Here is a 47400-nt window from a genome sequence, read left to right as displayed (position 1 = left end):
GACTCCGCCACCGGATGGGATACCGAGCCCCGTGGTCGATCCCGCCAGCTGTTCAACGGTCCGCGCCAGCCGCGCCCCACCCGGCCGGTCCGCCCGGACCCCCGATACCCGGGCTACGGCCTCCAATTCCCGCGGGACCGCCAGCCGTGCCCGTCCCGCATATCCCGGTGCCCGGCATACCCGGTGTTCCTGGTCTTTAGCGTGCGAGTCAGCGAGCACAACAGGCGACACCTCGTATCCTCCTTTACTGCAATGAAATTCGGAGCTCTTTCGCCACGGGTTCTACGCCATGCGCCGCTGCCGCCAATCTGGGCGCACAGCCGCACCGGGGCGGACGACATCGCCATTGCGTAGTGACGGTTGGCCGTTGTAATAGTGACTTTCGGCCCGAGTAACGAAACTCGTCGGTGTCCAGAGTTAACACCACGCCAATTGCAGGTACTTGCCGCATAAAGGAGCCAGTCATGTTCTTCGCAGATCTGATCCCGCGTCGCCTACTGGTCGGCGCAATAGGCGCTGGCGCGGTTACCGGCACGCTTCTATGTGCTAGCGCGGCGACCGCCGCGGCTGATCCGTCGGCGCGCCCCCCCGGCTGCACAGCAGCGGACGTGGCCGGCGTCGCGTCTGGTGTCGCGGCGGCGCTCTCCGGCTACCTGTTCACTCATCCGGACCTGAACGAGTTCTACACCGGCCTCCAGGATCGTCCCAAAGACCAGATCCGCGACGACGTGGAGCAGTACTTCAACGCCAACCCGCAGGAGCAAGCCGATCTTGAGAACATCCGCCAGCCCATGGCTGACATCAGGCAGCGTTGCCAGTGGACACCGCTGCTGGGGCAGGGCGCGACCCCTTGAGCGATCAAAAACCAACACGCCAAAACTTGCCACCGGTCAAAGTGAGGAGAGCCCGATGAACGGGTGGGTGCGGTCTCGGACTGCAGGGGCCATAGCGGTGCTGGCCCTTACCGCGATTCCTGAGATGTATGCCGTCGTACAGCCTTCCGGTGTGGCCAACGCCGACGTCTGCGCCAGCGTCGGCAGGCGTGTCTCCGTGAGCGGGTGCACCAACGTAGCCGATACGATCAACGCCAATGTCCCACCACCGGACGCGTATGCACCGCTACCACAAGACTTTCCGCCCCCACCGCCTCCACCGCCCCCGGTGAATGTCTGCGTCGGAGCCGGCCGGCGAGTTCATGTCAGCGGATGCTTCTGAAACGGCGGCTGCTACACCGTTTACCGCTTAGACGCCGTGCCTCGACCTCGTCGCGTGCGGTGTTCCGCTAGCACGTCAGCATTCGCCAACGTCTGTGCCTGAGCGGCCAAGGTCGATGCCCTGTTGGCGTGGGCGATTGCTTCGGCGCCGTTTGTTGCTTGCTTCCCGCGCGCCGCCGCCAAATGCCGCTTCGCTTCCTCGACCCTGGACTGGGCCTCGGCGCCGACGCTCTCGCGATGCCTGGCGACGTAGTCGGAGATCTGGCGCAATCTTCCCTCCGCGGTGGACAACGCCTGTCCCAACGAATGGTCACCCCCTTCAATCTGCCCGTCGCCAGGGCCTACCCGCCGGCGGCGGCGCGCGCGGTAGAGCATGAAAACCACCACGACGATCACCGCGAGGATGACGACGCCGATCGCGATCGGCAACCAGATCGGCTTTCCGGGCTTTGACGGGGCTGCTGTCGATTTGTTCAATCCGTCAGCCGCGGCGACCGCAGCGCCGCTCCAGTCTTTAGCGGCCAGCGCTGGTTCAATTTGCTTGCTTCGCAAGCTGATCAACTCGGCCGCTGCGAGGCCCCGTATCTGCGGCGGTACCGCGAACGCGTACAGCTTGGTGTTGGTGGCGACGGCCAGCAGCGCATCATGCTCGCCCATTTCGGTCGCGCTGCGCGTCCGGTCGGCCCAGTTGTCGGGTTTGAACCTGGAGAAGTTGTCGACGTAGACCACCCACAGTTGGATGTGCCGGTCGCGGTAAAGCCGGTCGATTGCGGAGCTGACCGCCGCCCGACCCGAATCCGTCAACACCCCGGTGCTGTCAGTGATGTGATCCGTGAGCTTGGACGGCGGTTGCGCGCCGGCGGGGGCTGCCGACAGCAGCCCCACCGTGAGGATTGTCAGAATCACACCGACCAGGCGAACAACCCGCATACGGGTAATTTAGCCGTCATTCGCGGAAAGGCGGGCAAGTGCCGCTGGCCGAAATGATCGGGCCGAGGAAAACGCTAGGCCATAGGGGCTTGCGCTGGCATGGTGGCGTTCGTGCGGGTGTGGCTGAGTGGCTAGGCAGCGGCCTGCAAAGCCGTATACACGGGTTCGAGTCCCGTCACTCGCTCTGAGAATGCCAAATCAACAGACGAGGTTGGCCACCGCCTGCGATCAGGGCAGGGCATGCGGAGCAACGAGCAACTACGTATCGTCCGCGACGGCGTCGAGGTAGAACCATCGCCCGGCGCGGCGCTCGAAGCGGCTGCGCTCGTGCAGGCTGCCGAAGCGGCCCCCGGACTCGAAGCGGGCCGTGAATTCCACCTCGCCATAGTCGTCATCCGGACCCCCTGCGACGGTGTCAATCACGTTCAGGCCAATCCAGGTGGTGCCGTCGCCGACGGTCACGACGGCCGGGCGTGTGCGCGGGTGCCACGTGCGGTACAGGTAATCAGCGTCACCGCAGGCGAACGCCGAATACCGCGATCGCATCAATTCCTCGGCCGACCGGGCCTGCGACTCGCCATGGTGGAAAGGCCCGCAGCAGGCGCGATAGCTTTTGTCACTGCCGCACGGGCACGGTCCGTCCATGTCAAGAGCCTGACAGACCGTTACGGTGACTCCGCCAGCGGCGCAGCACCCGCCGCGTCCTGCAGTAGCTGCTGCAACTTGTCGAGCGGGTCGCCACCCGCGGGATCAAGCCGGCGTGGTGGGATCTCCCGGCCGTCGGGTGCGACGGCGGCTACGGGCGGTGGTGGTGGTGCCGCTGGTGGTGGGGGCGGTGGCGGTGGCGGCGTCGCGGGCGGCGGAGCGTTGAGCGCAGTTCGTTTGGCGGCCAACCGGTTCGCGGCGTCGTTGCGGATGGCCCGCCGCTGGGGGTCCGGGTCACCGTTGCCGAGAAAACAGGATTGCGGTGCGTCGTCTACGACGGCCAGCGCGCTCGCATAACGTTCCTCAGCGCGCACCCGCTCCCCTGCCGCCGCGGCCCGGTCGCCCTGGGTCTCGCGGATCAGTTCGAGGTTGACCCGCACCGGACAGGAGCGGTCGGCGTCGGTGCTGGCAAGCGCGGCGGAGAACTGGTTGTCGGCATCGCCGAGTCGGCCGTCAAGCACGGCGGCGGCGCCCGCAGCGAACGGTGCCTTTGCGGGTTGCACCAGATTGGCCACGCCGAGGATCGCCGCCTCGGCCCGCACACCGTTCCCGTCGCGGTTCGCGAAGTCATCGGCCGCCGAATCGCCCACCACCACAACGGAAAACAGCTTGACGGCAACCAGTAGTGCGGCGACAGTGACCGGCGCCGAGTAGACCAGCAATCGTTTTCGCAGCCGCAGCCGTGCCGGCTTGGAAGTCACGATGTCAGATCCCGCCGGGCGACGCGGCCGCGCCGAAATTCGCGGACCGAAAGGTAGATCTCGGCGAGCAGCAGCCCCGCGGCGAGCAGCGCGGGCAGCCAGTACAGCTCGATTCGGTCGCTGGCCTCCGCCCGAATATCCGACGTGTCGGGCAGGTCTGGCCGGAACGGCTGCCCGGGATCCCGATGCACGTATGGCACATCGAGTTGTGCTGCGATCCTATGTAATCCGATCTCGTTGATCGCGTCGCTGCGACCGTAACCCAGCACCGCTCCACCTGCCACCGCGCTCTGCGTGAGGTTGAAGTCGCCCTGCGGCGCGCGCGAACCGGGCGCACCGGAGCCGAAATACAGCACCACGTTTCGCGAACCTGGATACTGCTGCGTCGCCTGGATTAGCTGGTATCGCAGTACGTTATCCGCCGCGCCTACGTTCACGTTGGCGGCGCCTGCGTTTGGGGAGCCGAGCGCGGCGACGGTCGGCTGCAAGCTCCAGACATCCTCGGAGAGCGGCCAGTCCAGCGAGGCCCGGGAGGCGAATCCGATGAGCGCGTACCGTGCCGCCGGGTACTGCTTGGTCACCGCGCCGATGTCGTCGCGCATCCCCGCGATCCGCGGTTCGCGGGCGCCGTAGTCCTCGACGCCTGAGTCGGCCGACCGATCGACGACGAGGAACACGTTGAGGTTCTCGCCAGCCGTTCGCGTTGCGCCACGGCTGTCTTCGTCATCGCGAAGTCCCGGGCGGGTGGTCGCGGCGACGAGCAGCAGCACCGCGAAAGTCACGCCGGTCCACCGCAGCGCCGCTCGGCCGCGCCGGCGCCCCGCCGATAGGAGCACCTGGCGCAGCGCCACCAGTCGCGCCAGGAGTAGCGCGCCTGCGACGACCGCGAAGATCGCCCAGGGCAGCAGGGGATGGAACGTCATCGGCGTAACACCAAGAGCGCCACCGACAGCACGGTCGCCGACAGCAACGCGATTACCAGCGGTACTACCGGATCATCCCGGACGTCCGCGGTTACGACGGTGCCGTCGGCCAGGCGCGGGGGTGGGGCGTGTGCGCGAATTTCGTTGATTGCCTCTATCACCGATCCCCGTCCGGGTGCGAGGTACCGGCCGCCGGTCCGCTGGGCGAGGGTGACCAGCGAGGCGCTGGCCGGCGAGGGGGCCGTGTCGATGACATTGAGTTGCGTTCCGGCGTGCTCGGCCACGTCCCGCACACCGGCATCGCTGAACAATGCGGCACGCGAGTCCCCCGCGGCACGCAGATCCGAGGGTCCGAGATAGATCACCGACCGCCGATGCGTGCCGCCCTTCTCGATCGGCGGGAATCCCGACATACAGAGCGCCAGGACGTCGTTCACGCTCGCCGCGTAGTCCGTATAGGGCACCGCCGGGGCGAACGCGGCCTGCTGCGCCGCATGAGCGCCCGCGTACTCGCCGAATCGCGCCACAGCGTACTGATGGTCACGTGTCAGGGGCACCAACCGGCGGTTGACCGAGGTCAAGCCGATGCGTTGACGCGGAGGAGATGCGCCGGCCTGCCGCGCGAAGTAGTCGAGCAGTTCAGCCGTCGCCGCATCGGTCACCGGCTGCCCGACACACAGCATGATGTCCTCGGGGTGAGCGGCGTCGAAATCGTTGCTGGGCACGGCTGGGCGGGCCGCCGCCCACGAGGCGGCGCCGAACATGACCGTCAGCACCACCAGGGTGACAATCGTTGACAGTGATCGCAGCCGGGCGACCTTCGCGTACTCGGGCAATCGGGTCAGCCGTGCGACGTTGGCCAGCGGGCGCAGCCGCCGGCGGGCGGCCGTCATGGGCAGCCATGCCGCCAGCGCCACAACCGCGAGGAGGCAGGCCGCTCCGATGGCCGCTACCGGCCACCACTTCAGGTCCACGAGCGGATCAACTCCTGTGCCCCGGCGCTCACGTCGGCGACGTCGACGTGCGCCTCGGCGTTGAACTGCGCGTCACCGAGCCGAGTCAGCAGCGGCTCGGCCGCTGCCAGGTTGGCGTCGGCCATGGCCCCGACGTGTAGGTACTGCGCCCGCACCCCGGTCGCTTGATGCAGAAAGCTGCGTACGGTCCGGCTGATCGCCGCGCACGCCGCCGGAGCCGACACCCTCCCGGCTTCGTGTTCGTTGGCGATGCCCTGCACGGAGCGGGCGAACCGGTCGCGGATCAGCCAGGTGTGCGTTCGCCGCAGAATGGGGATGCGCCGTAGCTGGTGCGACGGGAGAGTCCAGACGAAAACCGTTGCATGCCAGATTATTACCGCGCCAACCAACAACACGGCCAACCCCAGCCACCACGACGAGTACGGTTGCGGACCGGAGACGTAGCGCAGCAGGTCATCCGGCACGGGCGGCCACCTCGGTCAGTCGAACGAGTTCGCGCCGAATGTGGTCGCTGCCGGCGATGGTCGCGTGGGGAATCGCGTGACCAGTCAGGAACGCGTCGAGGCGGTCGCGACGGCACTGCTCGGCGCGGCGGTAAGCGGTGACGACGCGCGAGCCGAGGTCGGCCCCGTTCAAGACGAAGCGACCGGTGGCGACGTCGTACCCGTCGGTGTCGTCGGGGCCCACCGCGGGCATGTCCGACACCATCGCCCAGACGATGTCGTGGCGGCCGCTCAGTCTGGCGAGCACTGCCCCGAGTCTGTCATCGACCTCCGGTTCGTCGGACACCACGATGATCAACATGGTGTGTCGGTAATGCGTTGCCACATAGTCCAGTTGGGTGGTGATGTCGCTACGGCCGGGGTTGGTCGTGGTGTGCTGGTACCAGCGGTGCATTAGTCCCTCGATGTGCGACTCGCCGCGCCGCTGCGGGATGTTCACACTGCCGCGGCGGTCGCCGTAGACCATGCCGATCTGATCCGATCGCCGTAGGCCGATCAACCCCACCGCGCCCATGATGTGCGCGGCGACGTCGCGTTTGCCCTCCCCGCTCGGGGCGAGCGCCGACATGTTGCGGCCAGCGTCGGCGACGAGCAAGATCTTGTGGTGCTTTTCGGAGACGAAACGCTTGATGAGCACGCTGCCGGAACGCGCAGAGGCCTTCCACTCGATGTCTCGGACGTCGTCGCCCGGCACGTAGGGGCGTAGGTCGTCGAATTCCATGCTGCGCGTATGCAATAGCGCATAGCGGCCGCCTTCGAGCAGGCCGCGGGTGTCGGTGCCGAAGTGCGCCTTGGCGCGGTTCAGGTGCTTACCCAAGGTGGCCTTCTGCCAATCTCAGGGGACCCTGACGACCCGCAGCGCGGCGTCGATCACAACCTCGGGGGTGATATCGGCGCTGGCCGCTTCGAATCCGAGGATGAGCCGGTGCCGCAGCACCCGATGCGCGAGCTTCGCGATGTCCTCGGGCAGCACGTGCGTCCGCCCGGACAGCACCGCCTTCGCGCGGGCCGCCTTGCAGAACGCGATCGTGGCGCGTGGGCTGGCGCCGTATTCGACCAAGCGCGCGATCTGCTTGGGCAATGCCCGCGCGGGGTGACGGGTCACATCGACCAGCTGCCCGGCATAGAGCATCAGCGCGCGATCCATGCGGACATGGCGCACCACCTCCTGCACCCGCAGCACGTCATCGCGGCTGACCACCGCCGGGGCGGCCCGCCCCTTGTCGTAGACGCCGGCATCGATGCGCGACATCACTTCCACCTCCTCCTGCGGCGAGGGGTAGCGCACGATCTCCTTGAGCAGGAAGCGATCGGTCTGCGCCTCGGATAGCGGATACGTGCCTTCCTGGTCGACGGGGTTCTGGGTGGCGATCACCAGAAAAGGGTCCGCGAGGGGGTGCACCTGCCCGGCGATCGTGGTCTGCCGCTCCTCCATCGCCTCGAGCATCGCGCTCTGTGTCTTCGCGCTGGACCGGTTGATCTCGTCGAGCAGCACGATGTTGGCGTGCACCGGCCCTAGTTGAGTGACGAAGGAGTTGGTCGCCGAGTCATAGATCTGCGTGCCGATGATGTCGCTGGGCAGCAGGTCGGGCGTGCACTGGATGCGTTGAAAGCGGCCATGAATCGACTCGGCGAGCACCTTGGCTGCGGTGGTCTTGGCCAGGCCCGGCACACTTTCGAGCAGGATGTGTCCGCCCGCGAGCAGGCCGATGAGCAGCGACTCACGTAGGTCGCGTTGCCCGACGATCTTGGCCGCGAACGCATCGGAGATGGCGTCGACGATCCCCCGGACGCCGTCGATGTCGCGCTGACCCGGTTGTGTCGGTGCTGTAGTCATACGCCCGGGGGATACCCCGACGCCGGTTTTCCACACTTCGATGCGCCTGGTTACAAGCTGGTCGTCCGTTAACCCACGGTGTGACCGTGGTGTCGACGCTTTAGTTCTGCTGCTCGAGCGTCTTCAGCTCGCACCGATTTCGAACGTGAATTCATGGCCGCAGATTCGAATGCGGTCACCATCGGCCAGCGTCGCACTGGTGCGAACCCGCTGGTCCGCCACATCGACCCCATTGGCCGACTGGAGATCGGTGATGACAAAGCTGTTCCCGGTGTCGACGATCACCGCGTGGAAGCGGCTAACCGTGTCGTCGCCCAGGACGATGTCATTCTCGGCGAGGCGCCCGATCCTGGTGGCTGCTCCTCGGAGCGGGAAAAGACTTCCGGCGGCGTCGCGCAGATAGGCAACGGCGGACTCACGGGGCTGTCCGCGACGCCACTGGAGTGTGCTGGCGGCGCGCTTGGCGGTTGCGCGGGCCGCGTGCTTGACGTCCAGCGGCTCTTGGCTCAGGACCTTATGGTGAAGACTCCGCAACGCAGGCCCAGGGTCGATGCCCAGATCTTCGGCGAGCACAGTCTTGAGTCGACCGTATGCGTCGAGTGCGTCGTATTGGCGGTCCGCTAGGTAGTAGCCGGTTATCAACTGCGCCCACAACGGTTCTCGGTAGGGGTGCTCGGCCACCAGCGCTTCCAGTTCTCCGATTATGGAATGAGTTCGCCCACAGGCTAATTCGGATTCGGCGCGAACGGTCAGGGTCACCAACTTGTCCTCCGCCAGTGCAGCGGCGAAGGCATCGACGAACTCAAAGTCGCGGAGGTCTTCGAGCACCGGGCCGCGCCACTCGGCCAGCGCTGCCGATAGGTGCCCGCTGGCCTGTTCGAACCTGCCTGCGGCAGCGGCCTCAATTCCCGCTTTCCGTGCGATGGCGAATCGGCCGACGTCGCAGGCCTCGTCGGGGACGTTGAGCCGATACCCCGGCTGTGCGCTGGCCAGAACGGTGGCGGCATCCACGCCGGCACTACTCACCAGCCGGCGGAGTCTGGACACGTGCGCGTGCAAGCTCCCCCGGGCCTCGGGCGGTGGACGCTCTCGCCACGCCGCGTCGATCAGCGAGTCAATCGAGACTATGCGATTTCGGTTGATCAACAGAGTGGCCAGCACCGCCCGCTGCTTTGCCGGCCCCAACCGCAGGTCGGTGCCGTCAGCACTCAGCTGCAACGGTCCCAACACCCCAAACCGGAGAGCGTTCTGGGCCATCCCCGTAGCAATCCCTTCGCCTCGGCGGTGCTTCACACCCGTTGCCGGCTGCCGCCCGCGCCCGTTACCACAGGTACACGCGCGCGCTGCTGCCCCCGACACAGGTGATCCAGCTTTCCGCGGGGTGCTGCTGACAATGCATGAGGAAATTCGAACCGGTGCACAGCGCACCGGGGACGGTCTTGCAGTCAACGGCGCCAGGCGCCGATACGGCGCGCGGTAGCGGGCTGGCGTTGCCGTATTCAGCCCAATACGACGTCAGCACGCTGTTGGCGAAAAGGCATGAGGTCTCGGGAGTCCCACGTCCGCCGTGGGTGCCGAAGCCGTTGTCCGTCGACAACGAGAAGCCTTGATCGCAGGACTGATGCAGGCTACTCAAGTCGGGTCCAGTGATCAGTGGGGGTTGGACAGCGCGCACGGGCGGAGCATGCTGTTGCTCAGTCGGCCGATGGGCGACAAGGCCGACCACCACTCCGATGGCCGCGACAACCAGAGCCGTCGAGACCCCGATCAAGCTCGGCAGCACCCATCTCCGCCGGCGTTCGCCTGAACGGCGATCACCAGGTTCTCCGGCGGTGAGGTGGTCCGTCGGGCCGGCGGGGGGCACAGCGACGGCTGTGTACGGTCGCGTGCCCTCCCCATCGGTCGACGAGCGTCCCAATGCGCGCTGCGCCGCACGGGCAAGGCCGCCCGCCGTCGCGTACCGATCGTCGGGCTGTTTGGCCATGCCGCGGGCGACGACTTCGTCGAGCGCCGCGGGAACGCGCCGATTCGCCGCGCTCGGCCGTGGTGGCGGCAAGGCGATGTGGGCCGCCACCAGATGCTCAAGACTGTCACCGGCGAACGGGGCATCTCCGGTTAGCGACTCGTACAACACGCAAGCCAGCGAGTAGACGTCGACAGCGGGTGTGCTCGCCTTGTCGTTAAACCGTTCGGGCGCCATGTAATTCAACGTCCCGATCTGAGTGCCGACCGTCGTCAGCCGGGGGTCAGTTATAGCCTGTGCAATTCCGAAGTCGACCAGATACACGAAATCCGCAGGCGTGACGAGGATGTTCTGCGGCTTGACGTCGCGATGGATCAACCCCTCGGCGTGTGCCGCATCCAGCGCGTCGGCGACCTGACTGATGATGGCTACCGCCCGTGCGGGCGCCAGCGGTCCTTCCGCAATGAGGTCAAGAAGCGTCTGTCCCTGCACCAGGCGCATGTCGATGTAGAGACTTCCGTCGATCTCACCCCAGTCGTGGATCGGGATGACGTGCGGTTCTTGCAGCATCGCCGCCGCCTGGGACTCTCGCTGGAACCTGGTCCGGAAGGTGGTGTTAGCTGAAAACTCTTCGGCAAGCACCTTGAGCGCAACGGTTCGCTTCTTGCCGGTGTCGTAGGCCTCGTACACCACTCCGCCGCCGCCCTTGCCGATCCGGCGCGTGATGTCGTACTTGCCGAACCTCGTACCGACGCGCGCGTCCACCGCCATCCGCCTCGATTCCTCGGGTACCGACGCAGTATCTCCCCCGTCGGCCCAGCGATGCACATGTTTGCCGAAAGCCATCCCGACGGAGTCGGCAACCGGCACAAGATGCGCAAGAAACGCGCAAGGCACCGGCCGCAAGCTTTGCGCGACCGGCCACCGCAGCCCGGCGTAACCACGGACTGTTTGCCAAAGGAAACGAAGATGACCACAACGTCACGTCACCAGCTTCGGCGCACCGGGCTGGTACGGAGAATGAAGCCGACGACGCTCGCGCTGATCGCGATTGCGACGGCCGCGGCAACCAGCACCGTCGCGCCAACGGCACACGCCGAGCCCGAGGCCATGGCTGGCCACGGGGTCGAGGCCCCGCTCGGAGCCGTCCCCTGGTCGCAGGTCGGACCGGGCTGGCTGCTCGCGATATGGAGCCCCGCTCCCGGCTTGCGCCCCGGGGAGAAACCGCCCGCTGGCTCCCCAACGTGGCAGACGGCCGCCACGACGCTGTACCTCGTCGACCCCGCGGGCGGCCGCTACCCGGTTACCACCTTCCCGCCGCCCGGCAACGGTGACAGCCCGAGGTTGGAGGACTGGTCTGGCGACGGGACCCGCGCCCTGTTCTCCGCAACGGAGCAGGGCCGAACGGTCGTCACCGAGGTCGACCTGCGCACCGGCACGAAGACCACCTTCACCGCCGAGAACGGCGGCTTTCCTCGCTACACACGCCCCGACGGCAAGGCGGTACTGCTGCAAAGGAGGACGGCCGCGGCACAAGGGGCGTCGCTCGAACGAGTCGACCTGGCGGGTAACCACCAGCTGACCTACCCGGTGGCGGAGGACTTCACGTGGTATCTGTCCACTGCGGATGGCACGCGGCTGGTGCTGGGCACGCACTCCGGCCTGGCGCTCATGGGCAACGACGGGGTCCCCGGCCAAACGCTGACGATCGCCGGGCAAGGGGACTGCACACCCCTGCGGTGGTGGGACACGGGCTCGACGATCGCGCTCGCCCGCTGTGGTAACTCCGCCACGTCTCAGCTGTGGCTGGTGCCGATCGACGGTGGAACACCGACCCCTCTCACCGCGCCGAACGACGGGCACGAGGGCCCCGATTACGGCGACCTGAACGCATGGCAGCTGCCGGCGGGGACGTTCGTGCAGGCCACGGGCGCATGCGGCGTCGTCTACCTCGCCAAGCTCAACGGCGACGGGACGACATCCCCCGTGTCGGTGCCGGATGTGAAGAGCGGCAGCGTCGTCGTGATCGGCGTCAACGGGGGTCATCTCGACCTGAAAGCCAGGGCCGGATGCGGGGGCGGCAAGGCACTCATCGACTACAACCCCGCGACCGGCACCTCAACCGTGCTGCTGGGACCGCCGGTCAACGGCGGCGGCGTTGTCAATGCGGTGCCGTACCCCGGTCAGCGCTAGTCAGGAACGATTAATATGGCCACAACTACACGCCGCCAACAACTTACGAGGCTCATTCTTATTACGACGGCGACCATCACGGCAGCGATCTCGCTCGGCGCATGCTTGACCAGCGGGCCCAACGACGGGCCGATCACGACGACCGTCGGCCAGCCGAGCCGTTGCACCCGCTTAGTTTGACGGACTGCTCTGTGATGCCGTCAATTCCCAATGGGTGACCGGGGTTTGCCAGCCACCGGGGGGAACGGACCCTCGCCGGCCTCTGGCACTAACGCCGCGTCTGGCACAGCATCCCTAGCCTCGGAAGCATCGGCGGTGTAGTTGGGCGCATCATCTTCATGCCGTCGCGTCATCGACGTCTCCTTACTCGATGCGGAACTCATACCCACGCCCGACGATCGCTACCACCTCCGGGTGCGGACCTCACTATCGCGAGGCTATGAATTGTGGCCGCGCGTGATTCCTGCGCTCCATCCCATGCCAACCTGTTAGGCGTTTCAGGCTGGACCCCACGGTACGGCCGAGGAGATGCTTCTTGGTTGTCCGAAGACATTCCCCGGCGCAGGTCAGTCGGGTCTGATAGAGAGCGCCGGGCAGACGGTGATGTAGTCGATGCTTGGTGACACCCAGTTGTTCCACTGGCGGTGGCTCATGTTCGCGGCGAGCTTGTCGCACAGCAGATCGGACCAGGCCGCGGGCCCCGGCCATAACCGCAATATCCCGTCGGCGCTGTCGGAGACGATGCGCCGCCCGTCGGGACTGAACGCCACAGGGCCGGTGCCACCGGCCAGCGCCGGTCCGATCTGTTGGCCGGTGCCGGCGTCCCACAATCGCAGTGTCCTATCGTTACTGCCGGAGACGACGGTGTGCCCGTCGGGGCTAAACGCCACGCTGGCGACCGCTTCGCGGTGCCCGGTGAGCGGCGCCCCGATCTCGCGGCCGATGCCGGCGTCCCACAGCCGCACCGTAGTGTCGTCGCTGCCGGACACGATGGTGCGCCCGTCGGGGCTAAACGCCACACTGAGCACCGGGCCGGTGTGGCCGGTGAGCGGGGGCCCGATCTCGCGGCCGGTCCCGGCGTCCCACAGCCGCACCGTGTTGTCGAAGCCGCTGGCGACAATGCGGTGCCCGTCGGGACTGAACGCCACACTCCACGCCCCGCGAGTGCGGATCGGGGCGCCGATGGGAGCACCGGTATCGACATTCCACAGCCGCAGCGTGTCATCGAAGCCGCTCGAGACAATGCGGTGCCCGTCGGGACTGAAGGCCACACTTTCCACCCGGCCTTTGTGGCCGGTCAGCGGGGCCCCGATCTCGCGGCCGGTGCCGGCGTCCCACAGCCGGACCGTGGCGTCGGCGCTGCCGGAGACAATGCGGTGCCCGTCGGGGCTAAATGCCACACTGCTCACCGGGAAGGTGTGTCCAGTCAGCGGCAAACCGATCTGTTGGCCAGTGTCGGCGTTCCACAGCCGAAGCGTGGTGTCATCGCCGCCCGAGACGATGGTGTGTCCGTCGGGACTGAACGCCACTGTGGACGCCGGGGCGGTGCGAGAGGTGAGTGGGGCACCGATGGGCGTGCTGTTGCCGGCGTTCCACAGCCGCAGCGTGGTGTCATCGCTGCCGGAGACGATGCGCTGCCCATCGGGGGCGAATGCCACACTGGTCACCCGGTCGGTGTGGCCGGTCAGCGGGGCGCCGATCTCCTGGCCGGTGTCGGCGTTGGATAGCCGCACCGCGCCGTCGGCGCTGCCGGAGACGATGCGCTGCCCGTCGCGGCTATACGCCACACTGAACACCGGCCCGGCGCCAACGGTCAGCGGTTGCCCGACGGGTTGGCCGGTGACCGCGTTCCACAACCGAACCGTGCCGTCGGCACTGCCGGAGACGATGCGCTGCCCGTCGCGGCTATACGCCACACTGAACACCGGCCCGGTACCAGCAATCAGCGGTTGCCCGACCGGTTGGCCGGTGTCGGCGTCCCAAAATTGCACCCTGCCAGGGCCGATATTGCCGACGGGGCCGCTGCCGGAAACGATGCGCCGCCCGTCAGGGCTGAACGCCACGCTGTCCCACGGGCCGCTGTTATCGGTCAGCAGGGCGCCGATCTGTTGGCCGGTGCCGGCATCCCACAACCGCACCGTGCCGTCGGCGATGGTGCTGCCGGCGGATACGATGCGCCGCCCGTCGGGGCTGAACGCCACACTGGTCACCGGGCCGGTGTGGCCGGTGAGCGGGGCGCCGATGGGCGCGCCGGTCTCGGCGTTCCACAGTCGCAGGGTCGTGTCTTCGCTGCCGGAGACGATGCGCTGCCCGTCGGGACTGAACGCGACACTGTCCACCGGGCCGGTGTGGCCGGCGAGCGGGGTGCCGATGGGCGCGCCGGTGCCGGCGTTCCACACTCGCAAGGTTTTGTCTCCGCTGCCGGAGACCATGCGCTGCCCGTCGGGACTGAACGCCACAGTGGTCACCCGGTCGGAAGTTGGGATGATCTTGATCGTGGATTGTCGATCCACCAGGGCGGTCAGCAGCGCACTGATGCCGGTGCTGGGGGCGATCGCGGGCGCGGCGAGGATCTGCTGAATTGCCTGCACGTCGCCTCCGGGCTGAACGCCCGCGAGCATGGCCTGTCCTTGCGAAGTCAACTTCAACGCGACCGCTTCCCGGGTCCGCGTGTCCGCCAAGTGTTTGGCGTGGTTGGCTTGGACGAATCCGACGACGGCCACGATCGCCCCGACGAGGGCGATGACGGCGATGACCGCGGTGATCGCCAGTACGGAGCGCAGGACGTGGGCGCGTCGGCGTAGGTCGGCGGCGTGGGATTCGGCGGTCTGTTGGCGTTCCTGCGCGTTGCGGAGTTCGGCTTGGCGTTGTTCTTCTTCGTGAGCCAGGCGTTGGTTTTCGGCTTGCCGGCTGGCGGCGAGGTAGTCGCGCGTGCTGGTGAGCCTCTCACTGAACCCTGGTGTGCCGGCGAGGGTTTCGGCGTCGGCGAGGCGGGTCCCGGTGAGCAGCCAAGCGGGGTCGTGGTCGTGGGTGGCCCAGCCGGTCGTATTACGTTCAATGTCATCGGCGGTCTTGAGGTGTTGGCGTTCGGTCCGCAGCCAGCCGGCCAGCGTATCCCATTGGCGCAGCAGGCTTTCCAGCGCGACCTCGACGACCACCTGCCCGTCGCGTTGGTCGCGCATCAGTAGCCGTTTTTCCACCAGGGCCTCGATCAGCGGTCGGCTGTCCTCGGGCAGGTCAGCCTGGTGCGCCACCCGGCGCATGGGTTGATCGTTGTCCGGGTTGATGGTGGCCAACCACGGCACAAAAACAGATCGCAACAACTCCAGGGCGGCCTCACGCTGGGCGGGGTCACGCGGCAGGACCTGCTCGATCTCGTTGTTGACCACATCGGCCATCCCGCCCATCTGCTGATAGTCGGCCAAGGTGAGCTCGCCGGTGCTGGCGTAGTCGGCATACAGCCGCGCCAGCGTCAGCGCCAGCAGTGGCAGCGTGTCCGCGCCCTCGGTGGCATCGGCGATGAGCTGGCTGACCAGATCCGGGGCGAGGGCAAGCCGCTGACCGCCTTCGCCGGCACGGTCGGCCGGCCCGGTGATCACCTTTTCGAATTGGGTGGGCGGCATCGGTTTGAGTTCGTTGAACAACACCGTGCCGATGCGCTCCAGCGCGTGATGGCCTTGCATTGCCTCGTAGCGGTCGGTGCGGATGGTGGCGGCCACAATCAGCCCCGCCTCACCGCCTGTGTTGACGCGCTCGATCACCTCGGCGACCAGGCCGAGGAACTGCTCGCCCTGCTCACCGGCGTCGGCGGAGAACAGCTCCTCGGCCTGATCTAGCGGCAACACCAAACTCGGTGCCCCACCTTCCTGCCCGGCCTCAGCCAGCCGCGCGGCCGCCGTCGAACGCAGCTCGGCCAGCCACCCCGCGATCAGGTCCACCTCGCGGTGCTGGCAGGCCTGCTTGATCTTCCCCAGCGCCGCCCCGTCCAGCCCCAGGGCCTGCCGCCCGGCATGGATGGCCGCGGCCAACCCGCGCTCCCCGGTCAGCGCATTGCGCTGCGGGCGCACGATCCCCAAGACCACAAATCGGCGATCCTCGCGCTGCAGCCGCGGGATCAACCCCGCCCGCAAAAACGACGACTTACCGCTACCCGACGGTCCCAACACCACAAACAACGAGTTGAGTCCCGACAGCCGCATGGCACGCAACTCATCGAGCCCGCGCACGATCGCCGCATCCCGCCCGAAAAACACCCCGGCATCGATGTCTTCGAACGGCTCCCACCCCCGATACGGCGCACGGTGAGGGTCCTCCTTGGGCGGCCATACGAAAGTCTGCGGCCCCACCCCGGCACCCTCGATCGCCTTGCGCAGCGCATACAACGCCGCGGTGTTGAACCGCACCGGACCCCCACCGGGCACCGGGATCTCGGTCAGCGCCCCCTCGGCGAACAAGTCACAACGCTGCCACTCCGAGGTGATGTCACCGTCGCCGGTATCTTCTAGCCGCACAACCAAAATCTGCTTGCCCAACCCCTCGGCCGTGCGGTACTCGGTCCTGCACTCATGGGAACCGTCCCACGCAGCCGACACCAAACAAAGCACCGCTTCACAGCGGGAATTGCTCTCGAACAACTGTCCTTTCCACCGAGCCCCCACCCGCAGCCCCGACCCCGCGTCGATGTCCAGAAAAATTTCATTGGCCAACTCCGGGCGCTGATCGACCAACCACTGCTTCAGGGCCACCGCCTGGCGGTTGTCCTTGCTGGAATGGCTCAAAAAAATCCGCGACATCGGATCACCTCCAGGTCAACAGGATCCTCATCAGCAGGCCTTGCGTGATGATCGTTTGGCGGTGCTGGGTTCCGACGCGCGATCTCTCCAGCGTCGCTGGGAGATATGTGGTCGGCCAGGGCCAAAGGTCCTTACCCGCGCGGCATTCGGCGAAGGGATGTGCTTTGGTTTGGCGCTGAGTCGAACCGCTGCCGGCAACCCATGCCGCCTTTTGCGTGACGGCTCCGCGGGAGGGAGCGCAAGCGCCCCGTGAATCCCGGCCTCGCGCAAGGTTGTTGGAGCAGATCCGCCGGCCGGCCGGAGCCTCGCCATAGGGCCACCACGGAAAACCCCCGAATCTAATGTAGGTTGAAGCTCCTCCAACATCTTGCGACACCAGCTGATTGGGCTGGCGGAAGTTGAAGCTGCGGCCACCGGTGACATGACAGCCTGATTCACTAAACGCAATCCGTCCCTAATCACCGGCCCGGTCGCCCCTCGAGCGGCTCCTGAACCGGGGATCAACCGTCGAAAACCTCGCTCGGCGAAGGGCTGTAGGGTTTAAGATAATACGTCTTGGGGACATCGCCACCGTTCCAGTCGAACCAGAAAAACAGAATCTCGGCGAGCCACACTTCAGAAGAACGCGCCTAGAAGATGCCGGGCCAGGTGCGGCGCCGGACACTGGTGCAGACGTCTCCCAAACTCCAATGCCGCTGCGGGCCACCCAGTTTGATGCTGGGTCCGGTGGACGCAACGCGACGAAAGTCCCGCATTACATAGGTCTTAAGACCCTACTCCCGTAGTCGTGCGCGTTGGTCGGATGAAAAAGAGTTGTGCCACAACTCAAACAAATCGCTGGCAGATACACGTCGTTATCGAGTTCGGAGGAGGACTTCCATGTCAAATAATTTGAGCACCAAGATCATCGGGGCGGTCGGCCTTGCGCTCCTCGCCGCCGCCACGACCAACACTGTCGCCGCGGCCAATCCACTTCCGTCTCCGCCCCCCTTGGCGGGGCCTACCAACAGCGTCGACGGATGGGGTGGCGACAGGACCATAGCCTGCGACAACGGCACCTTGTACATCAGCGGCGGCAACCATGTCGTCACCGTCACCGGCAACTGCGACGTACTGAACGTTTCCGGGACCGGGCATAAGGTCACCGTCGACTCGGCCAACTCCGTGATGGTGTCCGGCAGCTCGAACGAGATCACTTACCACTCCGGCACACCGGTGGTCAACAACACCGGCAACGCGAACGTCGTGCACCAGGGCTAAGCCCCCATCTTCGACCGGGGTCCGGCCGCGAATGTGATTCAGCGTCGGCCGGGCCCGGATCGAATGACGCCTTCCATTCGCCGCCATCGAACATCAGATGCTCATTGCTGCCTGAAACAGGCTGCGAGAGGGCGCTTCCACCGCGGTCTCGGCCCCCGACTACAACACCCGACGCATCCTCGAGCGCACCGAGGCCGAGCACCGGACGGATACTCCGCACCGCTCGCCGTTAGGCCGCCACGGCTCACGGGCGCGAGAGCCGTTGTCCGCGGTGATTTCCCGCCGAGATCAAGTTCGGCGTCGGGTTCGACTGATGACATCGCACGGTCGGTACGATCAGCGGCGTTGTGGCCACAGAGAGTTCGTTGTCCTTGTGACGTGGCCGGGGTGAACAACGTATCGGGGCCCTGCATGTATTCATCCACGCGTCGCGGTCAACGCGCCGAAACCAGTTGATGCCTGCGTTTGAAATCTGATAGCCGTCAGCCGTCGCAGTGTAAACAATGCCGTGCCGCAAATCCGCCGCGGCCAGAGATGCAGTGAAGGTGCAAACCGAACACCTCGGACGGGCGCTCCCCGGAGTAGCGTCGGATAAAACGGCTCCAAGGCTCAACTCTCCGACCGCAGGTCGACGGAAGCAGAGCGGGCGGCGGGCGTTCGCAACGGGAGGTTCGGTGTCCGGATTTGGTCGAAAGACCGTGCTGATTACCTTCGGTCGGTCATATCTGTCACTCCACCTGGCCCGCCTGATGGGCGCCGCGGGACATGACGTGCTGATCACGGACTCGGTGCGGTTTCCCGTGACCCGGTTCTCGTCGGCGGTCAGGAAGACGTTCCGTACACCGCGGCCGAGGTACGAACCGGTCGAGTGGACGCGGGCCCTCGCACGCATCGTTCGCAAGGAGGGCGTAGACCTGGTCGTGACGGTCCACGAGGGGACCGAGATCCTGGCCAACACGATCAAGCGATACCCCGACTTGTTCCCGGACCGTCACAAGCTGTTCCTATCCAGTTTCGATCTCGAGACCCGGTTGGAAAACAAATACGAGTTCCAGGCCGCACTCAAGACGCTGGGCATACCTACCCTCAAGTTCGCTCTCGTCCGCAGCCAGGAGGAGCTGGAAGCGTTGGATTTCGACCAGCCCTTCGCCCTCAAGCGCGTTTATTCGCGCGGGTCGCAGGACGTGCACAAGGTGCGTCCGGGTGAGCTGCCGCGCGGCCTGAGTTTCGAAGCAGAGAATCCATGGATTGCTCAGGAGTGGGCCGATGGCACCAACTATTGCTCGTATTCGGTCTGCCACAACGGTCAGGTCAAAGCACACGCGCAGTATCCGGTGCGTTACGCGATCGACGGCACATCGTGCCTGATGTTCGAGTCCGTCGAGCACGAGGGCATCGCTGAATGGACGCGCGAATGCGTCAAGGCCTTCAAGTTCACCGGGCAGATGGGGCTGGACTTCATCGAAGTGCCCGGCCGGGGCCTCTTCACGGTCGAATGCAATCCGCGGGCAACAAGCGGAATCCTGTTGTTCGATCCGGAAACGAGGGTCGACCGGGCGTTTTTCGGGGTGAACGACGAGGTCATCGCGCCCCGGCCCGGTGTGAGCAAGATGCTGGGCCCGGGGATGCTGATGTACGGGTGGCGCAAATCGTCGCTGAAGGGCAACACCTTCCGCGGATTCCTGCGCGATTTCCGGCGCACTGACGACGCCGTCTTTACCCGCCGCGACCTCGGGCCGACCCTGGCGCTGCCATTAGTCGCGGCAACCATTTTCGCCCAGGCCGCTCGCTATCGGGTCAACATCCCGGACGCGTTCATGCACGACCACGACTGGGACGGTGGCGACTTACCGTTGTGAATCGCGTTGCGCGCAGCAGAAACTGGTGATCCGGGAGACGCTGTCGCCCGGTGCGGTGAAGATTCCGCCGTGGCCTGCGCCGTCGATCCGTGCAAACTCGGCGCCGGGCATCTGCCGAGCCGTCGCCTCGCAGAGGGCCGGCGGAAAGAACAGATCGTGTTCGAATGCCAGGACGAGCGTGGGCACGTCGATCGCGCCGAGATGCTCCGGGGTCGGTTCCCCGGACGTGATCCACTGCTGCGACGCCGTCAGCTGTCCCTTGAACCCCTCCTGTCCTGCCCAACCGCTCTCATAGCCGGCCGACAGCGCCTGCTGCCAGCCCCGCACGGTCGCCGGATCTTGCAGCATCGGCAGGTGAAGGGTGGTCAGTAACTGCTCGAAAACCAATACTTCGCGGGGTAACTCACCGTAGCGATCGATCAGGCCGAGTTCCATCTCCCCCACCATCGCGCCCACCGGCGAGGGCTGCAGCCCGGCGAACAGGACCAGCGCACGCACGAGTTCGGGTCGGCTACGCAATAGCGTCTGCGCGGTGTAACAGCCCATCGAGTAGCCGACGACGATGGCGTGGTCGACCTCGAAATGGTCGAGGATGGCGGCGGCGTCGGCGGCCAGGTCCGGCACTGAGTACGGCGCGGGCGGCGCGGAGGATGGCGACATTCCGCGCGCGTTGTATGCGATGACGTGAAATCCCGCGTCAACGAGGGATTGGGGAAGTCCGCAGATGCTCCACGTGATGCTCGGCATGCCGAGGCCGCCGACCAGCAGAACGGTCGGGCCTTCGCCGGACCGTTGCACCGCGAGCTCAACGCCCGGTTCTGTGATGACAAACTCGAAGCCGTCGTTCGGCGTTGCGCCCGCTGCGTCAGTCATTGGTTCAACTGTAATCACGGCGCTGCGAGCGGAGCTCGAGCTGCCAATCGCCGAAGTCATGGCAGACCGGTCAACGGCCTGTCACCCCGGTGTGCAGTGGCCTGCAATCCCGTTTAACGCCTGGCCGGCCGGGAATTCCGCTGTGGCCATGTCGGACACATCACCAAGCCGCATCCGCCTGAGTCATCACGTCGTGGAACTCGATGACGGGCGCCGGATTGGGCTTTCGGTCGGCGGCCGCGGAGTGCCGTTGTTATTCATGCACGGGCTCCTGCTGAGTCGTAGGGCATATCTGCGGATGCTCAGCCGGATCGCCGGTATGGGTTTCTTGGTCGTCGCCGTCGATGCCGCCGGTCACGGCGATACCGGCCGACTGCCCAGTGACGCGTGCGCCTTCACCGATCGCGCCGATTCGGTCTTGCGGACGCTGGACGCCCTCGGCATCGGGCAGGCGTTGTTCGTCGGCCATTCGATGGGCGGGCGAATGACGATCCAGCTGGCCGCACGCGCGCCCGAGCGGGTGCTCGCCGCCGTGCTGTTCGACCCGGCGGCCGGAGGGCGGTTCGATACGACCATCCCCAAACTGGCGAAGTCACCAGCCAAGGCGTTGGGCGCGGCCTACACCGCGGTCCGGGACACACTGGGTGATCCGACGCATCTCACACCCGGGGAGCAGCTCGGATACTTCCGCGTGCTGGCTGCGGTAGCGGTGCCCAACCTGCGTAATCCCCTCGGGGCCGTCCGGACGATCAAGGCCATCGTCGAGTCCGGTGACTACACGCCGATGCTGCACACCATGCGCGATGAGGGGATGCCCACGATGGTGGTACACGCCGAAAAAGACTTGATCGTGCCGTTCCAACACGCGCGCGACATCGCCGACGAGTCCGACGCCACGCTGTACATGGTGCCGGATGCGTACCACTCGTGGATGATCGCCAATCCGCGGCAGGGCGCCGACGCGTTTCGTCAATTGCTCGACGGCGAACTGGGCGAGGTGCTTCGCAACGCCGCCGACACGATGGGCATTGCGGACGTCGATGACCACGAGGCCTGGGAGCGCGAATTGCTGGACCCGGATGCGCTGGTGTTGCAGTTCATCCACGGTCGCGACCGAATTGAAATCGGGGCTGAGGAGCTCGACCCTGTCGAACTCGAACTGGTGCGCCGCACCGAGCGTTCGCAGGAGCGGATGTCCTGGGCGCGACGAAAATATCGCAGGTGGGCCGCCAAGCACCTGCATCAGGCGCGATCGCTAATCCGGCAGAACACCCGGATTGAGCCGGACCATCGCGATTAGCCCCTGGGCGATGGACGAAGTCCCAGGCAGCCGATCGCCCAGGCCATGGCCGGGGGGCGGGGGCCTCGAATCCGCGACCAACGGATTTGCGGGCGGGTGGTGTGTTCACACGAACATTGCGCGCGGGCGCCAGAGATGACCGTGCACTTTTGCGGTGGCCGCGTCAGGTGTGGACGATCCAGCCCGCTTCGGTGTAGGGAGCGGGTTGCGCGGGATCGTTGATCGTGATGTACAGGTCGCCTCCCGTCGGCATGCCGAAGCCGACGAATCCGTGTGCGGTTTGCCCGTCATGAAGGCCGCCCGATTGCAGCGGGGGCATCTTGTCGAGCCTCCGGTAGTCGACCGCAAACGTTCCCGGCTGGGGCGGATCGTCGGGATGGGTCCATGGCTGACTGCCGCCGCCGTATCCGGCGAATATGTAGTTCTGGTCGAACTGGAAGAACCGGTGGGACGTCCCGGTGATAGTCACTTCCACCACGCTGCATGCGGAGCCATACGTCGGAATCGCAAAATGAGAGGTGCACCCCGGCGGTAACCACGTTGCACTGTTGACAGTGATGTCGGCGGTCGCGCCGCCGGCCGCGCGCGCATGCACGGGCACACCCATCTGACCGATCGGGAACGGTGGATTCTCGGACGTGGGGTCAGCCGAACCAGTGGGACACGGGCATGCGGCAACGACCACGGCGACCGCGGCGGCGGCGATTACAGATTCCGCGCGCACCCCGGGTGGTTACCCGCAGCGCTGCCTCATCAAAACGCGTTGTCCATGAGCCATCGGGGCAGCGGACAGGGGCGCGGACTGTATTGAACTTTCGCCCCGGTCAGGGAGCAGTCCCTCGGTACGGCTATAAATCGCCCGGCTGACGCCGGGGTAAGACCCGCGCAGTGCTGCTAGCTAGCGATCGGCAGATGAGACGCCGAACCTCCTCATATTTGAACCTTGAGTGGCCCGCTGTTCAGATTGCGCCAGTCGAACGGAGGCGCTCGATTCCGGCCGCGTCGTAGCCTGCCAGGGCGGCGAGTAACTCTTCCGTATGCTGCCCCAGCGTGCGGCGCTGCCGGCGGTGCAAATCGTTCGTCGGGTTTGGTCTTGACGCACGTTCCTATCAGTCGCTGCGAGGTTCCATCCGACTCAGCCTGTTCGTAGACGAGTCGACGAGCCTTCGTGTGGTCGTCGTCGAACAGGTCTGCGCCCAAAAATGCTGGGGCTCCTGCGATATCGGTCGCAATGAAGAAGTCGGTCCATTCCCTGCGTGTGCGTTCCTTGAATAGGTGCTCGGGCAATAGAAGTCGCGACGTGACGGTGCATGCCTGTCCGGCATGCATCAGCACCTGCCCGAATCCTATTCCCGCGACATCATTCTCGGTGACATCGTCGAGGACGATGTGCGCGCTCTTGCCGCCGAGTTCCAGCTGCGCACGTTTCATCGTGGCCGCCGATAGTTCACGAATGCGCCGACCGGTCGCCGTCGAACCGGTGAACCCGATCATGTCGACGCCTCGGTGCGTACACAGCTCCTCTCCCACGTCCGCACCGCCCGCAACGACGTTGCGGGAGCCCCGCTTCCTCACCAACCGTGGCCAACTCCAAGGCGTTCATTGGCGTCCGCGGATGGGGCTTGAGCACGACAGTGCACCCGACGGCCAAGGCGGCCAGGCACTTCTGAATGTTGATCGAGAATGCAAAGTTGAACGGCGTGATGACTCCGACCACCCCGACCGGTTGGCGGACGACGGTGACGCCGCCCAGCCCGGTCGGCGAAACCATGGGCCCGCCCGGTGTTTCCACCCACGCGCGGTGGCTTCGTCGTTCTCATCGGGTACGGGCTGAAATCGGACTGGTTGCAGAATGTATTCGCCGGTGGACAGGCGGTGCTGCACAAGCGCGGCAAAAGTATCGCGCTAGCCAATCCCCGCATCCTGAGTAAGGCTGAGGCCGCAACGCTCGTTACAGGGCCATCTAGTGTGTTCTACCGCCTGTTTCCGTACAACGAAGCGCGCTGGTGTTGACCAAAGTCAGTTCCACGCAGTGACTTTGGGCCGTAGAACGAAGAAGTTGAGCCAGCGGGCCGCGCAGAGCAGTCGCCTGTGGATGCCACGAATCGCTCTCGGCGAGCAGCTGGCCTGAGGACCTGCGGCACGATTGATAACAGTCGCATTGCTTAGCGCGGTCACCATCTGCGGGAGGTCAACAGCGTCGCGGTCAATTTCCTGCAGCCTGCGACACCGACAAACCGTCATCAATCACAGTCTCACGGCCCGATACCGCTGTTCGGCCACGCTCAAACTCCCTCATCCAGGGAGTGTCAAGGATCAGCCGAAGACACTGTCGCGCATCACCCGAAGACGAAATGTCACGCATCAGCCGACGTCATTCGCCGAACAGCCTCCCAGCGCCGGCGTGTCTTCGTCCCCTTGTGAGCTCGACGCACGGGAACGAGAGACGAGACCTCTGAACGAGCGACGGCCTCGCCCGTTCCCACCCTGACTGGCCAGCAAGTGGCTGGGTGGGTTCTTCCGGATTGGCGCTGCGGCGGCATATGCTGCCGACACACGAATGGTTAGGCCGCCGCCGCGACCACCTGCGCAGTACGCTTATGTGCCAGCATCTCCGCGAAGGAGAGGGATCGTGGGATCTCCGAGGATGGTCATCAGTCAGCCGGGTCGGCGTCCGTGGGCCACGAGGGCGTCAGCGGTTCCGGCGACGATCCTCGGATTTGGCGAGCGTTATCCGGGCGCCGCGGCATTGTTCGCGGCGGCGGTGGTGGTTGTTGGGTTTTGGGGGATGATCGCGCGCCCATTCCTCGCGCTGCCGCTTCTGTTGCTGGCCGGCGTGGCTTTGGTTGTGGCTGATCTCTTAGCGGGCCCATACAGAGTGGCTCAGCAACAGGCGCGGGTCGCGGGCACCCAGAAACGGATCCGCCAGCCGCGCGCCGTCCAACCGAAAAGGCGGCCAAAGCGGGGGCCGGAGCGGCCGGAGTTAGAAGCAGAGGCCCGGGCGCGGGCCGAAACCGCCGAAGCCGACGTACTGGCTGCCGAGGCACAAGCGCAAGCAGAAGCCGCCGCCGCCGAAGCCCTGGCGGTCGAAGCCGAAGCGCTGGCCGCCGAGGCGCGAGCGCGAGCAGAAGTCGCCGCCGCCCAAGCCCTGGCCGCCCAAGCCGAAGCGCTGGCCGCCGAAGCCGAAGCACTGACCGCCGAGGCGCGAGCGCGAGCAGAAGCCGCCGCCGCCCAAGCCCTGGCCGCGGAACCCGAAGCGCTGGCCGCCGAGGCGCGAGCGCAGGCGGAAGCCGCCGCCGCCCAAGCCCTGGCGGCCGAGGCGCGGGCAAGAGAGCGGGCGCGGGCAGAAGCCGCCGCCGCCGAAACCCTGGCCGCCGAAGCACGAAAGCAGGCAGAAGACGCCGAGGCCCAAGCCCTAGCGGCGGCGGCACAGAAGCAGGCAGAAGCCGCCGAAACCCAAGCCCTCGCCGCCGAAGCAAGGAAGCGGGCACGGGCTGCCGCAGCCGAGGCCCTGGTCGCCGAGGCGCGGGCTCGGGCGGAAGCCGCCGAGACCGAAGCCCTGGCCGCCGAGGCGCGGGCGCGCGAGCGGGCGCGGGCGGAAGCCGCCGATGCCGAGGTGCAGGCAGCCGAGGCGCGAGCGCGGGCGGAAGCTGCCGAGACCGAAGCCTTGGCCGCTGAAGTGTGGGCGGGGGCAGAAGCCGCCGAAGCCCAGGCCTTGGCCACCGAGGCGCGGGCACGGGCGATCCGGCTGCGGATGGAGGCGGAGGCCAGGACCAAACGGTCCCCTCGAGGCGATTAGCCGTGGGGCTGTGCGACTGACGGTCATCGATTACGGCCGGGTCTGGGTTTTCTGGCGTAGTCGTTCGTAGGGCGTCTGGCCGCCGAGGCCGCCGTGGGGGCGATGGTAGTTGTAGTAGTCCTCCCACTCTCTGAGTTTGTTGTTGAAGACTTTGGCGTCGTCAGTGACGACGCCATCGAGCAGGGCGTAGAACTCCTCGGCGTCGATGCGGTGGGAGCGCTCCACCTTGCCGTTGAGGCGAGGGGTGCGGGGCTTGATGTAGCGGTGGCCAACCCCTTTGTCGAGAACGTGGTAGTGGAAGGCTGACTGGAATTCGGCGCCGTTGTCAGTCTGGACGACCTGTACCGGGAAGGGCAGGCGCTCGAGCACGTAGTCAACGAACTGGATCGCGGTTTTCTGATCGCAGCGTGGGTAGATGCGCAGTACCCGTAGCCGGGTGCAGTCGTCGATCGCGGTGAACTGGTAGTACTTGGTGCGTCGATTGGCGGCGGAGCGCGCTGCGGTCTTCAGTGGCTCAACGAATTTGACGTCAATTTGGACCTGGTGGCCGGGGAGCTGCTTTTCGTAGCGTTGCCATCGTTTGTCGAGCCGTTTGTAGCGCTGTGAGGCCGGCAGGCGGTTGAGGTCCAGGCGCTTGAGGATGCGCCAGACACCTGACTGGGATACCGCGACGTCGTGGTAGCGCTTGAGGTACATCGCGATCTTGCCCGGTCCGAAATGGTAGTTCTTCCGCAGGTAGAGGATCTTGCCGACGACGTCGACATGAGTGGCGTTGGGGCTATGGCGCGGTCGCCGGGACAGGTCCCGCAACCCATCGATGCCCTGCTCGCGGTAGCGCCGCAACCAGGTGTAGTAGGTCGGCCGACTAATCCCGTAGTAGCGGCACGTCATCGCGACGTTGCCGGTCACTTCCTCGGCGTGCTGGATGATCGCCAACCGGCGACGGACTTCACGGGGCAGCAGCGGTTCGCTCATGCAGGTCTCCTAGTGATCGGAGACCCGGACTGTCAATGATGTCCGTCAGTTTTAGAGATTAGCCGTGGGGCGGGCGGGGCTCGAACCCGCGACCAACGGATTATGAGTCCGCGGCTCTAACCAACTGAGCTACCGCCCCGACGCGATCGTTCCGTAGGAAACGGTAGCCGAACGCCGACGGCAATGTCCGCCGGGCGGGATCCCGGGCAGCTCAGGAGTTCGGCCGCTCGGCCGCGACGGTTATAGCATTTCGTCGGCTGCTGGCAACGAATCGTGAGAGGCCTCTGCCAGGGCCGTTGCCATCGCCGCCGAGAGATCACGGTCGCGGCTCAGCGGAGAGGAGGGCCATGGCCGACGTCATGACGCCCGGCCTGTCGACCGCCGAGGCGACCGAGCGGCGTGCGCAGGGCGGTGCCAACCGGCTCCCCGCGGCGAGGCGGCCGTCGATCGCCCGCCGCCTGCTCGGGGAGCTGACGCACTTTTTCGCCCTGTTGCTCTGGGCGGCCGCGGTACTCGCCTTCCTGGCGAAGCTGCCCCAACTCAGCGTCGCCATCGTCGCGGTAATCGTGCTGAACGGGGTCTTCTCCTTGATCCAACAAGCGCGGGCAGACCGCGCCGCCGACCGGCTCCAAGAGATGCTACCGACGCGCGTCACCGTCTTGCGTGACGGCGCTCGGCGGGTGATCGAGGCCGAGGACGTCGTTGTCGACGACGTCCTCCTGCTCGAAAGCGGCGACCGTGTTCCCGCCGACGCCGTGGTGCTTCGCCAAAATCGGTTGCTGGTCGACTCCTCCATGCTCACGGGCGAAAGCGAGGCCGGCGCAGTCGCAGCAGGTGCACAGCTGTTCGCGGGCACCTTTGTGGTGGAAGGAGATTCGCGCGCGCTGGTCACCGCGATCGGCCAAGAGACCCGCCTGGCCGGCATCACCCGCCTGACAACCTCGACCAGGAAACCGGACACCCCACTGACCCGCGGTTTGCGCGGAGTCGTCCGCCTCATCGCGGCGATCGCAATCGGTGTGGGTGTGCTGTTCCTGCTGGTCTCTGTGCTCGTGGGCAACCCGATCCAGCAGGCCTTCGTGTTCGCGATCGGGGTCACGGTCGCCCTCGTCCCGGAGGCGCTGCTGCCCACCGTGACGTTGTCCCTCGCCTGGGGCTCGGAGCAGATGGCGAAGCGGCAGATCCTGGTCCGCAACCTCGAGGCCGTCGAGACGCTCGGGTCGACGACGTTCATCTGCACCGACAAGACGGGAACGCTGACTCGCAACCAGATGACCGTGGTCGAAGCCTGGACACCCGCCGGCTCGTTGACCATCGACGGCGCCGGCTACGGGCCCACAGCGCGGCTCACCTGGTCCTCATCGGACGCAGAGGAGTCCGTTCGCCGGCTCGCCCTGGCCGGGGAACGCTGCTCCACCGGATACGCCGAAGAAGTCGACGGGCAGTGGCGGGCCCACGGCGACCCCATGGAGGCTGCCCTCGATACCTTCGCCCGACGACTGGGCATCGAGACCGTCGAGGACCGTCGTACCGGCCACGCCGAGCTCCGGTTCCCTTTCGATCCCCGGCTGCGCCGCATGGCCGTCGTGCTGGCCGACGAGATCGTTGTCAAGGGTGCGCCGGACGCTGTGCTTCCGCTCTGCGGTGACGACCCGGCCGCGCACCAGGCGGTGGACGCCCTCACTGCCCGGGGGCTGCGCGTCCTCGCCGTTGCCGCGGGCCGGAGGAACGGCCGTACACCCAGGGACCAGCGGGAATGCGACCACGGGTTGCGCCTGCTCGGCCTGGTGGCGCTCGAGGATCCGCCGCGCGAAGGCATCTCCGCGTCGCTCGACGCATGCCGCAAGGCGGGGGTGAAGGTGGCGATGGTGACCGGTGACCATCCGGCGACCGCCACGGCCATCGGCAACGAAGTGCGGCTACGGTCCGCAGACTCACCGGTGCTGCTGGGAGCGGATTTACCGGAGGAACAACAGCATCTCGCCGCTGTCCTCGACCACGACGGGGTGGTCATCGCTCGGGTCTCTCCCGAGGACAAACTCCGCATCGCCCGTGCGCTTCGCTCCCGGGGCCACGTGGTGGCGATGACCGGCGATGGAGTCAACGACGCGCCGGCACTGCACGAATCCGATATCGGCGTGGCAATGGGCCGCTCCGGCACGGACGTCGCCCGCGAGGCGGCCGACCTGGTTCTGCTCGACGACTCCTTCGCCGGCATCGTGGCCGGCATCGAGCAGGGTCGCGCGACCTTCGTCAACATCCGCCGGTTCCTGACCTATCACCTCACCGACAACGTCGCCGAGCTCGCACCTTTTCTCGTGTGGGCGCTCTCGGGCGGACTGTTCCCCCTCGCGCTCGGTGTTCTGCAGATCATCGCGCTCGACATCGGCACCGACACCCTGTCGGCGGTGGCACTCGGCGCCGAGCCGCCCGCAAGGCACTTGCTCGAGGGCCCCCCGGTTCACGGACGGCTGATGAACCGCACAGTGCTGAGCCGGGCCTTCGGAGTGCTCGGACCGCTCGAGGCTGTCATGTCGCTCACCGCCTTCGTGGTGTCTCTGATGGCGCTAGGGTGGCGTCCCGCAAACCCGTTCCCGACGGGGCACGACCTGACAATGGCATCTGGCGCGGCATTCATCACCGTCGTCTTCGCCCAGACCGCGAACGTCTTCGCGTGCCGGTCCTCCTCGCGCTGGCCGGGAGCGCTGGGCTGGCTCACCAACCGGCTCCTGGTGCCGGCAGCGTTCATCGGGCTGGCCATTTCCCTCATCGAGCTGTGGGTGCCACCCATTGCGAGGTTGCTCGGTCAGTGGAATCCGCCCCTATGGGGCTGGGCCGTCGCCCTGGCCGCGGTGCCGATCCTGTTCGGCGTCGACGCGCTGGATAAGTACCGGCGGGCGCATCGCAGACGGATTGGGCGCCCGGGTTCGGCGCCCACCGAATCCCGCCCGTGAAGTCACACCGGCTGCTAGGGCATCACACGGGGGCGGGCTGCCCAGGTACCTGCCGGGCGGCCTGATCCTTGAGCTTGGGAATCAAGTCTGGCGCGTACACGTAGATCGCCGACTCGACCTCCCACTCGGCCTGAGCTTGGGACATCGGCGTGGTGCGGGTGATCATGTTGACCAGCTCCTGGGCCTCTCCGAACGGATTGGGGTTGGCCCGTACCTGGCTGGCGAACCAGCGGCCCTCGGCGGCCTCGCTGCAGTCATTGAAATCGGCATTGTGAACCATCTTGTTCTGCGCCAGCAGCTTGATGTACTGGTCGTCAGCGGGGCTCATATTGCACGACGCCGACGCCTGCGGCGCTGACAGCACGGCACCTCCCAGCATCGCGGCTCCCAGCGCAACGCCTGCGGTCCCCACCGACAGCACCTGCGCGCGCGATCGTGTAATCGTCACTTCTCCAGACCCCCTCACCGGATTTGCTACTTTCCCTTCCGCGCTAACGCTCGGATACCACCGTCGATGAGCGTGGCAAACGACGCGCCGGTCGAACAACGAATGAACAACGTTAGCCAAACTGCCAGTGCGCGTTCGGTATTCGAGCGGCAGGTGAAACTCAGGCGAGAAACGGCCGCCGCGGAAACGGCAATCGCGGACTGAACGTTGATCGCCCGCCCAGCGGTGCAGGTGGCCTACTTCTGAGTTAGCTGGTGCAGCCAAACGGAAACAAGTGCTTCTACGCGGCCGGCCAGGAAGCGTGCGCGGCTTGATCCTTGATCTTCGGGATCATTTCCGGCGCATAAACGTAGATCGCCGATTCGACCTCCCACTCGGCCTGGGCCTGGGACATCGACGTCGTGTTCGTGATCATGTTGACCAGTTCCTGGGCCTCCCCAAATGGGTTGGGGTGGTTCCGAACCTGGTCGGCGAACCATCGCCCCTCGGCGGCCTCGGTGCAGTCGCTGAAATCGGCGTTGTGCACCATCTTGTTCTGCGCCAGCAGCTGAATGTACTGATCGTCCTTCGGACTCAAGTTGCAGGCCGCCGAAGCTTGCGGTGCTGACAGCACCGCGCCGCCGAGCATCGACGCCCCCAGCGCTACGCCGGCGGCCCAGACCGATGACACTCGCATGCGCGAGCGTGCACGGGTCATTGTCATCTCCGGTCCTCCCTCTGCGTGGAGCGGTGCTGCTCTCCGACGCAAACCAAGCCTTGGTGGTAACTGCTAACCGAGAACCACGGCTAACAATCACGCGGTCGATGGTCGTCAACTCAGGCGGCGCCGCCACCTGAGATCACCGTCGCGTATCAGCTTCGGTGCCGAGATATGAATTTAGCCAAGGATCGTCCCCCGAGTGACGAACTCTTGTTTGCGTAGTCGTGTACGGATGGTTAACATTTCGTACTTCGTGCCGGGCCGAGAGATTTGCGCCCATCGATGACAACCCAGCATTCATGGCAGAGTCGGCCACGCCGACGTAGTGCTTGACCAGTAGCTAGGCGCCCCCCACCGGCGGTATGACCGCTTCGGCCGTACGCGCGGTCGTCAGTTGAATACGGTTTGGCCGTCGGCCCCGAGCAGATATCGCTCGGTACCCTGCTCGACCCTCGGGGCGTCCGCGCCCAAAGCGACGGCAACTTTGTTGCTTGCATTCCGCATGATGTCAAAGGTGAGCTCGACGGCCTCGGCGTCCGAGAACCGGGAGCGCACCTCGGCGGCGTCGTCGGCGGCGAGGTGCGCAGGGTCCCAAATTAACGCGTCGACATAGCGCAGGGCTGCTTTCGCGCGGCCGTCGAGCAGACCCGAGGACTCGAAGCGATCGATCTCGTCGTAAAGCGTTTCCGAACCGCCCGCATCGAGGGCGGCGCCCTCGCGCAGCGACTTGCACAACCGGCAATTGTGCTGGGTCGCCCCGCGCAACCGGACCAGCTCGGAGGTCACGGGATCAAGCGCACGCATCCGGGCCACCGCGGGCAGGAAGTCGTTGAACACCGGACCCGACGGCTCGGGGCCGTAATCCCATCCGATGGGGCCGTCGACCCAGCCCAAATACTCCGAGCCGACGCCGAGCGCTTCCAGGCCGGCCCGCACCCGCGGAACGAAGTCGGCGATATACATCAGGACCACCATGCCAAAGGTCTTATCGCCCAAGTGCTTAACCAGCCGGGACCGCTGCTCACCAGTGATCGCGGATACGTCGGCGCTGAACTGTTCGGCGAACTCGGCGACGACGACTTCGGCCTCCGACTCGGGCGCGCCGACCTCGACGGGACTGGGCAGTGGCGGCAGCGACAGCGTGTGTGCGCATATCCGACGAACCAGGGCCGCAATGCGCGCGTCCGCCGGGGAACCCGGGGCCAGGGCCACCAACCGCGTCAGCTGATCTTCGCGAACCGAAACCGGAGCCGCCATTCGTCACACGGTAGAACGCGGGCGGCCCAGCGGCAATCGCTATTGCGCCTGGCTCACGGACGACATATAGAAGTCCGGTATCCGCAGCGACGGCATTGCCGTACGGGTGGCCCAGTCCGCCCACTCCCGTGGCAGGGTCTTCTCGCTCGCCCCGGCCTCGGTGACCCGCCGCAGCAGATCCAACGGACTCTCGTTGAACCGGAAGTTGTTGACCGCGGCGGTCACCTCGCCATCTTCGATGAGGTAGACACCGTCGCGGGTCAGCCCGGTCAGCAGCAGCGTGGTGGGGTCGACCTCGCGGATGTACCAGAGCGTGGTCAGCAGCAGGCCGCGTTCGGTGGCCGCGATCATGTCGGCAAGCTCGGCCGATCCGCCGGTCATCACCAGGTTGTCGGCGGCCACCGCGACATCGGCGTCGAACTTGGCGGCCGTCGCGCGCGGGTAGGCCAGCGAGTTGATCACCCCGTTGCGGATCCAGTCCACTTGACCGATCTCCATGCCGTTGTCGAAAACCGACGCCGTCTCCGACGAGTTGCTCACCGCGACGAACGGTGTGCACGCCAGGCCCGGCGCCATCGGATCGGAGAACAGCGTCAGCGGCAACTCGGTGAGCCGCTCCCCCACCCGCGTCCCGCCACCGGGGGCGGAGAACGCGGTGCGGCCCTCCCGTGCGCCCCGGCCGGCCATCGACCAGGCCAGGTAGAGCATCATGTCGGCCACCGTGGACGGCGGCATGATCGTCTCGTAGCGCCCCGCGGTCAGTTCCACCCGTCGCTCGGCCCAGCCGAGCCGCATCGACACGTCCTCGAGCAGCGAATCCATTGGCACCTCGACGAAGTCAGGCGTGCCGATACCCGCCCACGCACTTGCGTCGCCGCGTTTGCCGTTGATTTCCACCGCACCGGCGGGCTGCGCATAGCGGCGACGCACTCCAGTCGACGATGCCAGGAAAGTCGTCGAAACGCTATGGTGCGCAAAGCCGTACAACCGGTCGGTGCCGCGGAAGCCGCGGCTCAAGGAGTCAGCGACATCGGCGAACACCAACGGTCCGGTGCCGGGCACCGGCGCGTCCCAATCGACCGGCACGCCGGTATCGGCCAACAACGGCGCGGCATCGCCCGCCTCGGGCGCCGAGCGGGCCGCCGCCTGGGACGCCGCAACCAGCTCGGGGATGACCCGCGGATCCACCTCGGCGGAGACCATCGTGCCGATGCGCGCGCTGGACCCTTGACGGACGACGGAGATCACCGTGATGTTGCGATTGACCGAAACCCCATTGGTGGTCATCGAATTGCCCGCCCAGCGCAACGTCGCCTCGACCTTGTCGGTGACGAGCACCATGGTCTCGCTCGCGCCGCCGAGATTGGCGGCCTCCTCCAAAACGAGGTTGACGACATGCTGCGGGGTGATCATCGGCCGCCCTCGGTCCGGGTGTTGAGCACGTTCACGCCGCGGAACAATGCCGACGGGCTGCCGTGGCTGACCGGGGCGATCTGGCCGGGCTGGGCCTTTCCGCAGTTGAACGCGCCACCCAACCGCCACGTCGACGGCCCGCCCACGGCTTCCATGGAGTTCCAGAAATCGGTGGTGGTGGCCTGGTAGGCGACGTCTCGCAATTGACTGTCCAGCCGACCGTCGCGGATCCGGAAGAACCGCTGACCGGTGAACTGAAAGTTGTAGCGCTGCATGTCGATCGACCATGACTTGTCGCCGACGATGTAGATGCCGTCCTCGACGCGGCCGATGAGGTCGGCGGTGCTGACGTCCTCGTGCGCGGGCCGCAGGGACACGTTCGCCATCCGCTGAATCGGCACATGATGCGGCGAGTCGGCATAGGAGCACCCGTTGGACCGCGGCTGTGAGAGCCCCTGGCGGAGTCTCAGCGCGAACACCCGGTCGAGCTGATAGCCGACGAATATCCCGTCGCGCACCAGATCCCAGCTTTGTGCCGCCACCCCCTCGTCGTCGTAACCGATGGTGGCCAACCCGTATTGGACGGTGCGGTCGGCGGTCACGTTCATCACCGGGGAGCCGTACCGCATGGTGCCGAGCTTGTCAGGCGTGGCGAAGGACGTGCCCGCGTAGGCCGCCTCGTAGCCGATGGCCCGATCGTATTCAGTTGCGTGCCCGATGGATTCGTGAATGGTCAGCCACAGGTTGGTGGGATCGATCACCAAATCTTTGCGCCCCGCGGTCACGCTGGGCGCCTTGACCTTTTCGGCCAGCAGCGACGGCAGCTGCGCCAGCTCGTCGGTCCAGTTCCACACCTCGTCCCCGGCCAGCACTTCCCAGCCGCGCCCCATCGGCGGGGCCAGCGTACGCATCGAGTCGAAGCTGCCCGCCTGGGCGTCGACGGTCACCGCCTCGAGCGACGGCTGCACCCGCACCCGTTGCTGGGTGATCGACGATCCGAAGGTATCGGCGTAGAACGTCTGCTCCTTGACGGCCGTGAGCACGGCCGAGACGTGGTCGACACCGTCGGCGCTGAGCAGCCGGCCCGAGTATTCCTCCAGCACGTCGATCTTGTCGGCGGCCGGGACACTGAACGGGTCGATCCGGTAATCGGAAACCCAGGTGGCATCCGCGTACACCGGCTCGGGCGCCAACTCGACGCGCTCGCTGTTCAGCGTCGCCAGCGTCGTGGCCACCTGCACGGCGCGACGCGCGGTCTCGGCGGCGACCGAGGGCGCCAGCTCCGCGTGCGAGGCGAATCCCCACGTGCCATCGACGATCACCCGCACCGCCAGACCGACCTCGCGGTTGACGACCGCCGTCTCCAGCTCCCCGTCGCGCAGCTGGATGATCTCGGTCACGATGCGGTGAACCCGCAGGTCGGCGTAGCTGGCGCCGGCCGCGGTGGCCGAAGAAAGCGCGGCTTCGGCCAACTGGTGGCGCGGCAGGTTGAGGAAGTCGGCATCGATCCCCCGGTTCGGTGTCACGGATCCACCGTAACGGCCGTTCACCCCAAACCCCGGCCCCGCCCGCTTTAATTACCCCATGGCCAGCGGCGTCCTGCGGACACAGCCTCGCTCCGCCGCGCTGGGCTATGCCCTGCTGGCGCCCAGCCTGTTCGGCGTCGCGACCTTCTTGCTGCTGCCCATCCTCGTGGTGATCTGGCTGAGCCTCTACCGCTGGGACCTGCTGGGCCCGCTGCACTATGTGGGTCTGGCCAACTGGCGGTCGGTGCTGACGGATCGCAACTTCGCCAACTCGCTGATCGTCACCGCCCTCTTCGTGGCGATCGTGGTGCCGGCGCAGACGGTGCTGGGCCTGCTGGCCGCGTACATGCTGGCCCGCCAACTCCCCGGCACCGGCCTGTTCCGCACCCTCTATGTGCTCCCGTGGATCTGCGCGCCCCTGGCGATCGCCGTGCTGTGGCGCTGGATCCTGGCCCCCACCGACGGAGCCGTGAGCACCCTGCTGGGACACAGCATCGAATGGCTGACTGACCCCAACTTTGCGCTGCCGCTCGTCTCGGCCGTCGTCGTGTGGACCAACGTCGGCTATATCTCGCTGTCGTTTCTGGCGGGCCTGCTGGCGATCCCCGCCGACATTCACGCCGCCGCGCGCACCGACGGCGCCACCGCATGGCAACGGTTCTGGCGCATCACGCTGCCCATGCTGCGGCCTACTACGTTCTTCGTACTTGTGACCGGGATCGTCAGCACCGCACAGGTTTTCGACATGGTCTACGCGCTGACCGGCGGCGGCCCGGCAGGCAGCACCGACCTGGTGGCCCACCGCATCTACGCCGAGGCATTCGGCGCCGCGGCCATCGGGCGCGCCTCGGTGATGGCAGTGGTGCTGTTCGTCATCCTGATCGGCGTCACCATGGTGCAGCAACTCTACTTCCGGCGGCGGATCAGCTATGACCTCACCTAGCCGGCTCGCCATCTACGGCGGACTGATCCTCGGCGCGCTGATCACGTTGGTCCCCTTCCTACTTGGTTTGTTGACCTCGTTCACCTCGGCACACCAGTTCGCCAGCGGCACGCCGTTGCAGCTGCCGCGGCCATTCACCCTGTCGAACTACGCCGACCTCGGTGGAGCCGGATTCGGCCGCGCGGCGGCGGTGACCGCCTTGATGACCGCCGTGATCCTGGTGGGCCAGTTGACCTTCTCGGTGCTGGCCGCATATGCGTTCGCGCGTTTGCAATTTCCCGGTCGCGACGCACTGTTCTGGGTCTACATCGCGACGCTGATGGTGCCGGGGACGGTCACGGTGGTGCCGTTGTATCTGATGATGGCCCAGCTCGGCCTGCGCAACACATTCTGGGCCTTGGTGTTGCCCTTCATGTTCGGCTCGCCGTACGCGATCTTTCTGCTGCGGGAGCACTTCCGCATCATCCCCAACGACTTGGTCAACGCCGCCCACCTGGACGGGGCCAACACCCTGGACGTGATCGTGCATGTGGTGATTCCGTCCAGCCGGCCGGTGTTGGCCGCCTTGACTCTGATCACGGTGGTCTCGCAGTGGAATAACTTCATGTGGCCGCTGGTGATCACCAGTGGGCACAAGTGGCGGGTGCTCACGGTGGCGACGGCCGATCTGCAGTCGCGGTTCAACTCCCAGTGGACGTTGGTCATGGCGGCGACGACCGTCGCGATCGTCCCGCTGATCGCGCTTTTCGTGGTCTTCCAGCGCCACATCGTCGCATCGATCGTCGTTTCGGGGCTCAAGTGAGCCGTCCGCGCACCGAGATTGCCGTGACGGCTGCGATTCCGGGGGATCCACGACCACCACGGCAATCTCGGCGCGCAAGATGAGCCGGCCCCGCTTTTCGACGCTGATGGCCGGGGCGCTCGCGTTGGTCGCGGTGCTCTTGGGGGCGACCGCGGTGCTGCTGGACTACTCCGGTCAGCCCCCCGGCGGCAAGATCATCGTGACCGTGCGCGTCTGGGCCGAACAGATCGCCGCCGCCTATCGGCAGTCGTTCGAGGCGTTCAATCGCGCGCATCCCGATATCGCGGTGCACACCAGCGTGGTTGCGTATTCGACGTACTTCGACACGCTGCGCACCGATATCGCCGGCGGCAGTGCCGACGATATCTTCTGGCTGTCCAACGCCTATCTGGCCGCCTACGCCGACAGCGGGCGGCTGATGAACATCGGCCTGGCCCTCAAACCGAGCTCTGCCTCGGCGTGGGATTCGGCGGTCGTCGACCAGTTCACCCGCGGGGGCGCGCTGTGGGGGGTGCCGCAGCTGACCGATGCCGGGATCGCGCTGTATTACAACGCGGACCTGCTCGCCGCGGCCGGCGTCGACCCCGCCCAGCTGAACGGGTTGCGGTGGAGCACCGCTGGCGGCGACACGCTTCGGCCCGTGCTCGCCCGGCTCACCGTGGACGCCGACGGACGCCCCGGAAATGCGGCGGGTTTCGACGCCGGGCGGGTCCGGCAGTGGGGCTACAACGCCGCCAACGACCCGCAGGGCATCTACCTCAACTACATCGGTTCGGCCGGCGGGGTTTTCCAACGCGGCGATGCGTTCGCCTTCGACAATCCCGGTGCGGTGCAAGCCTTCCGCTATCTGGTCGGCCTGATCAATGACGACCACGTCGCACCGCCCGCGTCCGACACGAACGACAACGGCGACTTCTCCCGTAACCAGTTCCTGGCCGGCAGGATGGCGCTGTTCCAGTCCGGCACCTACAACCTGGCGCCGGTGGCCCGCGATGCCCGCTTCCACTGGGGCGTGACGATGATGCCGGTGGGCCCGGTAGGCCGGGTGAGTGTCACCAATGGCATTGCGGCGGCGGGCAATGCGGCGACGAAGCATCCCGACGCGGTGCGTCAGGTCCTGGCGTGGATGGGGAGCAAGGAGGGCAACGAATTCTTGGGACGCGAGGGTGCGGCCATCCCGGCGGTGCTGTCGGCTCAGCCGGTGTACTTCAAGTACTGGTCCGCCCGGGGCGTCGACGTCACGCCCTTCTTCGCCGTGCTCAACGGCCCGCGCGTCGCGGCCCCCGGCGGCGCCGGCTTCGCAGCCGGCAGCGACGCCCTGAAGCCCTACTTTGACGAAATGTTCTTGGGCCGCGGCGATGTCGCGGCGACCCTAGAACGCGCTCAGGCGGCCGCCAACGCCGCGGCGCAGCGCTAGCCGGGCAGCACCAGCACCGGCACCGGACTCTCGCGGATGATCTTGGCGCTGCGGGAACCGAGGAAGACCCGCCGGATGTCCCCGCGCGGCCGGGTGCCCAATGCCAGGATCTCGCCCTCCTGCCAATCCGCCTTCGCCAGCGCATCTTTCCAAGTGCGGCCGGTAACGACCTGTAACGCAACATCTTCGCTGACGATCCCGTTCGTCTTCAGCTCCTCGAGGATGTCTCGCACCTGCGACGCCCAGGCCTGCAAAACCTCGTCCTCGACCTCGAGCCCGACCTCCGGTGGATACATCGTCTTGCCGCGAACCGCGAAGGTGATCACCCGCACCGGCACACCGAATCGCTGACCGAATTCGAAGCAGCGTCTCACCACGTCGATCGCATCGGGGGTGGCCGAGTAGGCACAGGTGAGGCGGGTCAACTTGCCTTGGTGTGCACGGTAATTGCGGGGGCTGATGGCCACCGGCACGGTCGAGGCGTGCAGCAGCCAGTCGGCGGTGGAGCCGATCAGCACCTGCCCTCGCCCGCCGCTGGGCAACGAGCCCAGCACCAGCACGTCGGCGTCAACCTCGTGGATGACTTCTAGGAGTCCGCCCGACACCGAGCCGTGCGCGCGGTGCAGGTAAGTGACGTCGATGCCGTCGGCCACCGTGTCCAGAAAACGGCCGGCCTCCTTCGCCGACTCCGCGGCCAGGGCGTCAGCCCACAGCTCGTATTCGGCGTCGACGCGGGCGAACGACGGCGTCAGCCACGGTTTGGGCACGATGGTCACCACAGTGAGCGAGGTCCCGCGGGTCCGCGCGATGCGCAGGCCGAGATGCAAACCCGAAAGTCCCACCTTGCCGGCCCGATACCCGACGACGACGGTCACAGCGCGTCCCGCTCAAGCGCTTCGCCGTTGAGCGCGCTGTGGTGGCGGCCCCACACGAAGTAGAAGACTAACGCGAGCGCGATCCAGCCGCTGAACGCGATCCACGTGTACCAGTGCAGGCTGGCGAGGATGTATCCGCACGCCAGCATCGAAAGGACGGGCGTGACGGGATACCCGGGAACCTTGAAACCCCGCGGCAAGTCGGGCTCGCGAACTCGCAAGATGATCACTCCGGCCGATACGACGACGAACGCGGTGAGCGTCCCGATGGACACCATGTCCGCCAGCTTTTCCAGCGGTATGAAGGCGGCCAGCGCCGAGGCCGCGATGGCCACAATCACCGTGTTGCCCACCGGCGTCATGGTGCTCGTGTTCACGCGCGCGAATCGGGATGGCAGCAGCCCGTCACGTCCCATCGCGAACAGGATGCGGGTCTGCCCGTACATGCTGACCAGGGTGACGGAGAAGATCGAGATGACAGCGCCCGCGGCCAGAATCGTGCTGGCCCAGCCGCCGCGGGTGACGTTGTCGAGGATGGTGGCCAGGCCGGCCTCCTGCTGTCCGGCGAATTCCTGCCACGGCTGAGTGCCCAGCGCGGCGAGCGCGACGAACACGTAGACGCTGGTAACGGTCACCAGCGCGGCAATCAGCGCCCGCGGCATGGTCTTCTGCGGGTTCTTCACTTCGTCGCCCGCGGTCGACACGGCATCAAGGCCGATATAGGAGAAGAAGATGGTGCCGGCGGCCGAGCCGATGCCGGCAACGCCGAATGGTGCAAAGTCGTGGAGATGGTTCGCGTCGAAGGCGGTGAACGCGACGATCGAGAAGATGATCAGCACGCCCAGCTTGATCAGCACCATGATCGTGTTGACCCTGGCCGATTCGCTGGCGCCGCGGATGAGCAGCAGCGCGCACATCCCGATCAAGACGATCGCCGGGAGATTCAGCCAGCCGGGCCGCGCATCCCACGGCGCGGCCGACAACACATGCGGCAATTGGAAACCGAAGACATTGCTGAGCAGCTTGTTGAGGTAGCCGCTCCAGTTGACCGCGACCGCGGCGGTCGACACCCCGTATTCCAGCAGCAGGCAGGCCGCCACCCCCATCGCGACGACCTCCCCCAGAGTGGTGTACGCGTAGGAATAGGAAGACCCCGAAACGGGCACCGCGGAAGCCAATTCGGCATAACAGATGGCCGCGAGCCCGGCCGCGAGCCCCGCGATCAGAAAAGACAGGATCACTCCCGGGCCGGCCTCCGGCACGGCCTGGGACATGACGAAGAAGATGCCCGTCCCGACCGTCGAGCCGACCCCGAACATGGTCAGCTGGAAGGTGCCGATGCTCCGCTTGAGATGGTCCGCGGCCCCGTATGCGACGACCGTGCCGACAACCGGGCGGCGCCGCAGCATCTGCTCTTTCAAGCTGATCGACGTGGGTGGCAATGCCCCTCCTTGGCCCCTCCTTGCTCGATCAGCTGATTATGGGCCAGCCTCCCGCAACGCCATAGCGAACTGCGCAATCGCCCAGTCGATCTCCTGCTCGGTGACCACCAGCGGTGGGGCGAACCGCAACGTCGAGGAGTGCGTGTCCTTCACCAACACACCACGATCGGCCAGCCTAAGACTCAGCTGCTTGCCCGTCCCGAGCGCGGGGTCGACGTCGACGCCGGCCCACAGCCCAAGGCCGCGCACGCCCAGCACGCCGTGGCCTACCAGTTCGCGCAGGCGCGCATGCAGGTATGCGCCCAATTTCGCCGAGCGGGCTTGAAACTCTCCGCGGCCCAGCATGGAAACCACGGTGGCGCCGATGGCGGCCGCCAACGGGTTACCGCCGAAGGTGGAGCCGTGTTCGCCGGGATGCAGCACGCCCAGGACCTCGTCATCGGCGACCACCGCCGACAACGGAACCACGCCGCCGCCCAGCGCCTTGCCCAGCAGGTAGACATCCGGCACCACACCCCAGTGGTCGCAGGCAAAGGTGTGCCCCGTGCGCGCCAGCCCGGACTGAATCTCGTCGGCGATCATCAGCACGTTGTGCTCGCTGCAGAGCGCGCGAACGGCCGGCAGGTAGTCGTCGGGCGGAACGACGATGCCCGCCTCGCCCTGGATCGGCTCCAGCAGCACCGCGACGGTGTCGTCGTCGATCGCGCGGGCCAGCGCGGCGGCGTCCCCGAACGGCACCGACCGGAAGCCCGGGGTGAACGGCCCGAATCCATCTCGCGCCTCGGGATCCGAGGAGAAGCTGACGATGCTGATCGTGCGGCCATGGAAGTTGTTGTGCGCCACGATGATGTTGGCCCGGCCGCCTGGGACGCCCTTGACGTCGGCGCCCCACTTGCGGGCGACTTTGAGACCGCTCTCCACGGCTTCGGCACCCGAGTTCATCGGCAGCACCCGGTCTTTGCCGCACAGCCGTGCAAGGGCGGCGCAGAACGGGCCGAGCGTGTCGGAATGGAACGCACGGCTCACCAACGTGACGGTGTCGAGCTGGGCGTGTGCCGCCGCGGTGATCTCGGGGTTGCGATGGCCGAAGTTGACCGCCGAGTAGGCGGCCAGGCAATCCAGATAGCGCCGGCCCTCCACGTCGGTGATCCAGGCACCCTCGGCGCTGGACGCCACCACGGGCAACGGCGAATAGTTCTGCGCCGCATAGCGTTCGACCAGCCCGATCGCCGCCTCGGTCTGGGTCGAAGCCGGGGCGTCGAGGATCGTCATGGAAACACCTCCAATGTGCAGCACTTGACCGAACCGCCCCCCTTGAGGAGTTCGGACAGGTCGACGCCGACCGGGTCGAAGCCGGCATCCCGCAGTTGTGCCGCGAAACCGGTTGCGACGGCAGGAAGGACGACATGCAGGCCGTCCGAGACGACGTTGAGGCCGAGCGCGAAGGCGTCGGCGCTTCCCACCACGATCGCGTCGGGAAACAGCGCCTGCAGTCGGTCCTGCGCTGTAGCGCTGAACGCCGGCGGGTAGAACGCGATCGTCCGGTCGTCGAGGACGGCCAGCGCGGTGTCGAGGTGGTAGAAGCGCGGATCCACCAACTCGAGCGAGACGACCGGGAGCCGCAGCGCCGCGGAGATTTCCGGGTGTGCACGCCGGTCGGTGCGAAAACCGTAGCCCGCCAACACCGTTTCCCCGATCATGAGCAAGTCGCCCTGACCCTCGTTGATATGACGGGTGGACAGCGGCCGGTACCCCAGCGAAGACATCCATTCGGCGTAGGCGCGCGATTCGCCGGCCCGCTCGGCGAATCGGAACCTCGCGACGATCGCGACGTCGCCGGCGATGAATCCACCGTTGGCGGCGTACACCATGTCAGGCAGCCCGGGTTCGGGCTCGATCACCTCCACCTGGTTCCCCAGCCGTAGATAGGTCGTGCGGAGGGCTTCCCATTGGGCCATCGCGACGCCGACGTCGACGGGCGTGGTGACGTCCATCCAGGGGTTGATCGCGTACTCGACCGCGAAGAACTCGGGCGGCGTCATCGCGTAGCGGCGCGCGCGGGCCGCGCGGGTGTGCCGTACGGCGACGGGTGCGGCCACGTGGCGTTGCGTCATAAATCAACGATATTTCCGGCCCTGCAGACAAGCAAACGCTAGCTATTGCGCGTATATACCCTATTTATTGCGCTAGACTGCCTACAGCAGCGATTTGTTGCGTCGGATTGCCGGGGAGGGTCATGGAGCGCCTCGATGAGACCGACACCAGCATCCTCGCCGAACTGACCGAGCACGCCCGGGCCACGTTCGCCGAAATCGGAGAGAAGGTGAATCTTTCCGCGCCGGCGGTCAAGCGACGCGTCGACCGGATGCTCGACACCGGTGTCATCAGAGGCTTCACCACGGTCGTCGACCGCAACGCACTCGGCTGGAACACGGAGGCGTACGTGCAGGTGTTCTGCCACGGCACGATCGCCCCCGACCGACTGCGGTCGGCGTGGGTGGACATGCCGGAGGTGGTGAGCGCCGCGACCGTGACCGGCACGTCGGATGCGATCCTGCATGTGCTGGCCCGCGACATGCGCCACCTGGAAGCCGCCCTCGAGCGCATCCGGTCGAGCGCGGACATCGAGCGCAGCGAGAGCATCGTGGTGTTGTCGAACCTCATCGACCGGATGCGAACCTGAGCCGCCGTCGCGCGCGGCGCGAGCGTAACGACACTGCGGAATTCCGCCGGTCGATTATTCGCAGTGCCGTTACGCTCGCGGCCTCAGCGCCTGTCGAACGAGGCGCTTCAGCCTCGACGGCCCACCGTCGGCGGCCGGCGAGATTCATAGGGCCAGGGCTGATTTCGCTCGGGGATGGAGTCGGTCATCAATGCGAGCCGCGATCGTGCGAGTCGGGTGGATGTCGGCCGCGCGCTTACGCTAAGCGAATGACTAGCGAGTCAGGTGGAATATCGTCTCGATCGCCACCGCGGCTCCGCTGACCGCTATCGTGACCGCGAGCGTCGCCCAGTCGCCCAGTCTCGGCCGCGCCGGGTCGGCAGAAAGTTGACCGATGCCGCCGCGAGCCGTGATCGCGTCGCCCATCTCATCGGCACGCCGCAGAGTCACCACGATGGCGGCGGCGACCAAGTCGATCGAGTTGCCCGTGGTCTGCCGAACCCGCGCCTTACGACCCCGTGGCATGTGGTTGGGCCGCAATCGACGAGCGGCGTAGAGCACCTGAAATTCCTCGATCAACAACGGGAAGGCGCGTAGCGCCAGGGCCAGCGCCACCGCCCATTCGTCAACCGGAATCCGCAGCCATTTGAACGGGCGGCCCAAAATTGCCAGAGCCGGCGCGATTTCGGCGACGTTGGTGGTCCACGACACCATAGCCCCCAGCGCGAGCAGCACGATCGATAGCGCGGTGATCCGCAGGAAGTGCAGCGCTCCGCCGAGCCAGATGTTGAAGCCGTGGATCGAGATCACCGGACTACCGCCGGCCAACGCCGCGGTCACGAAACCAAGTGCCAGGAGGACCCACAGCCACCGCGGAATCGATGGAACCGCACCCCGGGGGATATGTGCGATCCAGATCGCCGCCACCACGAGCACGGCCACCGCCCCGATCGTCACCCAACCCGGATAGAGGGTCAGCAACACCGAAACACCGAATACCACCAACAGTTTGGTGCCGGCCCACAGGTTGTGAATGGCCGACCTTCCGGGCACCGGAACCAGCAGCACCACCGGACGAGAACGGCGCCGGGTCCTACCGGATGCCGAGGACGAAGTCGCGGTCACGCCACACCCCCGGCCGCGGCGGTGGCCGATAGAGATTCCAGCGCGCCATTCTGCAGATGCAGGACCCGCGGGCACACGTCTTCCAAACCGACGAAGTCGTGCGAGATCACCACTACGGTCAGACCTCGGTAGCGGCGCAGATCCGCCAGCAGGCGCAGCAGGCCCCGCTGGCTGGCCATGTCCAATCCGGCTAACGGCTCGTCGAGGATCAACACGCGCGGCGAACACGCCAGCAGTCCGGCCAGCACCACCCGTCGCATTTCGCCACCGCTGAGCTGGTCGATGCGGCGATTGCCCATCGCGGGTTCCAGTCCGACCGAGCCCAGAGCGGCGGCGACGCGGTTTACGTCCCGGGCCGAAAACCCTGCCACGGAAGCGATTTCGAGGCCGACGTGGCTGCGCATCAATTGCAGCCTCGCCGTCTGAAACGACAATCCCACCGCGCCGACGTGCTCACGGATGGGCTCGCCGTCAAGCAAACAGGCACCGGCGGTGGGAACGGTCAACCCGGCCATGATCCACGCCAGCGTCGACTTGCCCGACCCGTTGCCGCCGTGAATCAAAATTCCGTCGCCCTGTTCCACTACGAAGCTGATACCGCGCAGCGCGGTCTTCTCCCAGGGTGTGCCGCTGTTGTATTCGTGCCGGACGTCGACGATCTCGAGTACCGGCTTGTTGAAGGTCCGCTTGACTGCGATGGCCGGCGACGGCGGCGGAGCCGTCTCCACCATGCCGGCGTTGTCCGAGGAATCGCTGAGGTTGATGGTCCTGTCCGCGGACGCGGCCTCGTTGTCGAAGTGCGTGATGTGCACCAGCGCAGTCCGATGCCGTTGGGGAAGGCCTGAGAGCACGTTCAACAGAACGTTACGGCCCTGTTGATCGACCATGCTGGTGAACTCGTCGGCGATCAGTAGCGCCGGTTCCCGAGCGAGGGCCGCGGCCAGAGCGAGGCGCTGCAGTTCCCCGCCGGACAGGCTGCCGGTATCACGCTCGGCAAAACCCTCCAGACCTACTTCGCGGAGCAGGTGTTCGACGTCGACCTCGGTGCCCGGCGGCAGCCCCCAGACCACATCATCGGCGACCCGGGTTCCCAAGACCTGGCTCTTCGGGTGCTGCAGAACAAGCGCCGTGCCGCCCAACATGCCCAACCCCACCGCGCCCGGGCGGTCTACGGTACCCGACGTCGGCTGCCGACCCGCCAGGATCAGCGTCAACGTCGTCTTCCCGGAACCATTGGCGCCGATGACGGCAACATGTTCTCCCACTTGGAGGTCCAGGCTGATTTCGCGCAGCGCGTCGTGCTTCGCGTGGGGGTAGCGGAACCGCACCTTGTCCAACCGCACCGGCACCGGCCCGATCGCGGCGCCGGGCGCCTCCTCGGGAGCGTCGAGTTTGTGCACGTCCGGAACGTTGCCCATCCGTTCGAGCAAGCGCGAGAGCGCCCACCAACCGATCAACGACGAGAACATCACCCCGTAGGTGACGTAGCCGAGCATCAGCCACGGCCAGTAATGCAGCCCGAATTCGAAGCCCCGCCTCACATCGGCGCCGAGCCATTGCAGGTCCACCCGGTCGAGGAACGCGACAACACCGTCCATGTTGGCCGTCATCACCTGAAAAATCAGATGCCGCAGCCGGTTCAGCACCATCAACATTCCGACCGATGCGGTGGCGACGGCGAGCCCGACAACGAAGGACGAGGCGAGCACCGTTGGGGTGCCCCTGCCCCTGCGTTTCACGAATCCGGTCAACCCGCCGATGTATGCACAGTTGACGACGGTCAGGAAACTGCCGAGTCCCGAGATGAGGAACGCGATCATTCCGGCAGCAAACGTCGCGGCGAGCAGCACCCGCAGCCGGTACCGGTAGGCAAGCAGCCCCATCGGCACCGTGCCCAGCAGCGCCAATCCCTGCGCAAACGGAATCACGCCGGCGATGATCGCGATCACCGCGCAGAGTGCCCCCATGACCGAGGCCTGTGCCAATTCAGTCGGCTGTAAAGGCCCACCCCGACGGCGCGAACGGACGGGGCGACGGGCATTCACTTCACTGATTGTGCCAGGACGCGGCACCACGTCGCTTCATCACGCTGAGTAACTTCCATCCCGATTCGGGCCGGCCGCCACTCGTCTCACTTAGCAAAGCTATGGAACTATGGATACATGGACAGAGTTGTCGAGACCGCAAACATCGAGGCCCAGCAGCTGGGCGCGGACTTGCTCGCCGTGGTGGCGCGGCTCAACCGGCTGGCCACCCAGCGGATCCAGATGCCGTTGCCTGCGGCGCAGGCCAGGCTGCTTGCCACGATCGAAGCGCACGGAGAGGCACGCATCGGCGACCTCGCCGCCGTCGATCACTGCTCCCAACCGACCATGACCACGCAGGTGCGCCGGCTCGAGGACGCCGGTCTGGTCACCCGAACCATCGACCCGGGGGACGCCCGCGCCGTCCGGATCCGCATCACCCCCCAAGGGAAGCGCACCCTCAACGCGGTTCGCGCCGACCGCGCCGCCGCAATCGAACCCCAACTGGCGTTGCTCGAGCCGGTGGACCGCCAGGTGTTGACGGACGCGGTCAAGGTGTTGCGCCGGCTTGTCGACAATGCATCGGTGGCGGGTCGGCGTAACACGCTGTGATGGCGGGACCCCGGTGGATAGCCGGCGGCCGACGGGTAGACACTAAGTCAGCTGACCGGCGTGACGAAAGGTGGCGGAAATGCGGCCCGAGGCTTCCGCGTTCAGAGCCTCCCCGTTGACCGTTTGGATCGGGTCGATGAGGTTCGACTTCGCCCCCGGCCGGGACGTGATCGTCGGCTACGGGCCGGGCAGCGACATCGCCCTCGAGCGGCTCCTAAACCCGGGCTCGCCGCCGCCCCCGCCCGGCCCTGAGGTGGTGCTGCGGTTCGCCCGCACCCACTGGGTGGCCATCGACCTGAGCCACAACGGCATCTTCGTCGACGGTGCACGGGCGTCGACGGTGGACATTCGCGACGGTCAGGCGATCAGCATCGGTGATCCGCAGCGGGGCCCGCGGC

The 47400-nt window shown here is 66.4% G+C and carries 39 protein-coding genes, 2 tRNA genes and 2 pseudogenes; 15 read left to right on the top strand and 28 right to left on the bottom strand.

Annotated elements, in window-relative coordinates; translation table 11 throughout:
- Positions 1 to 231 (bottom strand): annotated as a pseudogene (locus tag A5678_RS27870) (hypothetical protein); the annotation flags it as partial.
- Between the two features lie 233 nt (positions 232 to 464).
- Between A5678_RS27870 and A5678_RS10720 the strand changes: the two are divergent.
- The gene (locus A5678_RS10720; protein ID WP_068041884.1) at positions 465 to 854 is read left to right on the top strand and encodes a heme-binding protein; all 390 of its coding nucleotides are present in this window, start codon (positions 465 to 467) and stop codon (positions 852 to 854) included.
- 55 nt (positions 855 to 909) lie between these two features.
- The gene (locus A5678_RS27865) at positions 910 to 1215 is read left to right on the top strand and encodes a hypothetical protein (RefSeq protein WP_082945493.1); all 306 of its coding nucleotides are present in this window, start codon (positions 910 to 912) and stop codon (positions 1213 to 1215) included.
- A 20-nt stretch (positions 1216 to 1235) separates the two neighbouring features.
- Here A5678_RS27865 and A5678_RS10715 read toward each other — a convergent pair whose 3' ends face one another.
- On the bottom strand, positions 1236 to 2144 hold the full coding sequence (locus A5678_RS10715) for a YgcG family protein (RefSeq protein ID WP_068041879.1): 909 nt from the start codon (positions 2142 to 2144) through the stop codon (positions 1236 to 1238).
- 113 nt (positions 2145 to 2257) lie between these two features.
- Between A5678_RS10715 and A5678_RS10710 the strand changes: the two genes are divergently transcribed.
- Positions 2258 to 2328 (top strand) — tRNA-Cys (locus tag A5678_RS10710).
- Positions 2329 to 2402: 74 nt separating this feature from the next.
- Here A5678_RS10710 and A5678_RS10705 read toward each other — a convergent pair.
- The 9 genes from A5678_RS10705 to A5678_RS10665 all read right to left on the bottom strand — a co-directional run bounded on the left by A5678_RS10705 (position 2403) and on the right by A5678_RS10665 (position 10521).
- Positions 2403 to 2789 carry a YchJ family protein gene (locus tag A5678_RS10705; protein WP_068041876.1) on the bottom strand — a complete coding sequence of 129 codons (387 nt, stop codon included), beginning with the start codon at positions 2787 to 2789 and terminating at the stop codon, positions 2403 to 2405.
- Between the two features lie 20 nt (positions 2790 to 2809).
- A complete protein-coding gene (locus A5678_RS10700) occupies positions 2810 to 3550 on the bottom strand; it encodes a hypothetical protein (RefSeq protein WP_068041873.1) in 741 nt (246 codons plus the stop codon).
- The gene (locus A5678_RS10695) at positions 3547 to 4473 is read right to left on the bottom strand and encodes a hypothetical protein (RefSeq protein ID WP_068041870.1); all 927 of its coding nucleotides are present in this window, start codon (positions 4471 to 4473) and stop codon (positions 3547 to 3549) included. The genes A5678_RS10700 and A5678_RS10695 overlap by 4 nt, the downstream gene beginning before the upstream one ends.
- Positions 4470 to 5447 (bottom strand): hypothetical protein, encoded by a 978-nt coding sequence (locus tag A5678_RS10690; RefSeq protein ID WP_068041867.1) that lies wholly within the window; start codon positions 5445 to 5447, stop codon positions 4470 to 4472. Before A5678_RS10690 ends, A5678_RS10695 begins: the two co-directional genes overlap by 4 nt.
- Positions 5438 to 5911: a hypothetical protein gene (locus A5678_RS10685; RefSeq protein ID WP_068041864.1), complete on the bottom strand. Its 474-nt coding sequence runs from the start codon at positions 5909 to 5911 to the stop codon at positions 5438 to 5440. Before A5678_RS10685 ends, A5678_RS10690 begins: the two co-directional genes overlap by 10 nt.
- Positions 5901 to 6767: a DUF58 domain-containing protein gene (locus A5678_RS10680; RefSeq protein WP_068041861.1), complete on the bottom strand. Its 867-nt coding sequence runs from the start codon at positions 6765 to 6767 to the stop codon at positions 5901 to 5903. The genes A5678_RS10685 and A5678_RS10680 overlap by 11 nt, the downstream gene beginning before the upstream one ends.
- Positions 6768 to 6785: 18 nt before the next feature.
- Entirely contained in the window at positions 6786 to 7787 is a 1002-nt protein-coding gene (locus A5678_RS10675) for a MoxR family ATPase (RefSeq protein WP_068041858.1), read from the bottom strand.
- Positions 7788 to 7910: 123 nt separating this feature from the next.
- Positions 7911 to 9044, bottom strand: coding sequence for a BTAD domain-containing putative transcriptional regulator (locus tag A5678_RS10670; RefSeq protein WP_068041855.1), 1134 nt, complete (start codon positions 9042 to 9044; stop codon positions 7911 to 7913).
- Between the two features lie 64 nt (positions 9045 to 9108).
- Positions 9109 to 10521 (bottom strand): serine/threonine-protein kinase, encoded by a 1413-nt coding sequence (locus tag A5678_RS10665; protein WP_068041852.1) that lies wholly within the window; start codon positions 10519 to 10521, stop codon positions 9109 to 9111.
- 198 nt (positions 10522 to 10719) lie between these two features.
- Here A5678_RS10665 and A5678_RS10660 point away from each other — a divergent pair, with 198 nt between their 5' ends.
- Positions 10720 to 11943: a hypothetical protein gene (locus tag A5678_RS10660; protein WP_156746851.1), complete on the top strand. Its 1224-nt coding sequence runs from the start codon at positions 10720 to 10722 to the stop codon at positions 11941 to 11943.
- A gap of 566 nt (positions 11944 to 12509) precedes the next feature.
- On the opposite strand, the gene A5678_RS10655 is transcribed toward A5678_RS10660, so the two are convergent.
- Positions 12510 to 16736: a TIR domain-containing protein gene (locus A5678_RS10655; protein WP_068041845.1), complete on the bottom strand. Its 4227-nt coding sequence runs from the start codon at positions 16734 to 16736 to the stop codon at positions 12510 to 12512.
- Between the two features lie 879 nt (positions 16737 to 17615).
- Here A5678_RS10655 and A5678_RS10650 point away from each other — a divergent pair.
- Together A5678_RS10650 and A5678_RS10645 are read left to right on the top strand one after the other, a co-directional pair.
- Complete coding sequence (locus A5678_RS10650) at positions 17616 to 17996, top strand: DUF3060 domain-containing protein (RefSeq protein ID WP_082945492.1); 381 nt, start codon at positions 17616 to 17618, stop codon at positions 17994 to 17996.
- Positions 17997 to 18670: 674 nt separating this feature from the next.
- Complete coding sequence (locus A5678_RS10645) at positions 18671 to 19855, top strand: ATP-grasp domain-containing protein (RefSeq protein WP_068041839.1); 1185 nt, start codon at positions 18671 to 18673, stop codon at positions 19853 to 19855.
- Here A5678_RS10645 and A5678_RS10640 read toward each other — a convergent pair.
- A complete protein-coding gene (locus tag A5678_RS10640) occupies positions 19844 to 20728 on the bottom strand; it encodes an alpha/beta fold hydrolase (RefSeq protein WP_068041836.1) in 885 nt (294 codons plus the stop codon). The two genes, A5678_RS10645 and A5678_RS10640, sit on opposite strands and share 12 nt — an antisense overlap.
- A gap of 148 nt (positions 20729 to 20876) precedes the next feature.
- Between A5678_RS10640 and A5678_RS10635 the strand changes: the two genes are divergently transcribed.
- Positions 20877 to 22028, top strand: a complete 1152-nt coding sequence (locus A5678_RS10635) for an alpha/beta fold hydrolase (protein WP_197502096.1) — start codon at positions 20877 to 20879, stop codon at positions 22026 to 22028.
- Positions 22029 to 22191: 163 nt separating this feature from the next.
- Here A5678_RS10635 and A5678_RS28315 read toward each other — a convergent pair whose 3' ends face one another.
- Together A5678_RS28315 and A5678_RS27855 are read right to left on the bottom strand one after the other, a co-directional pair.
- Complete coding sequence (locus tag A5678_RS28315; protein ID WP_068041829.1) at positions 22192 to 22752, bottom strand: hypothetical protein; 561 nt, start codon at positions 22750 to 22752, stop codon at positions 22192 to 22194.
- Positions 22753 to 22958: 206 nt separating this feature from the next.
- A pseudogene (locus A5678_RS27855) lies at positions 22959 to 23799 on the bottom strand (aldehyde dehydrogenase family protein).
- 861 nt (positions 23800 to 24660) lie between these two features.
- Between A5678_RS27855 and A5678_RS10625 the strand changes: the two are divergent.
- On the top strand, positions 24661 to 25827 hold the full coding sequence (locus A5678_RS10625) for a hypothetical protein (protein WP_156746850.1): 1167 nt from the start codon (positions 24661 to 24663) through the stop codon (positions 25825 to 25827).
- Positions 25828 to 25857: 30 nt separating this feature from the next.
- Here A5678_RS10625 and A5678_RS10620 read toward each other — a convergent pair whose 3' ends face one another.
- Both A5678_RS10620 and A5678_RS10615 read right to left on the bottom strand, forming a co-directional pair.
- Positions 25858 to 26802, bottom strand: coding sequence for an IS481 family transposase (locus tag A5678_RS10620; protein WP_068041823.1), 945 nt, complete (start codon positions 26800 to 26802; stop codon positions 25858 to 25860).
- A gap of 65 nt (positions 26803 to 26867) precedes the next feature.
- Positions 26868 to 26941 (bottom strand) — tRNA-Ile (locus tag A5678_RS10615).
- A 208-nt stretch (positions 26942 to 27149) separates the two neighbouring features.
- On the opposite strand from A5678_RS10615, the gene A5678_RS10610 reads away from it, so the two are divergent.
- On the top strand, positions 27150 to 29756 hold the full coding sequence (locus tag A5678_RS10610; protein WP_068041820.1) for a cation-transporting P-type ATPase: 2607 nt from the start codon (positions 27150 to 27152) through the stop codon (positions 29754 to 29756).
- A 22-nt stretch (positions 29757 to 29778) separates the two neighbouring features.
- On the opposite strand, the gene A5678_RS10605 is transcribed toward A5678_RS10610, so the two are convergent.
- From A5678_RS10605 to A5678_RS10585, 5 genes are all read right to left on the bottom strand, one after another.
- Positions 29779 to 30168 carry a DUF732 domain-containing protein gene (locus A5678_RS10605; protein ID WP_068041889.1) on the bottom strand — a complete coding sequence of 130 codons (390 nt, stop codon included), beginning with the start codon at positions 30166 to 30168 and terminating at the stop codon, positions 29779 to 29781.
- 316 nt (positions 30169 to 30484) lie between these two features.
- The gene (locus A5678_RS10600) at positions 30485 to 30907 is read right to left on the bottom strand and encodes a DUF732 domain-containing protein (protein WP_197502095.1); all 423 of its coding nucleotides are present in this window, start codon (positions 30905 to 30907) and stop codon (positions 30485 to 30487) included.
- Between the two features lie 387 nt (positions 30908 to 31294).
- The gene (locus tag A5678_RS10595; protein ID WP_068041812.1) at positions 31295 to 32161 is read right to left on the bottom strand and encodes a carboxymuconolactone decarboxylase family protein; all 867 of its coding nucleotides are present in this window, start codon (positions 32159 to 32161) and stop codon (positions 31295 to 31297) included.
- A gap of 39 nt (positions 32162 to 32200) precedes the next feature.
- On the bottom strand, positions 32201 to 33574 hold the full coding sequence (locus A5678_RS10590) for a metallopeptidase TldD-related protein (protein WP_068041809.1): 1374 nt from the start codon (positions 33572 to 33574) through the stop codon (positions 32201 to 32203).
- Positions 33571 to 35100 carry a TldD/PmbA family protein gene (locus A5678_RS10585; RefSeq protein WP_068041885.1) on the bottom strand — a complete coding sequence of 510 codons (1530 nt, stop codon included), beginning with the start codon at positions 35098 to 35100 and terminating at the stop codon, positions 33571 to 33573. The genes A5678_RS10590 and A5678_RS10585 overlap by 4 nt, the downstream gene beginning before the upstream one ends.
- Positions 35101 to 35158: 58 nt before the next feature.
- Here A5678_RS10585 and A5678_RS10580 point away from each other — a divergent pair, with 58 nt between their 5' ends.
- The 3 genes from A5678_RS10580 (at position 35159) to A5678_RS10570 (ending at position 38262) form a co-directional block, all read left to right on the top strand.
- On the top strand, positions 35159 to 36043 hold the full coding sequence (locus tag A5678_RS10580) for a carbohydrate ABC transporter permease (protein ID WP_068041806.1): 885 nt from the start codon (positions 35159 to 35161) through the stop codon (positions 36041 to 36043).
- On the top strand, positions 36030 to 36845 hold the full coding sequence (locus A5678_RS10575; protein WP_068041803.1) for a carbohydrate ABC transporter permease: 816 nt from the start codon (positions 36030 to 36032) through the stop codon (positions 36843 to 36845). The genes A5678_RS10580 and A5678_RS10575 overlap by 14 nt, the downstream gene beginning before the upstream one ends.
- 79 nt (positions 36846 to 36924) lie before the next feature.
- Positions 36925 to 38262 carry a sugar ABC transporter substrate-binding protein gene (locus A5678_RS10570; RefSeq protein ID WP_068041800.1) on the top strand — a complete coding sequence of 446 codons (1338 nt, stop codon included), beginning with the start codon at positions 36925 to 36927 and terminating at the stop codon, positions 38260 to 38262.
- Here the strand turns inward: A5678_RS10570 and A5678_RS10565 are convergent.
- From A5678_RS10565 to ddaH, 4 genes are read right to left on the bottom strand one after another with little or no spacing between them, the layout of a single operon-like run.
- Positions 38259 to 39137, bottom strand: a complete 879-nt coding sequence (locus A5678_RS10565; protein WP_068041796.1) for a universal stress protein — start codon at positions 39135 to 39137, stop codon at positions 38259 to 38261. The genes A5678_RS10570 and A5678_RS10565 overlap by 4 nt on opposite strands.
- A complete protein-coding gene (locus A5678_RS10560) occupies positions 39134 to 40579 on the bottom strand; it encodes an amino acid permease (protein WP_156746849.1) in 1446 nt (481 codons plus the stop codon). The genes A5678_RS10565 and A5678_RS10560 overlap by 4 nt, the downstream gene beginning before the upstream one ends.
- A 36-nt stretch (positions 40580 to 40615) precedes the next feature.
- Positions 40616 to 41851 carry an ornithine--oxo-acid transaminase gene (rocD, locus tag A5678_RS10555; RefSeq protein WP_068041789.1) on the bottom strand — a complete coding sequence of 412 codons (1236 nt, stop codon included), beginning with the start codon at positions 41849 to 41851 and terminating at the stop codon, positions 40616 to 40618.
- Positions 41848 to 42693 (bottom strand): dimethylargininase, encoded by an 846-nt coding sequence (gene ddaH, locus A5678_RS10550; protein ID WP_068041786.1) that lies wholly within the window; start codon positions 42691 to 42693, stop codon positions 41848 to 41850. The genes rocD and ddaH overlap by 4 nt, the downstream gene beginning before the upstream one ends.
- Positions 42694 to 42815: 122 nt before the next feature.
- Here ddaH and A5678_RS10545 point away from each other — a divergent pair, with 122 nt between their 5' ends.
- Entirely contained in the window at positions 42816 to 43262 is a 447-nt protein-coding gene (locus A5678_RS10545) for an Lrp/AsnC family transcriptional regulator (protein ID WP_068041783.1), read from the top strand.
- Positions 43263 to 43514: 252 nt separating this feature from the next.
- Here A5678_RS10545 and A5678_RS10540 read toward each other — a convergent pair whose 3' ends face one another.
- Both A5678_RS10540 and A5678_RS10535 read right to left on the bottom strand, forming a co-directional pair.
- Positions 43515 to 44366, bottom strand: a complete 852-nt coding sequence (locus A5678_RS10540; RefSeq protein WP_068041780.1) for a CbiQ family ECF transporter T component — start codon at positions 44364 to 44366, stop codon at positions 43515 to 43517.
- Positions 44363 to 46333: an ABC transporter ATP-binding protein gene (locus A5678_RS10535; RefSeq protein ID WP_156746848.1), complete on the bottom strand. Its 1971-nt coding sequence runs from the start codon at positions 46331 to 46333 to the stop codon at positions 44363 to 44365. The genes A5678_RS10540 and A5678_RS10535 overlap by 4 nt, the downstream gene beginning before the upstream one ends.
- 195 nt (positions 46334 to 46528) lie before the next feature.
- Here A5678_RS10535 and A5678_RS10530 point away from each other — a divergent pair, with 195 nt between their 5' ends.
- Both A5678_RS10530 and A5678_RS10525 read left to right on the top strand, forming a co-directional pair.
- Positions 46529 to 47002 carry a MarR family winged helix-turn-helix transcriptional regulator gene (locus tag A5678_RS10530; protein ID WP_068041774.1) on the top strand — a complete coding sequence of 158 codons (474 nt, stop codon included), beginning with the start codon at positions 46529 to 46531 and terminating at the stop codon, positions 47000 to 47002.
- Positions 47003 to 47081: 79 nt separating this feature from the next.
- Positions 47082 to 47400: FHA domain-containing protein (locus A5678_RS10525; RefSeq protein WP_368664891.1), on the top strand; the 319-nt coding region annotated here is incomplete at its 3' end.

The sequence above is a fragment of the Mycobacterium sp. E2733 genome (genome assembly GCF_001667585.1).
Lineage (GTDB): Bacteria > Actinomycetota > Actinomycetes > Mycobacteriales > Mycobacteriaceae > Mycobacterium.
The sequence above is the reverse complement of the archived record's forward strand: the minus strand, read 5'-3'. Positions and strand labels throughout refer to the sequence as shown.

Excerpts from the sequence above, each read along its gene's own strand:
- A5678_RS10720 (WP_068041884.1), top strand. The coding sequence starts at position 465 with ATGTTCTTCGCAGATCTGATCCCGCGTCGCCTACTGGTCGGCGCAATA.
- A5678_RS27865 (WP_082945493.1), top strand. The coding sequence starts at position 910 with ATGAACGGGTGGGTGCGGTCTCGGACTGCAGGGGCCATAGCGGTGCTG.
- A5678_RS10715 (WP_068041879.1), bottom strand. The coding sequence starts at position 2,144 with ATGCGGGTTGTTCGCCTGGTCGGTGTGATTCTGACAATCCTCACGGTG.
- A5678_RS10705 (WP_068041876.1), bottom strand. The coding sequence starts at position 2,789 with ATGGACGGACCGTGCCCGTGCGGCAGTGACAAAAGCTATCGCGCCTGC.
- A5678_RS10695 (WP_068041870.1), bottom strand. The coding sequence starts at position 4,473 with ATGACGTTCCATCCCCTGCTGCCCTGGGCGATCTTCGCGGTCGTCGCA.
- A5678_RS10675 (WP_068041858.1), bottom strand. The coding sequence starts at position 7,787 with ATGACTACAGCACCGACACAACCGGGTCAGCGCGACATCGACGGCGTC.
- A5678_RS10670 (WP_068041855.1), bottom strand. The coding sequence starts at position 9,044 with ATGGCCCAGAACGCTCTCCGGTTTGGGGTGTTGGGACCGTTGCAGCTG.
- A5678_RS10665 (WP_068041852.1), bottom strand. The coding sequence starts at position 10,521 with ATGGCGGTGGACGCGCGCGTCGGTACGAGGTTCGGCAAGTACGACATC.
- A5678_RS10660 (WP_156746851.1), top strand. The coding sequence starts at position 10,720 with ATGACCACAACGTCACGTCACCAGCTTCGGCGCACCGGGCTGGTACGG.
- A5678_RS10655 (WP_068041845.1), bottom strand. The coding sequence starts at position 16,736 with ATGTCGCGGATTTTTTTGAGCCATTCCAGCAAGGACAACCGCCAGGCG.
- A5678_RS10650 (WP_082945492.1), top strand. The coding sequence starts at position 17,616 with ATGTCAAATAATTTGAGCACCAAGATCATCGGGGCGGTCGGCCTTGCG.
- A5678_RS10640 (WP_068041836.1), bottom strand. The coding sequence starts at position 20,728 with ATGACTGACGCAGCGGGCGCAACGCCGAACGACGGCTTCGAGTTTGTC.
- A5678_RS10635 (WP_197502096.1), top strand. The coding sequence starts at position 20,877 with ATGTCGGACACATCACCAAGCCGCATCCGCCTGAGTCATCACGTCGTG.
- A5678_RS10620 (WP_068041823.1), bottom strand. The coding sequence starts at position 26,802 with ATGAGCGAACCGCTGCTGCCCCGTGAAGTCCGTCGCCGGTTGGCGATC.
- A5678_RS10610 (WP_068041820.1), top strand. The coding sequence starts at position 27,150 with ATGGCCGACGTCATGACGCCCGGCCTGTCGACCGCCGAGGCGACCGAG.
- A5678_RS10600 (WP_197502095.1), bottom strand. The coding sequence starts at position 30,907 with ATGACAATGACCCGTGCACGCTCGCGCATGCGAGTGTCATCGGTCTGG.
- A5678_RS10595 (WP_068041812.1), bottom strand. The coding sequence starts at position 32,161 with ATGGCGGCTCCGGTTTCGGTTCGCGAAGATCAGCTGACGCGGTTGGTG.
- A5678_RS10590 (WP_068041809.1), bottom strand. The coding sequence starts at position 33,574 with ATGATCACCCCGCAGCATGTCGTCAACCTCGTTTTGGAGGAGGCCGCC.
- A5678_RS10580 (WP_068041806.1), top strand. The coding sequence starts at position 35,159 with ATGGCCAGCGGCGTCCTGCGGACACAGCCTCGCTCCGCCGCGCTGGGC.
- A5678_RS10575 (WP_068041803.1), top strand. The coding sequence starts at position 36,030 with ATGACCTCACCTAGCCGGCTCGCCATCTACGGCGGACTGATCCTCGGC.
- A5678_RS10570 (WP_068041800.1), top strand. The coding sequence starts at position 36,925 with ATGAGCCGGCCCCGCTTTTCGACGCTGATGGCCGGGGCGCTCGCGTTG.
- rocD (WP_068041789.1), bottom strand. The coding sequence starts at position 41,851 with ATGACGATCCTCGACGCCCCGGCTTCGACCCAGACCGAGGCGGCGATC.
- ddaH (WP_068041786.1), bottom strand. The coding sequence starts at position 42,693 with ATGACGCAACGCCACGTGGCCGCACCCGTCGCCGTACGGCACACCCGC.
- A5678_RS10545 (WP_068041783.1), top strand. The coding sequence starts at position 42,816 with ATGGAGCGCCTCGATGAGACCGACACCAGCATCCTCGCCGAACTGACC.
- A5678_RS10535 (WP_156746848.1), bottom strand. The coding sequence starts at position 46,333 with ATGGGGGCACTCTGCGCGGTGATCGCGATCATCGCCGGCGTGATTCCG.
- A5678_RS10530 (WP_068041774.1), top strand. The coding sequence starts at position 46,529 with ATGGACAGAGTTGTCGAGACCGCAAACATCGAGGCCCAGCAGCTGGGC.